A 48939-nucleotide genomic window follows, 5' to 3' on the forward strand; every position below is an offset into this window, starting at 1 on the left:
CCCCCTTTCAAATTTGTATGTCCTACAAATAAGATAGCACATTTTGTTGAAGTTTCTTTATATTTTATTTTATCTAGTACAACAAGTTAAATTAAAACTGTACATTGCTACGAGTTTTATTTTCGTAGCAATGTCTCAGATGAAGGAAAGGGGCTAAATTTATGCCTGAAAATAAGGTTTTCGGACAGGCTGGGGGGCAGATTGCCAGACGGAGTGACAGATAAATAATAATATAGAAAAGCTTTATCAGAAATTACTTCTGATAGGGCTTTTTCTATATCCGAAGTTCAACAGTAACAAAGAACGAAAAAGATGTTCATTTGCTGTCATGCATATTTTCTGTACTTTTGTGGGAAAGTCTGGGTGGCTGGTAATGATATACAGCCTCGTACGATTCCAGTTCATCCTCATTCATCGGTCCTGAGGGGATCAGCCCGGTGCAGTCCTGGGTTGATGCAGCATTTGAGAGAAAATCACAGGAATCAATAATTTCCTGATTAGATGTTGCAGATTTGTGTGAAATATTTTTTTTCATAAGTAACCTCCTCGTGCTAATAGTTATTAGTATAAGCAGAAAAACAAAAAATATTTTATAAAATATGAAAAATATCTGAAAGAAAACACAAATTCGTAATCAGGTATGATAAAATGTAAGTATAAATTCAAGGAGGGACAGAGAATATGAAACAGATTACAATGAAAAAGAAAGTGAAACAGCTGTGCTGCATTTTGCTGGCAGTAATTCTCTGCATGGGGATGACAGTTCCCGCTATGGCTGCATCATCCAGATATTATAATGCAGCGGTATCAAGCTACAAGAAGTATGTGAAAGGCAAACGTGGCAGTTACAAAATCGTAGACATTGATGGAAATGGAATTCCGGAACTGCTTATGCATAACAGTTCTGCAGGAATCAACGAAATCCGTACTTACAATCCGAAAACAAGAAAAAATGTACGTGCAGCATCTGTAGGATATGGCAAGGGCTACAATTTTCCGATCAAATACTCCAGAACCTGTCACACTGTAATGCTCTGCAATGCCAACACAGGTGGAACTGAGTACTGTATTTACAGAGTCAGAGGAACCAAGGCAACAAGAATCGTAAAGGCAGAACGCTTTAACGGCAAATTCCAGAAAGGATATAAGGTTAATGGCAAGAGAGTAAGTGGTTCTACCTACAGCAGAAGTGTCAAAAAATACATGCAAAAAGCCGGAGTAGTATGGTCCAGCGGAATGTGATACGGCGCGAAAATGAAAAAGAAAAAAATAGTGAATTGAATTAGTTTAAGAGAAAGCCCAATTTGCTCAGATGGCAAATTGGGCTTTATAAGATTTATTTAAAAATAACTATCGCTGTTTCACTCTGTCCTGTTTTATTGTTTACAGCATTCAGAAGCAGCATGGAATTCTTCTTTGTTACTTTAAATGTTTTATTGTTTTTTAACATTTGTGACTGAAATTTACCAGCTTTGTCCAGATAATCGGCAGTAACAGTCCAGCCACTTTTTCCCTTAAAGACAGGAATCCCGCACTTCCCTGAACAAAGCCAGCATTCTTGCAAGAAAACTGACCAGTGTTTACGCAAGGATCACTACAAAGATGGAATTTGTGCCGGAAGTACATCAGCACAGTGCGGGTCTGATCCTGTATTATGATAACATGAACTACATCAACCTCCGCAAATATTACAGTGAAACTCTCGGACAGAGCGCATTGTCCATCATTCATCTGGAAAATGGCGTCAAGACAGAATTTTTGAACACCAGGATCCCGGTAGAGGACAAACCGATCTACCTTCGCCTCTACATCGAAGGAAGAAAATCCTGGTTCGAGTGGAGCTACGACGGAGAAAATTATGAGAAGATCGGACGCATCTTCGATACCACCAGATTCTCCGATGAATACTGCAAATACGGTGAGTTCACCGGTACCATGGTAGGCCTCACCTGCGCCGACCGCATCCTCCACAGGAAATGTGCCGACTTCGATTTCTTCGAATACAAAGCCGACGAAAGCCGGATGGTGGAGTAAATTAGTCAGAATATCTAAAAAATTTAATATAAACCATCAATTCTGAACATTGACGGTTACCCCTTGTATGTGACAAAATAGGCATTATCAATAATAGGATTGCCGGGCGTTAAAATGCGCCTGGTTTTTCCGCGTTAAAAAGGAATATCAGGGAGGAAAGAAATGGCACAGAAAAGAAAATGCGGCGTACTGCTTCCAGTGAGCAGTCTGCCTTCAAAGTACGGTATTGGATGCTTTGACAAAAAAGCGTATGAATTTGTAGATGCACTCAAGGAAGCAGGACAGAGTTACTGGCAGATCCTGCCGCTGGGACCGACCAGCTATGGTGATTCACCGTACCAGTCTTTCTCTACATTTGCAGGAAACCCATACTTCATCAGTATTGAGGCACTGATCGAAGAAGGAGTCCTGACAAAGAAAGAGTGTGACAAAGTAGACTTTGGAACAGATACGACCAGCGTAGATTATGCGAAATTATACGAAGGACGTATGCAGCTTCTCCGCAAGGCATATGAGAGAAGTAATATTTATATGGATCCGGAGTTCCGCAGATTTCAGGAAGAAGAAGCATGGTGGCTCAAGGACTATGCACTTTTTATGGCAGTGAAGAAACGCTTCGGCGGTATTCCGTGGAGCGAGTGGGCTGAGGATATCCGCCTTCGCTGGCAGAACGCCCTGGATTACTACAGAGAAGAAATGTATTTCGAAATCGAATTCCAGGAATATATGCAGTTCAAATTCCGCCAGCAGTGGATGGCACTCAAATCTTATGCAAACGAAAAGGGAATCCAGATCATCGGTGACATCCCGATCTACGTTGCAATGGACAGCGCAGATACCTGGGCAAATCCGTGGCTCTTTAAACTGGATGAGAAAAACTGCCCGACACAGGTAGCAGGATGCCCGCCAGATGGATTTTCTGCTACAGGACAGCTCTGGGGAAACCCTCTGTACAACTGGGAAGTGCACCGTAACTCTGGATATGAGTGGTGGATCAAACGAATCTCCAACTGCTTCCGCCTGTATGACGTTGTAAGGATCGACCATTTCCGCGGATTTGATGAATATTATGCAATTCCATACGGAGATAAGACAGCAGAGAACGGCTGGTGGGAAAAAGGTCCTGGAATCGATCTGTTCCGTGCAATCTCAGCAAGATTGGGAGACAGAGAGATCATCGCAGAGGATCTTGGCTACATGACTGATAGCGTTAAACAGCTTGTAGAAGAGAGCGGCTATCCCAACATGAAAGTTATCGAATTCGCTTTTGACGAGCGCGATACCGGAAATGCCAGCGACTACCTGCCGCACAACTATCCGAGAAACTGTGTTGTCTATACAGGAACCCATGACAACGAAACACTTCTTTCCTGGCTGGACGACATCACACCGGGCGAGAGAAGACAGGTCCGTGAGTATCTGAACAACTTCAAAGACTCCGGCAAAGAACTGTGTGACGACCTGATCTGCCTCGTAATGCAGAGCGTTGCCAATCTGTGCATCATTCCAATGCAGGATTACCTTGGTCTTGACAACTCCGCACGAATGAACCAGCCGTCCACCCTCGGCAAGAACTGGAAGTGGAGACTAAAAGAAGGTCAGTTCTCAAAAGAACTTCAGAAAGAAATGCTGGAACTGGCAACACGTTATGGAAGAAGATAAGAAGAATAATATCAAAGGATATATGCTCGCAATCCTCGGAGGGGTCAGCTGGGGAATATCCGGTGTATGCAGCCAGTATCTGTTTACGCAATATGATCTCAGTGCTGACTGGCTTACCGCGATCCGAACTGATCGGTTTTGTATTTGTTGTAGGCACGGTATTTCTTTCCGTGTCAACAAAGGAATAGAAGTCTAAAATATTGCACCGGTTGTTTACTTGAGAAAAAGCATGTGTTATAATTTTTTACACGAAAAGATAAAAAATTATCGGGAGTGTAAAATGAAGAAAGAACTAGAGAAATACTTTGTGATAGCAGATACTGTTCAGGAGGCGAATGGAGATACCTGCGAGGTGATCCTTTATGAACTGACAAAATCTGGAAGTTATGTGGCTTATGTTGCAAATGGAACAGTTACCGGACAGAAAACAGGAGAGAAGTCAGATTACTTCGTGAAGCAGGTGCTTGAGAACAAAGACTTTAAAGACGATCATCTTTCGAATTATTTTTTCAGGACAACAGATGAAAAGGCAGTCAAGTCATCATCAGCACTGCTCCGAGATCAGGATGGAGATGTGATCGGGATGCTTTGTATCAACATGGATATTACCATGCTTCAGAATGTAAATACTATGTTGATGAACTATCTGAAAACAGACCTGGAGGCAGGAAGAAATCCGGGAACAGGAGAACATGACGTCCCGCAGGACGTCATGGCAGTCATTGACAAACTCATTATGTCGGTGATTGGATCCACAGATACCAGAGAGTTAAGCCGCTCAAAATGCGTTGGGCTGGTGCGCCTTATGGATGAGAAAGGCATCTTCCTTGTTAAGGGTGCAATGGACAAAGTAGCAGAACTGATGGGAGTCTCTCGAGTGACCATCTACAGCTACCTTGACGAAGCAAGAGGAAAAAAAGGATAATTTTTATAGCATATATTAAGATAAGGGCTGCAGTTACGCTGGTGGTAACTGCAGCCCTTAAAATTGCATTGCATATCGAGGAGGTGCCAGTGGCACGTTTGCTGATTTTATGCCTCAGGCGTATAATACACAGCTGAGAACGGCGGCAGGGTCAGGATGATCCTGTCGTTTTTGAGTGTGATGGCGGTATTTAAGTTTTTCTGGGTGCCGCCGTAGATCTCAAGATTGCTGTTCAGTAGTTCTTTAAGGCTGGTGACTCCCGGGAGTTTCAGTTCGTACATCTGCTCGTGGTCGGAGAAGTTGAACAGGGAGATGATCTTTTCTTTCTTGCTGTTTCGCTCAAAGACGTAGATGCAGTTTGCCTCCTGGTGGCAGTCGATCCACTGGAAGCCGTCTGCCTCGTAATCCTTCTCCCAGAGAGCAGAGTGCTCAAGGTAAAGCTGGTTCAGGTCTTTCATGAAACGTGCAAATCCCTTATGGATCGGATAGTTGAGGAGCATCCAGTCCTGTTCACGCTTTTCATCCCATTCACGGAGCTGGCCGATCTCATTTCCCATGAAGTTCAGTTTCTTGCCAGGATGTGCATACATATACATGTACAGTGCGCGTGCCTGCGGGAATTTGTTGTCATAGTCGCCGCTCATTTTCTGCATGATCGTTGCCTTGCCGTGGACAACCTCATCGTGTGACAGCGGAAGCAGGAAACGTGAATCGTAGTAATACATCATGGAGAAAGTCAGTTTGTGATAATTGTCTGTACGATATTCCGGACCAGTACGGAAATAGTCCAGGGTATCGTTCATCCAGCCCATGTCCCATTTATAGTCAAATCCAAGACCGCCCTGGGAAACCGGATCGGTAACTTTCGGGAAGGAAGTGGAATCTTCGGCTGCGAGGATCGCAGATGGGTGGAGATTCTTGAGTCCCTGGTTCATGTACTGAAGGAACTCTACCGCATTCAGGTTTACCCCACGAGCCGGGTCGCCCTGCCAGTAGATCGCACGGCTGATCGCATCCATACGGATACCGTCCATGTGGAATTCACTCATCCAGTAATTGGCACAGGACTGCAGGAAACTTCTTGTTTCGCCGCGGGAATGCATAAAGTTGCAGCTTCCCCATTCGCTGACACCGACAGCAGAGTTCGGATACTCATAAAGCGCAGTTCCGTCATAATTTGCCAGACCGTAAGCATCCACAGCGAAATGAACCGGAACAAAGTCCATCAGCACGCCGATGCCGTGTTTGTGGCAGGCATCCACGAAAGCCTTTAACTGGTCAGCAGTTCCGTATCTGGAAGTCGGACTGAAAAATCCTGTTGCCTGATATCCCCAGGATTCGTCACATGGATACTCATTCAGCGGCATGATTTCAAGATAGTTGTATCCGTTCTCAGTAAGATACGGGATCAGGATATCGATCATTTCCTCATAAGTATACCAGTCGTCGGTCTTGTCGGACGGCTTGCGGAAAGAACCGAAATGGATCTCATAGATGTTGAGCGGCTTCTTGCGGCAGTCGCTGCGGTTCTGCATCCATTTGGAGTCTTTGAATTTATATTTGGACATGTCACGGACGATGGACGCGCTGTTCGGACGAAGCTCCATGCCGAATCCATACGGGTCGCAGTGATCGACCGGATTGCCGTTGCGGTCATAGATACGGTATTTGTACATCTGTCCCGGCTTTGCCTCCGGGATATAACATTCCCAGAAGTTGCCGTCATAAACTTTGTTCATCTCTGATTCCTGCCAGTCGTTGAATTCTCCGATCACAGCGATGCGGGAAGCAGATGGTGCGAAAGTGCGGAAAGTAACTCCTGTTTTTTCTGTATGTGCACCGAGGTACTGATAAGCGTCAAAAATTTTTCCTGTGTAAAATCCGTAAAAATCCATGCAGATTCTCCTTTGCATATAATAATTATGATTCGATAGTAATGGACAATAGTTGTTTTTTTAACTATACTATAAGAAGACAAGGAAGGGTTGTCCACCGACAATAAAAAAAGAAAGACGGATAAGCAACTTTTGAAAAAAACCGTCGGAAAAGGAAAAACATATGGATATCAGAATCGAAAAAACAGAGCGCGCGATCAAGAATGCTTTTCTGGAATTACGCTCCCGTAAACCACTTGGAAAGATCACAATAAAGGAACTGTGCAGTCTGGCTGCGATCAACAAATCAACCTTTTACAGCCATTATGAAGATATTTATGCACTGTCAGACAAAATGGAATCAGAAACGATCGTCTCTGTGCTGAAAAATATTTCCAGCCAGCAGGAGGAGCCGTTCAAGAATCCGGATGTATTTACAAGAAACCTTTACATGGCGCTGATCTCAAACAACACCCTGATCAATCTCTTGTTTTCCGGAACAGAAAAAGCCCGCCTCGGTGACTGTCTGGAGACTGAACTGAAACGTCTCATTTGTGAGAAATATCCAGATTATAAGGAGGACCCGCAGAGAGACATCATGCTTTCTTTCTGCATCCAGGGCTGTTTCCATGCATATCTGAACAATCAGGAAAAAGATGTCGCAACACTGGTCTCTGTCAGTGAGAGTATTGTACGTAAACTGGCTCCGATGTATCTGGAAAACAGCACAGAAGAAAACTGAAATACAATCTGAAAGAAGAAAAAACATGAAAAAATTAGTAATAGGAATCCTGGCGCATGTAGATGCCGGGAAGACGACTTTGTCTGAAAGACTCCTGTATCTATGCGGTGTGATCCGTCAGATCGGGCGCGTGGATCATGGAGATACCTTTCTGGATAATTATGAACTGGAAAAAGAGCGCGGAATCACGATCTTTTCCAAGCAGGCGATCCTTAAGACCGAGGATGTGGAAGTAACACTTTTGGACACTCCGGGGCATGTCGATTTTTCGGCTGAGATGGAGAGGACACTGCAGGTGCTGGACTATGCGATTCTTGTGATCAACGGCATGGACGGCGTGCAGAGCCATACGATGACGCTGTGGAGGCTCCTGGAAAGATATCAGATCCCGACATTTCTGTTCGTCAACAAGATGGATCAGAACGGAACGGATCATGATGCCCTTCTTGCTGATCTTAAGGCACATCTGCATGAAAACTGCGTGGATTTTGGAAAAATCCAGGAAAACGATGAAGAAAACACCCTAACTCCGGACCAGATGGAAAACATCGCGGTCTGTGACGAAACTCTTCTCGAAAAATATCTTGAGACAGGCAGCATCGAGGAAGAAGAGATTGCAGAACTGATCACACAGAGAAAGATTTTCCCGTGCTATTTTGGCTCCGCACTCAAAGAGGACGGTGTGGAGGATTTCTGGAATGGCGTGCAGAAATATACCAGAGAACCTAAACGACCGACAGAATTCGGTGCAAAGGTCTTCAAGATCGCAAGGGATGAACAGGGAAACCGTCTGACTTATATGAAGATCACAGGCGGCTCTCTCAAAGCCAAAACCATGCTATCATCCAGAGCGAAAGGACAGGCTTTGCCGGGTGTAAGACAGCAGCAGGAGGACTGGGAAGAAAAAGCAGACCAGCTCCGTCTCTACTCTGGCGCAAAATATACAACGATCACAGAGGCAGAAGCAGGAACGATCTGTGCCGTGACAGGTTTGACCAGAACTTATCCGGGTGAGGGACTTGGCATAGAAAGCGAATCCGAGCTTCCTGTTCTGGAACCGGTCCTGAATTATCAGATCCAGCTTCCGGACGACTGCGACCCGCACCAGATGCTGCAGAAATTACGACAGCTTGAGGAGGAAGAACCGGAACTTCACATTCTGTGGGACAGCCAGCTTGGCGAGATCCATGCACAGCTGATGGGAGAGGTACAGATCGAGATCCTCAAGAAACTGATCTGGGACCGTTTTCATGTGGCGGTAGAATTCGGAGCTGGAAGTATCGTCTACAAAGAAACCGTTGCAGAACCGGTAGAAGGGGTAGGGCATTTTGAGCCGCTTCGCCATTATGCGGAAGTCCACCTCCTGATCGAGCCGGGAGAACCGGGAAGCGGATGTCAGTTTTTTACCGCATGCAGTGAAGATGTGCTTGCAAGGAACTGGCAGCGTCTGATCCTCACACATCTGGAGGAGAAGGAACACATCGGTGTGCTGACAGGTTCTCCGCTTACGGATGTGCAGATCACCCTCCTGACAGGGCGTGCCCATGCGAAACATACAGAGGGCGGGGATTTCCGCCAGGCAACTTACCGTGCTGTCCGCCAGGGACTTCGCAAAGCAAAAAATATCCTTCTGGAACCATACTATGAATTCCGTCTTGAAGTGCCTGCCGAGATGATCGGAAGAGCGCTGGCAGATGTCCAGAAGATGCAGGGGAGCTTCGAATCACCGGATACAGACGGAACAACCGCAGTCCTAAAAGGAACAGCAGCCGTTTCCCAGATGCGCGATTACCAGAAAGAGGTCGTTGCATACACACACGGAACAGGAAAACTTTTCTGCACACTCAAGGGCTATGCACCGTGCAAAAACCAGGAAGAGATCGTACAAAATGTTGCCTACGATCCGGAAAGCGATCTGGAAAATCCGACAGGTTCCGTTTTCTGTGCACATGGCGCAGGTTTTGTCGTACCATGGGATCAGGTCGAGGATTACATGCATCTGAACAGCGGAGTGGAACTTAACGGCCTGAACAGCGAAACCTGGTATGATGATGTGGATTATGCGGAAAATCCGGGTACAGCGGTGGATAATCCAAACATTTCCAGAAACACAAGTGGAAAAAACGGCAAATTTTCCTACAGTGGAAGTTACGATGAGGAAGAAGAACTGCAGGCGATCTTTGAGAGGACCTTTGGCCCCATCAAACGTGACCGCGCTGCTTTCCAGAAAAAGACCGTTCATTCCTCAGCGCCGACTGTCCGTTACCGGCAGGGAAAACCGCGCAAGGAAGAATATCTTCTTGTCGATGGATACAACATTATTTTTTCCTGGGAAGAACTGAATGAGCTGGCGAAAGAAAACATCCACGCAGCCTGCGATAAGCTGATGGATATTTTGAGCAATTATCAGGGCTACCGTAAATGCACGCTGATCCTTGTATTTGATGCTTACAAGGTGGAAGGACATATGGAAGAAGTCCTCACCTATCATAATATTTATGTAGTATACACCAAGGAAGCCGAGACAGCAGATCAGTATATCGAGAAGACGGTCCACCGGATCGGCAGACAGTATCAGGTAACCGTAGCGACTTCTGATGGTCTGGAGCAGGTCATCATCATGGGACAGGGCGCACACAGGATTTCCGCACAGGGACTCAAAAAAGAGATCGAAGATACGGAAAAAAATGCGCGTGCAGAGTGGCATCAGCAGCGCCGGAGCAGCAAGACCTATCTCTTTGACAACATGTCAGAAGAACTGCAGGCGCAGATGGAAAAAATCCGGTTAGGTGAGGCAGGCGAAGAATAAAAAATGATATATTTATATAGAAGAAACAAAACAGGAATCTGCATTGACCGCGTATATGGACACGACGGGATCGTGGAACTGCCGGAAACTCTGGAAGGACTTCCTGTGACAGAACTGGGAGCATATATTTTTTCTGACCATATAGACCGGGGCGACTTGGAAAAGTGCAGGATGAGTGGGAAATTCTGTACAGAGGACGGACTGGAAGTGCAGGATGAAGAAGGAATGCCGGAGATGTCCGGAAATGCGGTGCAGGAACTGATTCTTCCGTCAAAACTCAGAAAAGTAGGAAGATATGCTTTTTACAATTGTTTTCACTTGAAAAAGTTAAGTTTCGGCGGTGATCTGCGGGATGTCGGTGTCGGTGCAATGACCGGCTGCCACAAGATCGAGCGGGTCACTGTAAAAACAGACGAGAACGGTGATTCCTGCCTGAGAGATATCCTGACAGAACTGCCGGAGACTCTGAGAGTCGATATGGACAAAAATGGTGAACAGGGGCGTTTCTGGTTTCCGGAATTTTTTGAGGAAGGCGTAGAAAACACACCGGCGCGAATCATCGAAAATCATGTGCACGGAAGCGGGATCCGTTACCGAAACAGCTTCCTTCACAAGAAACTCAACATACTGGAATACGACAAGCTTTTTCCCTATGCGGAAGCGTGGGAGGAGGAGTCAATCGTTCTGAAACTGGTACTGGACCGTATCCTCTACCCGATGGATCTGACAGAGACAGCGGAAGAAAAATACATCCAGTATCTCAGAGAACACGGAGAGCGTGCGGTCAGTATCCTTGGCGAAGAAAAAGAATACGCAGCAATGCGGACGATCCTCACAAAGATCACTCCGGACAGGGCAGAGACAGAAAAAATGCTCGAGCGTGCACAGAGATCAGGAGATTCCAGATGGGTCAGTATCCTCATGGACACGCTCGCAGGCCATGGAAGGAAGAAGAGAAAGGCATTTGAACTGTGAACAGAGAAGAAAAAAACAAATTTGGAAATTTTGTTCATGAGCAGCGCAAAAAAGAAGAAGAGGTACTGGAGATCTGCCAGGATATTTTTGCAAATTCCAGAAATGAACTGGCGGTTTCCATGCGTTATTTCCAGAGCGCTCTCAGTGCATTAAAGATAGTGCCGTCAGGCGAGACACAGGTGCTGGGCACGGACGGGAAACTTCTCTATGTGTCCCCACAGTGGCTGCTTCCGATGTTTATGCAGAACAAAGTAGTGATCAACAGGCTGTATCTCCACGAACTTCTGCACTGTCTTTTCTGCCATCTGTGGAGCAGAAAGGAACGGGAGTGGAGAATCTGGGATCTGGCAGCAGATATCGCGGTGGAAAATATTCTGGATGAACTTTATCAGAAGGCAGTTTACATCCGCCCGAACAGTTTCCGAAGAGAAAAATATCAGCAGTGGAAAACAGAACACAAAGTTCTGACTGCGGAGATCCTGTATTATGATCTCCTGAAATGCGAGGAAGAAGAAATCGTCCGGCTGGAACAGGAATTCCGCAAGGACGACCACCATTTCTGGTACACGCCGAACAGTCGAAGCGGGATGGCAGACCGCCAGAAGAAATGGGAAGAGATGCGGCGCAAGATGCAGACGGAGATGGAGCTTTTTTCAAAGGAAGCAGCAGGGGATTCGCCGGGACTTGTGGAGCATCTGCAGGCAGAAAACAGAAAACGGTATGATTACCGGGAGTTCCTTCGGAAGTTTTCTGTCCTGAAAGAAGAGATGCAGGTGGATATGGATTCTTTTGACCCGATCTACTATCATTTTGGGATGGAAACTTACGGGAATATGCCGCTGATCGAGCCGCTGGAAACAAAAGAGATGAAAAAAATCGAGGATTTTGTCATCGTGATCGACACTTCCATGTCCTGTAATGGAAGCCTGATCCGCAGGTTTCTGGAGGAAACGTACAGTGTACTTGCAGAGTCGGAGAGTTTTTTCCGAAAGATCCAGGTGCACATCATTCAGTGTGACGAAAAGATCCAGGACGATCAGGTGATCCATAACCAGAAAGAGATGGAAGCGTATCTTGAGGATTTTAATGTAAGAGGGTTCGGCGGAACGGATTTCCGTCCGGCATTTACGTATGTGGAGCATTTGATCAAAATGGGAGCATTTCAGAGACTTCGGGGACTTCTGTATTTCACCGACGGATATGGGACTTTTCCGGCAAAGATGCCGCCTTATGATACCGCGTTTGTTTTTATGAAGGATGATTACAGGGATGTGGATGTGCCGCCGTGGGCGATCAAACTCATTCTGGATACACAGGCACTAGAGAGGAAAGAAGATTATTATGAATATTAAACAGGCAAAACAGGAAGTTGTGGATACGGTCGAAGCGTATCTTATGAAAGACGAGTATGGAGAATATGTGATCCCGAGCGTTCATCAGAGGCCGGTGCTTCTCCTTGGTGCACCGGGAATCGGAAAGACGCAGATCATGGAGCAGGCGGCGCGTGAATGCGGCGTGGCACTGGTGGCGTACACGATCACACACCACACCAGACAGAGTGCGATCGGACTTCCGTTTATTTCGAAGAAGGAATACGGCGGCAGGGAATACTCGGCGACAGAATATACGATGAGCGAGATCGTTGCAAGTATTTATAACCGTATGAGTGAGACGGGTCTCAGCGAGGGAATCCTTTTTATTGATGAGATCAACTGTGTTTCTGAGACACTGGCTCCGGCGATGCTGCAGTTTCTCCAGTGCAAGAGTTTCGGAAACCATGAGATTCCGAAGGGATGGGTGATCGTGGCAGCAGGAAACCCGCCGGAATACAACAAATCTGTCCGTGAATTTGACGTTGTCACCCTGGATCGTGTCAAAAAGATCCTCGTAGAGCCGGATTACCAGACCTGGCGGGAATACGCATACAAAGAAAACATGCACCCGGCGATCCTTTCCTATCTGGAACTTCGCAACAACTGTTTCTACCAGATGGAGACAACGATCGACGGCAAACAGTTTGCAACTCCGCGAGGCTGGGAAGATCTTTCCAGAATGATGGAAGTCTACGAGCGTCTTGGAAAAAGTATCACGGCAGATCTTGTGGGGCAGTACATCCAGCATGAGCGCATTTCGAGAGAATTTGCAGAATATTACGAACTGTATCAAAAATACCAGCAGGATTACCAGATCACAGAAATCCTTCAGGGCAAAAACTCCGAGGCAATGGTAAAGAAAGTTTCCCACGCATCCTTTGATGAAAGAGTGAGTGTCGTGAACCTTTTGTTCTCCGGTACACGACAGGCGGTACGAAAAGTCATGCTTCAGGAAGAAGTACTGGAAAAAGTGTTCGAGGTGCTGAAAACCCTGAAAGAAAACCTGTCATCCGGAAATCTCGCGCAGAGACTGGAAGACTACATCTTTGATCTCAAAAACACCCGCGAGAAGAAGCAGAAAGAAGGACTTCTGGAACGAAGAGAAGACCTCTGCATTCGCCAGGCAGTCACACTTCTGGAAGATTACGCGAAACTTTTGAAACAGCACAGCGAGGTTCAGGGAGAAGAAGCGTTTGATCTTGTCCGGGAGGCATTTGGGGAAGAAAGAGCTTCCTGGGAAGACGAATGGGATCAGGCAGGAAATACACTGGAATATGCGTTTGATTTCATGGAGGCGGCTTTCTATAACAGCCAGGAAATGGTTATGTTTGTCTCAGGGATCAATACCGATTTCTACTGTGTACGTTTCCTGGAAACTTATGAATGTGAGAGATACGTACGTTACAACAGAGATCTGCTGTTCGAAGATGTGAGCCAGCAGATCCGAAGGAGAATTGAAGAACTTTAAGAGGAGCGTTATTAAATGAAGAAACAAAGGAAAATCTACACCTTTTTACTTTCGCTGCTTCTGGCGTTTTCGCTTCTGCTTCCGGGCAGTATCGTTCCGGTGGAAGCAGCAGGCGGCGACATGGCGGTGCACTTTATTGATGTAGGGCAGGGACTGGCGATCCTCGTGCAGTCGGGCGGAGAAAATCTTCTCTATGATGGTGGAAACCGTTCTCATGCAGATGAGGTGGTCCAGTATCTTAAAAATCAGGAAGTAGAGACGATCGATTACATGATCTCCTCTCACTATGATGAGGATCATCTGGGAGGACTTGTCAAATGCCTTGATAATTTTGAGGTGGATCATGTTCTGGGTTCCGACTATGTGCACACATCGGACCTTTTTAATACGTTTATGAATACGGCGACAGCGAATGCGATCACTGTCGAATATCCGGCTGTCGGTGATACTTATGAATTTGGGACCGGCAGTTTCACGGTCATGGCACCTTCCGGAATCTCCAAGAACAGCAATGACAACTCTGTTGTGATCCGTCTTGTCAATGGCGACAACAGCTTTATGTTCATGGGAGATGCGGAGGAGACAAGTGAGCAGGATATGATCAGTACAGGAATGAACCTGGACTGTGATGTGCTCTGTCTCGGTCATCATGGTTCTGCATCTTCTACTTCATGGGATCTTCTGGAAGCATCGACTCCATCCTGGGCAGTGGTAAGCTGCGGCAAAGGTAATTCCTACGGTCATCCGACTGCGGAGACAATGGGAAAACTTTCCGACATGGATATCCCGGTATTTCGTACCGATGACCAGGGAACCGTGATCGCAGTTTCTGATGGAAGTACGATCAGCTGGAACCAGGAACCGTGCAACGATTACAGTTCCGGAGATGAGAGCACTGGCAGCAGTTCAGGTTCTTCTGATGCAAGTACAGGTTCAGGTGTGCGTTATTCTGGCTGGTCAGACAGCTCACAGATTTCGGACAACAGCACCGAGACTGCAGACACGACTGACACCCAGGGAGCCATGGTCTGGATCTCTGCAACAGGAAGCAAATATCACAGCATTCCAAACTGCGGAAATATGAACCCGGACAATGCAAGACAGGAAAGTGAATCACAGGCACTCAGTGAAGGTTATGAAGCCTGCAAAAAATGCTGGTAAAAACGAGAATCAGATTTCCTGATAAAAATCCCGTACATAGTGCATAAACTGGCGCACATGCGGTTTCAGGATCCGGTTTTTGCTGTAAACAATATAAAAACTTCTTTTATGAACAGATTCTTCTAATGGAAACAGAAGGATCTGTTTTGTTTTTTCCAGATCTACGGCAGAACGGGCAGAGAGGATTGAGATGCCAAGTCCGTTGACGATAGATTTCTTGATGCTTTCCAGATCGTTCATTCGGGCGATCACATTGAGGTCAGAAGGCGTGATGCCGATCTTTTCCAGAAAAAGATCCATCTCTTTCTTGGTGCCGGAGCCTTTTTCACGGATGATGATCGGATCTTCCAGAAACTGTTTGAAATCGACAGGATCTTCCTTGAATTTCAGGTAGTGTTCTGTGACAGGCGTGGCGATCACGAGGGTATCCTGACAGAAAGGAATAAAGACACAGCTCTCATCTCCGGTATTCTGCCCGACAAGTGCAAGATCGACAGTTCCGTCCAGAACGCGGTGGATCGCTCCCTCACTGTCCGTCTGGATGGAATGAAAATAAATATCCGGGTGGGAGCCTCCGAAACCTGCGAGCAGTTCCGGCAACAGATAAGAGGAAGGAATCGTGGAGGCTGCAAGGTCGATCATGTGCTTCTGCGCCCCTGTGAAGTTGTCGAGAAGGTTGTTGCGGATCTCAAGCATCCGGACTGCACTGTCGTAGAGCTGGTAGCCTCTGGTGGTGACGGTGGTCTTTTTTGTCGTGCGGATGATGAGTTTGGAGTGAAGCTCTTCTTCGAGGGAGCGGATGTGTGCGCTGATGGTTGGCTGTGTCAGATAAAGTCGTCTGGCAGCTTCGGAGAAACTGCCGTAATCGACGACGGCGACAAAGGCTTCTAACTGTTTGAATTCCATAAATCAAAAATCTCCTGAAAAGTGAATCTTCTAAATAATACGATAATGATACGCTTATTGTGAAATCCCTGTGATCTCTGCAAGTGCATGAAGGGCAGTGTCCACTTCTTCCGGGGTATTTTCCGGACCAAAGGAGAAGCGGAGCGTACCGGCAGGATATGTGCCGAGGGTTTTGTGCGCACTTGGGGCACAGTGGAGACCGACGCGGGACATGATCCCGTAAGTATCGTCCAGTTCAAAGGCGGCACGAGCCATATCCACTTCAAGTGTCTGGATCGAGACGACGGCACAGCGGTTCTGGGTGTCTTTGTGTCCGATCACGCGAAGGCTGGCCTCAGCCGGGTCGAGGGTGAGGATTCCGTCAATGAATTGTTTCGTCAGCGTGAGTTCATGCTGGAAAGCCAGATCCATTGAACTGTTCTCCAGATCATCAAGCGCGGCGTGAAGACCGAGGATCCCGGGGATGTTCGGCGTTCCCGGCTCGAAGCGGTCCGGGAGGAAATCAGGGACTTCTTCAGTATGGGAAATACTTCCGGTGCCGCCACTTAAGAGTGGTTCGATCTGAGAAGCAAGCTCGCTGCGGATCAGGAAACCGCCGATCCCCTGCGGTCCACGGAGTCCTTTGTGCCCGGTGAAAGCGAGCGCATCAAGCTTTAATTCTTCCATATCGATCGGAAGTGTACCGGCAGTCTGTGCACTGTCCAGGACAAAAAGCAGCCCATGTTTCTGGCAGAAGGTGCTGATCTCCTTAAGCGGCATGATGGTTCCGCATACATTGGAAGCGTGGAGACAGACGAGAAGTCTGGTATTTGGTTTCACGAGCGCATCTGCTTCTGAGAGAATCAGATTTCCTTCATGATCGCACGGAATCCTGTCAAAAGTCACTCCCTGTCTCTGAAGCTGCACAAGCGGGCGCATTACTGCATTGTGCTCCATCGAAGTGACCAGCACATGGTCGCCTGGTTTCAGGATCCCCTTGAGGAGAATATTAAGGCTCATAGTGATGTTCTGGGTGAAAATCACATTTTTGCCCCTGCCGGATGTGAAATGGAAAAGCCGGCGAAGCTGTTCTCTTGTTTCAAAGATCTGTTCTTCTACGGAATAGGCAGCCTGATACCCGCCGCGTCCGACATTGACCGCACAGCCGGAGAGATACTGATAAACAGCATCAGCCACAGAAGGAGCCTTTGGAAAAGAAGTGCTTGCCTGATCCAGATATATTTTTTTCATAAAATTACCTCACGTACTTTTATTAGATCATAATTCTGAGTATATCATAATTTATAAATATTATCTATAAGTAGATATAAAATACGACTATATTTAATTGGTGAAAAATGCTCAACAATGGTATGATAATACAAAGAAAATATGCTGATACCAAAATCTTTCAGCATTGAGAGAAAGGGAGGTTATTCACTAATGAAAAAAGAAAAAACAACAATTGTTGTGGCTGGCGTGATCATCGGTGTGATCGCAGCCATGCTGGTATTCTTTGGAAATCCGGCAAACATGGGATTCTGTATTGCCTGCTTCCTCCGTGATACCACAGGTGCGCTCGGACTTCATTCCGCAGCAGCCGTACAGTACATCCGTCCGGAGATCATCGGACTTGTGCTGGGTGCATGTATCGTGTCACTGATCACCAAAGAGTTCCGTCCAAGAGGCGGTTCTGCACCGGTGACAAGATTTGTCCTGGGTGCTTTTGTTATGATCGGATGTCTGATGTTCCTTGGCTGTCCGTTCCGTATGATCCTGCGTCTGGCAGGCGGTGACGGAAATGCCATCTTCGGCCTGGTTGGTTTCGCGGCAGGTATCCTGACAGGAACATTCTTCCTCAAGAAAGGATACACTCTGAAGCGTTCCTACAAGATGCCGAAACTTGAGGGAAGTATTTTCCCTGCAGTTCAGATCGTGATGCTGATCCTTCTTGTGGCAGCACCGGCATTTATCCATTTCACAGAGCCGGACGGCGGCCCTGGAGCAAAGCATGCGGCAATCCTGATCTCATTGGCAGCAGGGGTGATCGTTGGTATCCTTGCACAGAGAACCCGTCTCTGCATGGTCGGCGGAATCCGTGATGCAGTTCTGTTTGGCGAGTTCAAGCTTCTGTTTGGTTTTGTTGCGATCCTTGTCAGTGCATTGATCGTAAATGTGGCACTTGGATATTTCCATCCGGGATTTGCCGGTCAGCCGATCGCACATACAGATGGTTTGTGGAATGCACTTGGCATGTATCTTGCAGGTTTTGGCTGTATCCTTCTCGGCGGATGCCCGATGCGCCAGCTCATTCTCTCCGGTGAGGGAAATACAGACTCTGTTGTGACCGTTCTCGGCCTGATGGCAGGAGCTGCTTTTGCCCACAACTTCGGTCTGGCATCTTCAGCAGATGGCCCGACAGCAAACGGCAAGATCGCAGTTGTGATCGGTATCATTGTTGTAGCAGTGATCGGCGTGGTCAATTCCAGGCGAAAAGAAGCCTGAAAGGAGATAAAATATGAAAAGAGTAGATGCAAGAGGACTGTCCTGCCCGGAACCAGTCATCCAGACAAAAAATGCCATGGCGTCCAGAGAAGCTCAGTATGAAGTTCTGGTAGACAATGTGGTGGCAAAAGAAAATGTCTCCCGTTTTGCGATCCATCAGGGCTATCAGGTCGAGGTGGAAGAACAGGGCGATGATTTCCTGCTCAGGATAAAGAAATGATGAAATATATAGCGACGTTTTATTCTCATTATGGTGCGATCCAGTACCGGAAGAACTGTGAGAAGATGGATCTGGAGGCGGTTGTCATGCCGGTTCCCAGAGACTTGAGTTCTTCCTGCGGAACCTGTGTGCGCTTCGAGGCAGAAGGGGAATTCCCGGAGCGAAACGAAGAAGTGGAACAGATCGTCCGGATCGAAGATTCAGGATATGTGCGTATCTATCATGCAGATGAAGAATAAAAAATATTAAGAGGAGCTTTCGGGCTTCTCTTTTTTTGACGTGAGATTGTACGAAAATGTAAATTCGTGTATACTAGGGATAAAATAAAAACCGCATCAGGTTTAGAGATGCGGCACAGAATCAGGAGTGACAAAAATGAGAGAAAAACTGACAAAAAGAGATGTAGAAAAAATAGAAGAAGAGATCGAGCACCGTAAGCTGGTTATCCGAAAGGAAGCCATCGAGGCGGTCAAGGAAGCGCGTGCGCAGGGCGACTTGAGTGAGAACTTTGAATACTACGCTGCAAAGAAACACAAGAACCAGAACGAGAGCAGAATCCGTTACCTGGAGAGAATGCTCAAGACAGCAGAAGTCGTAGAGGATACTTCTAGGTCAGATGAAGTGGGCATGGACGATATCGTAGAAGTCGAATTCGAGGAAGATGGCGAAGTGGAGAAATACAAACTTGTCACTTCCATTCGCGGAAATTCGATGGAAAACCGTGTCAGCATCGAATCCCCGATCGGCAAAGCCCTCAAGGGACACCGCGTCGGAGACAGAGTCAAAGTGGAGGTGAACGAAAATGTAAGCTACTACCTGCGCATCCGCTCTATCGACAAGACAGGCGATGAAGGAGAGGATATCCGAAGCTTCTGACAGAAAAAATCCGCCAAAAAGAGCCTTTTTTCTGTGAAATTCGATTTTACAAAGATTTAACATAAAACTGGTGAGAACTTTACACGATGTCAATATGATGAAACCATATTAAATCTGAGCAAAGGAGAACATTATGGATTTTTTCAGTATATTAACATTGTTGGGCGGTCTTGCCATGTTTTTGTATGGAATGCAGGTTATGGGTGATGGTCTGGCAAAGGTATCAGGAGGTAAACTGGAGCAGATCCTGGAAAATTTAACTTCCAGCAAATGGAAAGCAGTACTTCTCGGAATGTGCGTGACAGCAGTCATCCAGTCCTCATCTGCAACAACTGTCATGGTAGTCGGATTTGTAAACTCAGGAATCATGAAACTGACACAGGCAGTCGGCATCATCATGGGTGCGAATATCGGAACTACCATTACTTCCTGGCTTCTGAGCCTTACAGGAATTGAGAGCAGCAACTTTTTTATCAGCCTTCTGAAACCGAGTTCTTTTTCACCGGTCCTGGCACTGGTCGGAATCAGCCTTCTGACTTTTACCAAAAGCTCCCGTAAGAAAGATATCGGAACCATCCTTCTGGGATTCGCAGTGCTGATGTTTGGTATGGAATCTATGAGCGGCGCAGTAAAACCTCTGGCAGATGTACCGGAATTTACAGGTCTTCTCCTTAAATTCTCCAATCCGGTAGCAGGAATCCTTGCAGGTACGATCCTGACTGCGATCATTCAGTCTTCCTCCGCATCTGTCGGTATCCTTCAGGCACTCTGTATGACAGGTGCAGTTCCATTCAGCTCTGCATTCCCGATCATCATGGGACAGAACATCGGTACCTGTGTGACCGCACTTCTGTCTGCGATCGGCGCAAACAAGAATGCCAAGAGAGCAGCAATGATCCATCTGTACTTTAACCTGATCGGAACGATTGTGTTCATGTCACTGTTTTATCTTATCAATACTGCTGTGCATTTTCCATTTATGACACAGATGGCGACACCGGCAACGATCGCGATCACGCACAGTGTCTTCAATATCACAGCGACACTTGTATGGCTGCCATTCTCCAATCTTCTTGTGAAACTTGCCTGTCTTACCATCCGTGATGACAAGTCCGATGAAGTCAGCAAGGAAGATCAGGAGTTCATGATCCTCGAATCCAGATTTCTGGAAAAACCGGCTTTTGCCGTAGAACAGGGAAGAAATGCAGCAAAACATATGGAACGCGATTCCCGCAAGGCTCTGGATATCTCTCTTGGACTGCTTCGCGACTATCAGGAAGAACAGGCAGAACGAGTTCAGAAGATCGAGTCAAAAGTAGACCGCTATGAGGATGAACTGGGAACTTATCTGGTGAAACTGAATAACAAAGACCTCTCCGAAAAGGACAGCCACAGCGTTTCCATCATGCTTCACTGCATCGGTGATTTCGAGCGTATCTCAGATCATGCGGTAAATATTATGGAATCCGCAAGAGAGCTTCACGAAAAGAATCTCAGTTTCTCGCCGGAGGCCAGAACGGAACTTCAGGTTCTGGTCAGTGTAGTCGGCAGGATCGTAGATACTGCATATGACGTATTCGACAAGCAGGATATGAACCTCACCCGTGATGTAGAGCCTCTGGAAGAAATGGTGGATGAGCTGAGCAGGGAGATGAAACGTCGCCATGTCAACCGTCTGCGTTCCGGAGAATGTACGATCGAGATGGGATTTATCCTCACAGACCTGCTCACCAGTCTGGAACGTATCGCAGACCATTGTTCCAACATCAGCGTCTGCGTAACACAGGTAAGAGAGAATCTTTATGATACACACAGTCATCTGGAGAGCCTCAAAAACGAACCAGATGAAGGCTATTACAATCGTCTGGAAGAACTGCAGAGAGAGTATGTACTTCCGTAAAAGATACACACAGTAACGGCAGATTCCGGACAGAAAGGGAAATAACAGTTACAACAGAATGATCTATTGTGTAGAAGATGAAAGAAATATCAGAGAGCTTTTGATCTATACCCTGGAAACGACAGGATTTTCAGCAAAGGGTGTGTCGAATGGGAAAGAACTCCGGGCACTTCTTAAAGAAGAACTCCCGGATCTTATCCTTCTGGACATCATGCTTCCGGGGGAAGACGGATACAGCATTCTCGAACGGCTCAAAGCTTCACAGGAGACCAAAAATATCCCGGTGATCATGGTCACGGCAAAAGAAGCCGAATTTGACAAGGTCCGCGGGCTGGAAGCAGGAGCTGATGATTATATCACAAAACCTTTTGGAATGATGGAATTTGTCGCCAGAGTAAAGGCGGTCCTGCGCCGCTGTTCCAGACAGGAGGACGACAAAGAACTGAAATGTCAGGATCTGGCACTGTCTGTCGGAAAGCACAAAGTCTGCTGGAAGGGCGAAAAGATCGAACTGACACGTAAGGAATTTGAACTTCTTCAGTATCTGATGGAAAACAAGGGACTGGTCATGACGAGAAATCAGATCCTTTGCCATGTATGGGGATATGATTTTGACGGTGAGACGAGGACAGTCGATGTACATGTCCGTACCCTGAGACAGAAGCTTGGGGAAGCCGGAAATCTGGTCGAGACGGTTCGAGGCGTAGGCTACCGGATCGGAGCATAAAAATGAGAAAAAAGATATTAAACCATACCTGTCTGCTCGTAGTCCTGTCAGTGCTTATGACATTCCTTGCAGCGAGTCTGGTCATGTACAGCAAGTATAATGAAGATCTGAAGCAGAGCGTCCGGGACAGTACAAAATACATCCAGGACAGCGTAGAAAAGATGGGCGAATCCTATCTGGACAAGGATCTTGGCAAAGCTTCCGCTGCCCGTATCACACTTCTGGACAGTGAAGGAAATGTTTTGTTTGATTCACTGGAAGATCCGACGGAGCTTGCCAATCACAGCAACCGTCCGGAATTTATTCAGGCAGAAAAAGAAGGCTATGCGGAGACTCTGCGTTATTCAGAGACACTTTCAAAGCAGAATTTTTACTGTGCGGTGAAACTTTCCAATGGAGATATCCTCCGTGTGGGAAGAACGACAGACAGTGTCTTTTCGACAATGGTCTCCAGTTCGGCACTTTTTGGTGCGCTTTTGCTTCTGATTCTGGTGCTGGCATTTATCCTTGTCCGGAAACAGACACAGGACCTGATCGAGCCGATCAATACACTGGATCTGGAACATCCGCTTGGAGAAGTCCGCTATGAGGAACTGCGACCTCTTCTGGAGCGTGTAGATGAGCAGAACCACCAGATCGCGAAACAGATGGAAGAGCTCAAGGAGGCAGAGGCTGTCCGCAGGGAATTTTCTGCGAATGTTTCTCACGAGCTTAAGACACCGCTGATGTCGATCTCCGGTTATGCGGAGCTGATGATGAACGGGATGGTTCCGGGAGACAAGATACAGGAGTTTTCCGGAAGGATCTACCACGAGGCAAGCCGTTTAAGTACATTGGTGACAGATATCATCCAGTTGTCGAGGCTGGATGAGAAGGATAGCGATATGCCATTTGAGCCGGTGGATCTGTATGAGCTGTCAGAGGATATCGTCCTTCATCTGGACAGTGCAGCATCAAAGAAGAATATTCAGTTACAGCTTGAGGGAGCGTCAGTTTCCGTCGAGGGTGTGCGTCAGGTCCTCTATGAGATGCTGTACAATATTGCGGACAATGCAGTGCGCTATACGAATAAAGATGGAATCGTAAAGATCTTTGTAGGGCAGAGAGGAAGCCATCCGTACTATCGCGTGGAGGACAACGGAATCGGCATTCCGAAAGAGGAACAGAAGAGGATCTTTGAACGATTCTACAGAGTGGATAAGAGTCATTCCCGGGAAACCGGTGGAACGGGGCTTGGACTTTCGATTGTAAAGCACGGCGCGATCCTTCATAACGCAGAGATCGTTCTGGACAGCGAACCAGGGCAGGGCACAAAAATGGAGCTGGTCTTTTGACAGACTGGCTCCATTTTTGTGCGTTGTAAAAGAAATAAATTTGAAGGCGAAATCAAAGATCCATCTCGGAAAGGGCTGCTTCATCAGCGATGATCGTGCAGTCCGGATGGAACTGAAGGATAGATCCCGGAACTTCTGGTGTGACAGGTCCCTGGATCACCTGTTTCAGGATCGCGGCCTTATCCTTGCCGCTGACAAGAACGATCAGCTTACGGCAGCGCATGATGGTTCCGATCCCCATAGTGTATGCCTGACGAGGAACATCTTCTTCGCTGGCAAAGAAACGCTTATTTGCCTGGATCGTTGTTTCAGTGAGGTCAACACAGTGTGTCTCATCTTCAAAATGGTCGGATGGTTCGTTGAAGCCAATGTGACCGTCGTGGCCGAGACCAAGAAGCTGGATGTCAGCCGGTCCGACGCGGTGGATCAGTTCGTTGTAGGCCTGGCAGCACTTTTCGCTGTCAGTTTCCGTACCGTCCGGAACATAAGTATTGGCATAAGAAATGTTCACGCGGTGAAAAAGATGCGTATTCATGAAATAACGATAGCTCTGTTCATGGGAACCTGGAAGTCCCTTATATTCATCAAGATTTACAGTGGTGATCTGTGAAAAATCCAGGTCGCCGTCCTGGTACATTTCTACAAGGCGGTCATAAGTGCCGATCGGTGAAGAGCCGGTGGCCAGACCAAGAACACTGTCTGGTTTCAGAGTGATCTGGGCTGCGATGAGATTGGCAGCTTTGCGGCTGAGTTCCTGATAATTCTTTACTTTGCAGATCTGCATGGTAAGTCCTCCCCGTCCAATTAAGGACAATTGTATTTTTATATAGTTTTTACCTTCATAAATATTAATTCTGACGCTGTGGGCGTTCAGACAGTGCCTTGATAGAAGTGGCGTATTCTGTCGGTGTCATTCCGGACAGTTTCTTGAACTGTCTGGAAAAATAATGGATCGAAGAATAACTCAGGAAATCGGAAATCTGCGTGAAATTCATTTCGTTTTCCCGGATGAGCTGTTTGGCAAAGTCGATCTTCATCCGTGAGAAAAATTCGATCACACCACACTGATATTCTTCGCGAAAAAGTTTCTGCAGCTGTGAGCGCCCGATCATATTGTTCCTTGAGATATCCTGGATCGTCAGGGTTTCCCGGACATGCTGTTCCAGGTAGTGGATGATCTTGCGGCAGGTATCAGAAGTTGTCTGGCAGGGATCGTAGATCCCGGCAGAAGCGGAATAATGTGCGATCGTATAACGCCGGATCACGTGGATCAGAAGCTCCTCAAGGTAAAGTGTCAGAAGCTGCTGGGAACCGAAGGAAATCTCAGGTTTCTTGATCATCTGCTCCAGATAAGGATCGTCCAGAGGTGTTTCAAAACAGTTCCGCGCCTCTGCGATGATGCGTCCGAGGATGCTCCGCTCTGTTTCTGAAAAAGTGAGTATCTTATTTTCAAAAAATTCCATGCACGGCGAATCACAGGAAAATGAGATCACGATGATGCTTGGAGCGGTTTTTCCTGTAGCTTTCAGTGTGTGAAATTCATTTGGGCGGTGAAAGATGACCTGACCACGGGAGAGGGTGTGGCATCCATTGTCTGTAACAACCTCGGCAGCACCGGTGTCCACGCATTGAAATTCCCAGAAGTCGTGGCGTTCGCCGTCAAAATGAAAATCATTCTGATATTCGTAGTAATGGATCGTGTAAATGCTTTTTATGAAAAGTTCCTGGTCCAATGAGACACTCTGATAAGCCACGGGAAGACCTCCTTCATCCACTTGCATTTATTGATTTGTAATATTGTTCTTGGTTCTTATACTAATGAATTTGTGCGAAATAGTCAAATCATAATTGATATTATGCAAAAATATGATGTGATTGTGCAAATACTATTTCTAAAAAAACGCCCATATTAAATAATGGCTGCAGAAATTGAAAATTATTTGTTGTCATATTGGGATTTGTGGTGTACAGTTATTTTTGATTAAGAATACAGGAGGGCGAAAATGATGAAGAAACCAGTTTTAGTAGTAATGGCAGCAGGAATGGGAAGCCGCTATGGAGGTCTGAAACAGATCGATCCGATTGACAAAGAAGGTCATATTATCATGGACTTTTCCATTTATGATGCAGTAAGAGCTGGCTTTGAGAAAGTCGTATTTATTATAAAGAGAGAAAATGAACAGGCATTCCGTGAGGCAATCGGGGATCGTCTGAGCAAACAGATCGAAGTAGCGTATGTTTTCCAGGAACTGACCAATCTTCCGGAAGGTTATGCAGTCCCGGAAGGAAGAGTGAAACCGTGGGGAACCGGCCATGCAGTCTTAAGCTGTATCGATGAGATCGATGGACCTTTTGCTGTTATCAATGCAGATGATTACTATGGTGTACATGCATTCAAGATGGCATATGATTTCCTGACTTCTGAGCAGGAAGAAGGAGATGTTTACCGTTACATGATGGTAGGATACCGCCTTGAGAATACCCTTACAGAGAATGGTCATGTTGCCAGAGGTGTCTGTGTGACAGATGAGGAAGGTCATCTGATCAAGATCAATGAGCGTACCCATATCGAGAAACATGACGGCGGTACAGCATACACAGAGGATGACGGCAAGACATGGACCATGCTTCCGGAGGGCAGCATCGTTTCCATGAATATGTGGGGATTCTCAAACAGCATTTTGAAGGAACTTAAAGAACGTTTTAAACCATTTCTGGATGATGCGATCAAGAATAATCCGATGAAGGGAGAATATTTCCTTCCATTTGTTGTTGACGAACTTCTTCAGGAGCACAAAGCAACTGTCAAAGTTCTCAAGTCCGAGGATAAATGGTACGGAGTTACTTACAAAGAAGATAAACCAATGGTAATGGCTGCAGTTCAGAACCTGAAAGATCAGGGGCTGTATCCGCAGAATTTATGGGAGGAAGCATAAGTGGAGATCAGCAATACAGTACGTGAAGCGATTGACGGCTTCAAATTGCATGGTGAACTCAAAGAGTGCATCAGATATGGAAGCGGTCATATTAATGATACTTATCGACTGACTTACGAGACATCACAGGGAACGAAACGATATATCCTGCAGAGAATGAGCAGAAATATTTTTAAGAAACCAGTGGAACTGATGGAAAATATCAGCGGTGTCACTTCCTGGCTCCGCAAAAAGATCATCGAGAATGGCGGCGATCCGGAACGAGAGACACTGACACTGGTAAAAAGCCAGACAGGTCTTCCGTATTTTGTGGATTCTGATGGAGAGTACTGGAGAGTCTATCTCTTTATTGAGGGAGCGACCTGCTACGATGCAGTAAAGGACGACAATGATTTCTATCAGAGCGCAGTAGCATTCGGACATTTTCAGCAGCTTCTGGCAGATTATCCGGCAGAGACACTTCATGAGACGATCAAGGATTTCCATAACACACCGGACCGCCTTAAGAAATTCAAGAAAGCTGTTGCAGAGGATGTCTGTGGAAGAGCAGCCTCTGTCCAGAAAGAAATTGATTTTATCCTGGAGAGAGAAGAACTGACACATGCACTGTATGATATGCAGCTTGACGGAAGACTTCCGCTTCGTGTAACACATAATGACACCAAGCTGAACAACATCATGATCGATGACGCGACAGGCAAAGCAATCTGTGTGATCGATCTGGATACAGTCATGCCGGGACTGACAGCGAATGATTTCGGTGATTCTATCCGCTTCGGAGCAAGCACAGCTCTGGAGGACGAGAGAGACCTTTCCAAGGTGTCCTGTGACCTTCATCTCTTTGATGTTTATGCGAAGGGATTTATCGAGGGATGTGGCGGTGCGCTGACAGACCTTGAGATCGAGATGCTTCCGATGGGAGCGATCCTTATGACATTTGAGAATGGAATCCGTTTCCTGACAGACCATCTGGAGGGAGATCATTACTTCCATATCCACAGAGAGGGACATAACCTTGACAGATGCAGGACCCAGCTTACTCTTGTAAAAGACATGCAGGAAAAACTGCCGCAGATGAATGAGATCATCAGAAAATATAAATGATTTTTACAATAAAAAAGCTTCGGAACTTTGAACAGGTTCCGAAGCTTTTTGTTGTATATATCAGCCCTTTACACCACCGGAGGTAAGACCACCGACAAGATGTTTCTCGATCAGTATAAACAGGATGATGACCGGTACTGTTGCAAACAGTGAGGATGCAAACAGATACTGCCATTCTACCATGTTGTAACCGTTGAAGATCGTAATACCGACCGTCAGAGGTTTGAAGACATCTGTTGAGATCAGAGTCAGTGCGACTGTATATTCATTCCATGCGTTGATAAATACGAAGATCAGCGCAGTTACGATACCAGGTGCGGCGACTGGAAGAAGGATGCGGATCAGGGCAGAAACCTTGCCACAGCCGTCAACTGTTGCAGCCTGTTCCATTTCAGGTGAGATAGAAATAAAAGTACCGCGCAGCAGCCAGATCGCGAATGCCTGGTTGAATGCTGCATTGATAAATACAAGACCAACGAGACTGTCTGTCATACCGAAGGTTGACATGATCTTGTAGATACCTACCAGAAGGACTACAGGAGCAAACATCTGGGAGATGATAACGATACCCAGGAAGATCTTTTTGCCCTTAAACTTCATTCGTGCAAGTGCATAAGCTGCAGGAATACCACATACGATCGCGATCAGAGTGGAGCCACCTGCAACGATCAGGGAGTTGATGAAATATCTGGAAAGTGGAGCCAGTGTCCAGATATCCTTGAAGTTCTGCCAGAGCCAGTGGATCGGGAGAAGTGTTCCCTTGGTTGCGTAGATTTCTGCACGGCTCTTGGCGGCAGTCGTAAACATAACAAAGTATGGATACAGCGTAATCAATACGACCAGAATGACAAAAACATAAAGAAGAACCCGAAGGAGTGTGCTTTTTGTGTCGCGTGAATGTTTCATTAGTCTTCCTCCTCCTTTCTAAGTGAAAGTACCATATAAACAGAAGCGCATGCACACAGGATCAGGAATCCGATCACGGATACTGCAGCTGCTTCACCGGATTTGCCTTTGTAGAAAGCAAGTTTATAGAGATAGGTAACAAGGGTATCGGTACGGCTTGCCGGGTCGCCCTTGGTAATTGTCCATATGATAGGGAAGGAGTTGAATACATAAATGATATTCAACACAGTACTTACCGTCAGAGAAGATTTTACCAGCGGAAGTGTGATCTTGAACAGCTTCTGCCAGTAGTTGGCACCGTCAACGGTAGCCGCTTCATAATAAGAGTTGTCGATACTCTGCAGACCGGAAAGGACACAGAAAGTAACAAATGGTACAGTAACAAAAATACCTACAAAAATTTCCCATGCAAAATATGCTTCCGGGGTAGGAGTCCAGTTGACCGGACTGGAGATCAGTCCAAGTTTCAGTAAAAGGGTGTTCAGTGCACCGTAATCCTTGTCAATGATGAATTTCCATACGCCTGCCTGGATGATCAGGGAAGTTGCCCATGGAAATACAACAATAGCACGGACTGCTTTACGGAAACGGAATTTGTTGTTCAGTACAAGTGCAAGAATGAAACCAAATACAGTAGAAAGTACAACTACAGCAATGGTCCATACGAGAGTATTTTTCAGGACTATTTTAAAAGTAGATCCTTTCAGGACTTTGGTAAAATTGTCAAGTCCGCAAAATCCTTTTATCAGACCTGCTTTACTCACTTCACTCATTGAAGTACGAAAAACTTCAAAAATAGGAAAGAGTATAAAGATTGTCATAAGAAGGATACTGGGAAGCAGCCACAGATATGGCTCCACAGCAGCCAGAGGTTTCTTTTTTTTCATATTTACACCACCAAATCATTTGCTCAAAAGAATCGGGAGCCGGTCACTAATGTTCCGGCTCCCGGTTAAGTCGTATCTAAATCTGGGATCAGCCTGCAATATCAGCCTGAAGATCATCAAGCAGTGTCTGAACGTCGTCGCCAAGGAGTGCGTTCTGCTCTACTTCGATAACGCCCTGCTTTACATCTGCCCATTCAGTCTTGGTTGCCGGGTAGAAGTTGCAGCTCTGCAGGATATCGATCCAGGATGAATAAGTTTCGTCCTCTTTTGCAAGAAGATCTGCTGCTGTCTGAGTGGTTGGAAGGAATCCTTCGTATACCATGTAATCAGCGTAACGAGTGTCATCATAGAAGAAGTCAAAGAACTTGGTGATGGCAGCTGTACGAGCTTCCTGATCCTCAGCGGAGTCATCCTTGAATACTTCAAGACGGTCGCAAACGCCCATTGCTACGGATTCGCAGCCCTCATTTGCAGGGATTGTTGTTACATCGTAGTTAATGTCATATCCACCATCGGAGAGATAGGTAGGAATGTTGTTCGGTCCGATCATCATGGCAACTTTGCCTGCACCAAACATATCCTGAAGGTCATAACGTGTTTCGTTAGCCGGATCGGAGTTGGTGTATCCATCGTTTACAAGACCGAGTGCGAAGTTCAGAGCTTCTACGTTCTTGTCGCTGTTGAGTGCCCAGTCACCATTTTCATCAACGAATCCGCCGCCGTTGTTCCATGTATAATAAGAGAATGCAGCCTGACCTTCGTCAGTTGTCATATCAATACCCCATGGATAAACGTCATCGCCGAATTTATCTTTGATCTTCTTTGCTGCGTCCTGAACTTCTGCCCATGTGGTAGGAACGGTAGCACCTGCTTCTTCAAGGATGTCCTTGTTATAGAAGAGTGCACGGCAGGATGCCAGGATCGGTAATGCGTATACAGTATCATCAATTGTGCTTGCTTCCCAGAATGACGGGAAGAATTTGGACTGAAGATCTTCAGAAGCATATTCTGTTGCAGGCATCAGCAGATCGTCAGCCACATAATCTGCAAGAACGTCGATATTCAGAATATCAGGTGCGTTGTTGTTTGCAACCAGTGTATTTACTTTGGTATAAAGATCGTTCCAGGAAACAATTTCGATGTTCAGATCAATATCTGAGTTTTCAGCTTCGAAATCCTTTTCGAACTGGGACCACCACGCCTGGGTCTGGGTACCATACTGGCTGATGATGACATCCAGAGTTGTCTTGTCGTCTGCTGCGAGAACAGGCTGAGCCATTGTTGCTGTCATTGCCAGTACCATAGCTAATGCGATTTTACGTTTCATATGAAAGTCCTCCCTTTTGTTTGGTGAAACTGACAGAACCGTCAGTTTGGTTTCGTGATAATCACGAATGTATTAGGCTGATTATACCGTTTATAAGACTAAGTGTCAATAAAAATAGACAAAAAAAGACTGAAAATACAAAAAAAACAATGTATATTGCATAAAGAAAAGTATTGACAAGTTGCACAAAGATTCAAAATCAGAATCTCCAAAACAGAAGTTTCATAACTGCATCAGGTAATAGGTAAAATATGTGGGAGTTTTAGTAAAATATGCGGGATGTTTGGGGAAAATATTGTGAAAAAAATAAAACAGTGCTACAATGTCACCGTAGTAAAACAAAAGCAAATGTCAGGAGGAGCAGATCATGGCAATTTTAGTAACAGGCGGAGCTGGCTTTATCGGAAGCCATACCGTAGTAGAGCTTCAGAACGCAGGATATGACGTAGTAGTACTGGATAACTTAAGCAACTCCAGCGAGAAGAGCCTTGAACGTGTAGAAAAGATCACAGGAAAACCGGTTAAATTTTATAAAGTAGATATTCTTGACAGAGAAGGACTGAACGAAGTTTTTGAGAAAGAGGATATCGATTCCTGTATCCATTTCGCAGGTCTCAAAGCAGTTGGAGAATCTGTTGTTAAACCATGGGAATATTATGAGAATAACATTGCAGGTACACTTACACTGGTTGATGTGATGAGAAAACATAATGTCAAAAATATTATTTTCTCCTCTTCCGCAACTGTATACGGCGATCCGGCGATCATCCCGATCACAGAGGAATGCCCGAAAGGACAGTGCACCAACCCTTATGGATGGACCAAATCCATGCTGGAGCAGATCCTTACAGATATCCAGAAAGCAGATCCGGAATGGAATGTAGTACTTCTTCGTTACTTCAACCCGATCGGTGCTCACAAGAGCGGTCTTATCGGTGAGAACCCGAATGGTATCCCGAACAACCTGATGCCTTACATCACACAGGTTGCAGTAGGCAAGCTCAAAGAACTCGGCGTATTCGGAAATGACTATGACACACCGGACGGAACTGGTGTCAGAGATTACATCCACGTAGTTGACCTTGCCAAAGGACATGTAAAGGCTGTCCAGAAACTGGAAGACAATTCCGGACTCAGCATCTACAACCTTGGTACAGGTAAAGGATACAGTGTTCTTGACATTGTTAAGAACTTTGAAGCTGCAACAGGCGTTAAGATCCCATACTCTATCAAACCTCGTCGTGCCGGTGATGTTGCAACATGCTATTCCGATGCAACCAAGGCTAAGAAGGAACTTGGATGGGAAGCAGAGTACGATATCAAAGATATGTGTGCAGATTCCTGGAACTTCCAGCAGAAGAACCCGAACGGTTACGAAGACTGATTTTTATAAATACCATATATAATAAGAAACACCCCGGCAGAACGTATTCACAGCGTTCTGCCGGGGTGTTTTGTTTTGAAGAGATTTAGTGATATTTCTTTTCTTTTTCGAATTTCGGTTCACAGGTCAGCTCAATGCCGAGTTTGCGGAATTCCCAGATATCCACGGATGACAGCATGACAGAAGTATGTGCCTGGCATCCCTTGAGTGTGTGGAGCTGTTCCAGAGCCTTACGTGCTTCCGGGTTATCAGCGGCACTGACAGAAAGTGCGATCAGGGTTTCATCTGTATGAAGTCTCGGGTTCTTGCTTCCGAGATATTTGGTCTTGAGTTCCTGGATCGGATGGATCGCCTCCGGTGAGATCACATGATGCTCATGGTTGATGCCTGCGAGTTCCTTGAGTGCATTCAGAAGAAGTGCAGAGGAAGCACCGAGAAGGTCGGAAGTCTTTCCATAAACAATGCGTTCGTCAGGAAGTTCAAGGGCAGCAGCCGGTGCACCGGTCTCCTGTTCTTTGGCAAGGCTGGCAGGAACAACTTTGCGGTCATCGAGGGATGCGTGAGCCTGTTTCAGAAGAAGTTCGATCTTGCGTACTTCTTCTTCAGTACCGTCGCCTGTGAGAAGGGCATCGCAGCTCTTATAGTAACGGCGGATGATCTCCTGGCGGGAAGCTTCACAGCATACTTCGTCATCAACGATGCAGTTTCCGGCCATATTGACACCCATATCTGTAGGGGATTTGTAAGGGCATTCTCCCATGATCTTTTCAAACATTGCCTGGAGAACAGGGAAGATCTCTACGTCACGGTTGTAGTTGACGGTTGTCTCACCGTAAGCTTCCAGATGGAACGGGTCGATCATGTTGACATCATTAAGGTCTGCAGTAGCAGCCTCGTATGCCAGATTGACCGGATGCTTGAGCGGAATGTTCCAGATCGGGAAAGTCTCGAATTTGGCATAGCCGGCAGCAACGCCGCGTTTGTATTCATGGTATACCTGGGAAAGACAGGTTGCCATTTTTCCGCTTCCTGGTCCTGGTGCGGTGATGACTACGAGAGGTCTGGTTGTTTCGATATATTCATTTTTGCCATATCCTTCATCGCTCACGATCAGCGGGATATTGCTCGGGTATCCTGGAATACTATAATGGAAGTAAACTTTGATGCCGAGTTTTGCAAGGCGGTTTTTAAAGAGAATAGCACTTTCCTGTCCGGCGTAGCGTGTGATGCATACACTTCCTACATAGAGACCGCGCTCTGTAAAAGCATCGATCAGACGAAGTACATCCTCATCGTAAGTGATTCCGAGGTCACCGCGCATTTTGTTCTTATCAATATCAGAGGCGCTGATGACAATGACAATCTCAGCCTGGTCGCGGAGCTGCATGAGCATGCGGAGCTTGCTGTCCGGCTCAAATCCTGGAAGAACACGGGATGCATGGTAATCATCAAAAAGCTTTCCGCCGAATTCCAGATAGAGCTTGTTGTCAAATTTGCTGATACGGTCGCGGATGTGTTCGGACTGCATAGTCAGATACTTTTCATTATCAAATCCAATTTTCATTTGTCGATTTCCTTTCCATCACAGTTAGCTATAGTAATTAGTTGGGTCTAGCTATCACGTGGATAGTATACTACAGTTATTGTTCACAGGCAATATCCCATTACTACAAACATTCACAGTTTTTCAGTTGATTTATAATAGAAATCTCTTTATAATATAGAAGATAACAAGAGGAGGAAAAGAATGAACGATCATATGGATAAGCGTCCGGATGATAAGCGTCCGAACCGAAATAACCCAGGAAATCAGGGACCGAACAAGAATCGTCAGACCATTCTTGGATTTTTGATCTGTCTCCTGATCAGTTTAGTTTGTCTGAGTTTTGTGACAGATATGATGAGCGATAAATCCAGTGAGATCACATATGATAAATTTATCGAAATGGTAGATAAAGATCAGATCAAAGAAGTGACACTCCAGTCCGGAGTGCTGACTGTCGTTCCAAAACTTCAGAAATCTTACCAGAAAGAAAGCTATAAGGTCAACCAGATGGAGGATACCAGTGCACTGACGCAACGTCTGGAAGGCAAAGGAATTATTTTCAAATATGAACAGCCTGATGTGATGGGAGAGTTTGTATCTACCATGATCAGTCTGCTGCTTCCGACGGTAGTGCTGTTCTTTATGCTGATGTATCTTATGCGGCGAATGAACAAAGGTAGTGGCGGCGGCATCATGGGAGTCGGCAAGAGCCGTGCCAAAGCCTACATTCAGAAGGAAACAGGTGTTCTTTTTAAGGATGTAGCAGGACAGGAGGAAGCCAAGGAATCTCTTCAGGAGGTTGTTGATTTCCTGCACAATCCGGGAAAATACACGCAGATCGGTGCGAAACTTCCGAAAGGAGCCCTTCTCGTAGGACCTCCGGGAACAGGTAAGACCCTTCTTGCGAAAGCCGTTGCAGGAGAGGCAAAGGTACCGTTCTTTTCACTTTCCGGTTCCGAATTTGTCGAGATGTTTGTCGGTGTCGGAGCTTCCAGAGTCAGAGATCTGTTTGAGGAAGCCAAGAAGAATGCACCGTGTATCGTGTTTATTGATGAGATCGATGCAATCGGTAAGAGCCGTGATTCCAGATATGGCGGCGGCAATGACGAGCGTGAGCAGACACTGAACCAGCTCCTTGCAGAGATGGATGGTTTTGATACTTCCAAGGGCCTTCTGATCCTGGCGGCAACCAACCGTCCGGAAGTACTTGACCCGGCACTTTTAAGGCCAGGACGTTTTGACCGACGTATCATCGTAGATCGTCCGGATCTCAAGGGCCGTGTAGAGATCCTCAAGGTCCATGCCAAGAATGTCATGCTGGATGAAACTGTGGATCTGGATGCGATCGCACTGGCTACTTCCGGGGCAGTCGGATCTGACCTTGCCAACATGATCAACGAAGCTGCGATCCTTGCTGTCAAGAACGGCCGAAGGGCTGTCTCACAGAAGGATCTTCAGGAATCCGTAGAGGTTGTCCTTGTCGGCAAAGAGAAGAAAGACCGTATCTTAAGCGTGCAGGAGAGACGTATCGTTTCCTACCACGAAGTAGGACATGCACTTGTGAATGCTCTCCAGAAGGATGCAGAACCGGTGCAGAAGATCACGATCGTTCCGCGTACCATGGGAGCACTCGGTTACGTTATGCAGGTTCCGGAGGAAGAGAAATATCTCAATACCCAGAAGGAACTCGAGGCTATGCTGGTTGGATACCTTGGAGGACGTGCGGCTGAGGAGATCGTATTTGATACTGTAACGACAGGTGCAGCCAATGATATCGAGCAGGCGACCAAGGTTGCCCGTGCAATGATCACCCAGTATGGTATGTCACAGAAATTTGGTCTGATGGGACTTGCAACACAGGAGAACCAGTATCTTTCCGGTCGTGCAGTCCTTAACTGTGGTGATGACACAGCGACAGAGATCGACCACGAAGTAATGCAGCTCCTTCATTATTCCTATGAGGAAGCCAAGAGACTTCTGAACGAACACAGAGAAGCACTGGACAAGATCGCTGAGTATCTGATCCGCAGAGAGACGATCACTGGCAAGGAATTCATGAAGATCTTCCGTGCAGTCGAGAGAGGACTTGAGATTCCGGAAAACCTTGACGAACTTCCGGATTTTGACAAGAAAGACGAGGAAAAGCAGCCAGAGACAGAAGTGGATACTCCTGCGAAGGTAAATCTTTCCAAGGAAGCTCTGGCAGAGACAGAAGCGGAAGTCCCTGAGAATCAGGAGACACCAGAAACACCGGCAGAGATTCCGTCCCAGGAAACAGAATCAGAGACATCAGAAGGTAGCAGCACAGAGGCTTAATAAAGGAGCCGCGATATGTTTCAGATTGAAGAAGAATTAAAGAAGCTTCCCGCAAGACCGGGTGTGTATATCATGCACGACGAGCGGGATGCGATCATCTATGTGGGCAAGGCGATCAGTCTCCGCAACCGTGTACGGCAGTATTTTCAGAGCAGCCGCAACAAGGGTGCCAAGATCGAGCAGATGGTCACCCACATATCGAGATTCGAATATATTGTTACAGATTCTGAACTGGAAGCACTCGTTCTGGAGAGCAACCTTATCAAAGAGCACCGTCCGAAATATAATACGATGCTCAAGGATGACAAGAGCTATCCGTTTATCAAGGTCACGGTGCAGGAGGCATATCCCAGAGTTCTGTTTGCCAGGCAGATGAAGAAGGACAAAAACAGATATTTTGGTCCCTACACCAGTGGCGGTGCGGTCAAGGATGTGATCGAGCTTGTACGCAAACTGTACCAGGTTCGTTCATGCAGCAGGAACCTTCCACGCGACTGTGGTAAGGACCGGCCGTGTCTGTATTACCATATGAAGCAGTGTACAGCTCCCTGTACCGGACATGTGGATCAGAAACAATACAGGGAAAACATCCAGAAGGTGCTCAGCTTTCTGAATGGTGATTTTCAGGATACGATCGACGAACTCACAGACAAGATGATGACAGCTTCCGAAGAAATGCGATTCGAAGATGCTGCCGGATATCGTGATCTGATCCAGAGCATCCGCAAGATCGGAGAGCGTCAGAAGATCACTGCCTACGGAGAAGAGGACCGCGATATCATTGCTGTGGCGATGGATGAGAGCCTTGATCTCAGAGAGCAGGATGCCGTTGTCCAGGTTTTCTTTATGCGAAGCGGCAGGATGATCGGCAGAGACCATTTTTATCTGAGAGTTGCGCGGGGGGATACCCGTTCGCAGGTTTTGTCCAGTTTCCTCAAGCAGTATTATGCGGGAACACCGTTTATACCAAGAGAGATCATGCTTCAGGCTGAGATTGAGGACAGGGAAGTGATCGAGGAATGGCTGACTTCCCGCCGGAAACAGAGGGTTCATATCGTAATCCCGAAGAAGGGTACCAAGGAAAAAATGGTAGAACTTGCCTGGGAAAATGCCCGCATGGTTCTGGATAAGGACCGCGAGCGGATCCGCAGGGAGGAAGGCAGAACGATCGGAGCTGTCCATGAGGTAGAGGAATGGCTTGGACTTACAGGAATCAGCCGTATGGAGGCGTTCGATATCTCCAATATCAGTGGTTTTGAGTCCGTTGGTTCCATGGTAGTCTATGAGAAGGGCAAGCCGAAGCGGAGCGATTACCGCAAATTCCGGATCAAGTCTGTTCAGGGGTCGAATGATTATGCCAGTATGGAGGAAGTTCTGACGAGGCGCTTTACACACGAGAGTAATGGAGAGTTTGACAGTTTTGCGAGAATGCCGGACCTGCTTCTGATGGATGGAGGCCGAGGACAGGTCAATATTGCACTTGGGGTCCTTGAGAATCTGGGTATTGATGTTCCGGTCTGCGGAATGGTCAAGGATGACCACCATCGCACCAGAGGACTTTATTATAATAATGTAGAGATCCCGATCGACACAAACAGTGAGGGATTCCGGCTGATCACCAGGATCCAGGATGAAGCACACCGCTTTGCGATCGAGTATCATCGTTCTTTGAGGAGTAAAGAACAGGTTCACTCGATCCTGGATGATATTCCGGGAATCGGAGAGCGCAGAAGAAAGGCTCTGATGCGCCGTTTCCGCTCGATCGCGGCGATCAGGGATGCTTCTGAGGAAGAACTGGCGCAGACAGAGTCCATGAATGCAGGAAGTGCAAAACAGGTGTATGATTTTTTCCATCGGCCAGATAATCCGGCAAATGAGAAATAAAAAGGCACTTGAAATATATAAACGTTAAAGGAGAGCACAAAGTATGAAAGGTGTATTGATGACAAAGATGGTGCAGGAGCTGAGCCTTACAAATCTGACTCCTGAGATTGACCTGTCAGACAAGAAGATCATAACAGCAGAGATTAACCGTCCTGCACTGCAGCTTACTGGTTATCTGGAGCATTTTGCCAATGAACGTGTTCAGATCATCGGTTATGTAGAGTACACATATCTGATGCAGCTCAGTGATGAGAAACGCATGATGACATACGAGCGATTCATTTCCAGTAAGATTCCGTGTGTTATTTTCAGTACCATGACCAAGCCGTCTCAGGATATGATCGACATGGCAATTAAATATAATGTTCCTACATTTGTGACAGAAAGAACAACTTCAAGCCTGATGGCGGAGATCATCCGCTGGCTGGGCGTACAGCTTGCACCATGTATTTCCATCCACGGAGTTCTGGTAGATGTCTATGGTGAGGGGATCCTGATCACAGGTGAGAGCGGCATCGGTAAGAGCGAGGCTGCGCTGGAGCTGATCAAGCGTGGACACCGTCTGGTAAGTGACGATGTTGTAGAACTTCGTAAAGTAAGTGACGTTACCCTGGTCGGATCTGCGCCGGACATCACGAGGCATTTTATCGAGCTTCGAGGCATCGGTATCATCGATGTCAAGACGCTGTTCGGTGTTGAGAGTGTCAAGGATACCCAGTCTGTAGACCTTGTCATCAAACTGGAAGAGTGGGACCGCGACAAAGAATACGACCGTCTCGGTCTGCATGAAGAATACACCGAATACCTTGGAAACAAGATCGTGTGCCATTCCCTTCCGATCAGACCAGGACGTAACCTGGCTGTTATCGTAGAATCTGCCGCAGTCAACCACAGACAGAAGAAGATGGGTTACAATGCGGCTGAGGAACTCTACAAGCGTGTACAGGCAAACATTGCACGTAAGAGAGAAGAATAAATTTAAGAAAAGGTGGAGAAAAATGAAATCATATTGTTTTGGAATCGACGTAGGCGGAACTTCTGTAAAATGCGGTCTGTTCAACACAGACGGAACACTGTTAGAGAAATGGGAGATCCCTACCAGAACTGAAAATAAAGGCGAGAACATCCTTCCGGACGTTGCTGAGACGATCAAAGCCAAGATCGCAGAAAAGAATATTGACAAAGATGATATCGAAGGTGTTGGAATCGGAATTCCAGGACCGATCAACTCCAAAGGAGAAGCTGCCTGTGCAGTAAACCTCTACTGGGGATTCACACCGGTAGCTCAGATCTTAAGTGACCTCACAGGACTTAAGGCTCAGGCAGGAAACGATGCAAACGTAGCAGCACTCGGTGAAGCATGGAAAGGTGCAGCGGCAGGTTCTCAGAATGTGATCATGGTCACTCTCGGAACTGGTGTCGGCGGCGGAATCATCATTGACGGCAAGATCGTAGCAGGTTCCCACGGAGCAGGCGGTGAGATCGGACATGCACTCGTAGTCCGTGACGAAGCCGAAAAATGCAACTGTGGAAATCATGGCTGCCTGGAACAGTATGCTTCCGCAACAGGAATCGTGCGTGTGGCTGGAAGAATGCTTGCAGCTTCCGATGACGACAGTACCTTAAGAGAACTTCAGAATATCACAGCAAAGGATGTTCTGGACGCTTTCAAAGCCGGAGATGCAGTAGCAGTCCGTGTTATGGAGTATGTTGGAGACCTTCTCGGCGGAGCAATTGCAGGATTTGCTACAGTTGCTGATCCGGAAGCAATCGTTATCGGCGGCGGTGTATCCAAGGCAGGTCAGCCGCTTATCGACTGCATCGAGAAATACTATCAGAGATATGCATTCCCGTCCTGCAAGGAGACACCGATCGTTCTTGCAACACTTGGAAATGATGCAGGTATCTACGGTGCTGCCAAGATGGTACTCTGATAATCAGAAATTACATATTTTGAGCTGAACCTGAGAGGAAGAAGTCTTTTTACGAAGATTTCTTCCTTTTTTTAGAAAAAAATCCCAAAAAACCAAGGTTTTTGAAAGAAAATGTGAAGTTTTTAATTGGGGGCTTTATTTACGATTTTTTATTTGATATAATGGTACGGACTATAAAGGAGGAAAACCATGAATTACGGAAAAAAATCAGTCTCCAGGAAGCGGAATTCTCTGATTTCCCGTACCGCAATGATGGGTAAGAGAGCACATGTTTCTTTTATCAGAGTCCTGTTTGCGGTCCTGATCACAATATGTGTGGTCGTGGGATGTGTCGGGATTGGAGCTTTCAGGGGAATTATAGACAATGCTCCCGATGTGAATGATATTGATATTTCACCATTGGGATATGCGACTTTTTTGTATGATGGTGACGGAAATCAGCTTCGTAAATTAACGGCTCCCAGTTCCAACCGTCTGCCTGTCTCAATCGACCAGATTCCGGTGGATCTGCAGCATGCGGTAGTTGCGATAGAGGATGAGCGTTTTTATGAGCATAATGGAATTGACGTGCGCGGAATCCTGCGTGCTTTCGTAAAAAATATCACCTCAGGAAATCTTTCTGAGGGAGCAAGTACGATCACTCAGCAGCTTCTCAAGAACAATGTATTTACCAACTGGACCAAGGAGTCTACCTGGCTTGAACGTTTTACACGTAAAATACAGGAACAGTATCTTGCGGTAGAAGTTGAGAAGAAGATCAACAATAAGGATGTGATCCTTGAGAACTATCTGAATACCATTAACCTTGGAGCAGGAACTTATGGTGTACAGGCAGCAGCAAGGAAGTATTTTAATAAGGATGTCTGGGATCTGAACCTTTCAGAGAGTGCAACTCTGGCGGGTATCACACAGAACCCGACACAGTTCAACCCGATCGAACATCCAGAGGAAAATGCCAAGAGACGTAAAGAAGTTTTGGATCACATGATCGCTCAGGGCTATATTACACAGGCACAGTATGACGAAGTGCTCAATGATGACGTGTATTCACGCATCCAGGCTGCCCAGATCGAGAATTCTGAGACAGAGAATACGGTTTACAGTTATTTTGAGGATGAACTGATCGATCAGGTGATCAATGACCTGATGAATATTAAGGGATATACCAGAACACAGGCACAGAACCTTGTCTACAGCGGTGGTCTGAGCATTTATACAACACAGGATTCTGCAATCCAGAAGATTCTTGATGAAGAATATGCAGATCCGTCCAATTATCCGGATTATGTACAGTATGCACTGGACTATGCACTGACTGTCAAGAATCCTCAGGGTGAAGAAGTAAACTACAGCAAGGAAATGCTCGAGCTTTACTTCCAGAATGAAGATCCGGAATTTGACCTGCTCTTTGACTCTCAGGAAGAAGGTCAGAGTTATGTTGACCGTTATAAGGAAAGTATTCTCGCAGACGGAAGCACGGTTGTAGCAGAGCGTGTAAGCTTTGCACCTCAGCCACAGTCGTCCATGAGTGTAATCGACCAGCATACAGGATATGTCAAGGCGATCATCGGCGGTCGTGGAGAGAAGACTGCAAGTCTGACGCTGAACCGTGCAACGGATACAACCAGACAGCCTGGATCTACATTCAAGATCCTGTCTACGTATGCACCTGCTCTCAATGAGAAAGGCATGACACTGGCAACTACTTTTGAAGATGAACCATATAATTATCCGGATGGTTCACCAGTTAACAATGCATCGAGAAGTTATAATGGAACAACCACGATCCGCAAGGCAATCCAGAATTCTATCAACGTTGTTGCTGTCAAATGCCTGGAGGAAGTTACACCGGAACTGGGACTTCAGTATCTGGACAATTTTGGATTTACAACACTGGCACATGGCACAGAAGCAGATCGTGATGCTGATGGAACAGTATGGACAGATGCAAACCTCCCACTGGCACTCGGTGGTCTGACAAATGGTGTCACAAACATAGAACTGTGTGCAGCTTACGCGGCAATCGCAAACAGTGGAAATTATATTGAACCACTTTATTACACCAAGATCCTGGATCATAATGGCAATGTCCTGATCGAGAAAACATCTGCCGGACGTTCTGTTATCAAAGAAAGTACAGCATGGCTTCTTACAAGTGCAATGGAGGATGTTGTGACACAGGGTACAGGTACAGCGTGCCAGCTTGATAATATGACAGTCGCAGGTAAGACTGGTACTACAGATGCATACAATGACCTGTGGTTTGTAGGATATACACCATATTATACCTGTGCAGTATGGTCTGGATTTGACAATAACGAGAAACTTCCAGAGGATGCGAGAAACTTCCACAAGAATCTCTGGAAGAAAGTCATGACCCGTATTCATGAGGGACTTCCGGACAAAGATTTCGATATGCCTGCAAGTGTAGAGAAACTCAGTGTCTGCGCAGAGACAGGGCTTCTTCCGCGAGCCGGATGCCCGATTATAACGGAGTACTTTGATATCGGTGATGTTCCAACGGATGAGTGCGACCAGCATTTCTATGGATATTCTGATTATGATAATTCTGATATGACGGAATACACCACAGAAGAGGGAATATATAATTCTGATGGTACACAGACAGATAATACGGACGATAATACCGGAGATAATACCGGAGATAATACCGGGGATAATACAGGCGATAACACTGGAGACAATACCGGAGACAACACGGGAGATAACACCGATAATACCGGAGACAATACCGGCGGAAACGACGGCGGAGATAACGGTGGTGATAATGGAGATAACACCGGAGGCGATGATGGTGGAGATTCTTCAGGTGGAGATGCCGAAGAATAATAAAGTATGAAACAGCAGCAGGCTGCAATCATCTGGCACAGGATGGTCGCAGCCTGTGTTGTACAGGCAGGGAGGATGAGAATGGAACAATACAAAACAGTACTGGAGGGCGGTACCGGGGAGATCGTCGAGAAGAAATCCCGCTTCATAGCAACGGTGCGCCCGGTTAAGAATGAGGAGGAAGCCCTGGCATTTCTGGAAGAGATGCGTAAGAAATACTGGGATGCCAGACATAACTGTTATGCATATTCAATCGGGAAGAACCGAGAATTTACCCGCTGCAGTGATGATGGAGAGCCATCCGGCACAGCAGGCCGGCCGATGCTGGATGTGATCCTGGGCGAAGATATCTATAATGTTGCAGTAGTTGTGACGCGATATTTCGGAGGAGTGCTCCTCGGAACCGGCGGGCTTGTCAGAGCTTACTCCAAAGCCGTGCAGGAAGGACTTGCAGGAAGCCTTGTGATCGAGAAGAAAAAAGGCATTTCTCTCAAGGTTACAACAGATTACACAGGAATTGGCAAGATCCAGTACATCGCAGGAGAACGTCAGATCCCGATCCTCGACAGCGAATATACGGACAAAGTTGTTCTGAAACTTCTTGTTCCTGACGCAGAAACAGAAGCTGTGCAGAAAGCCATCACAGAAGGCACAAACGGCAGAGCAGGAATGGAAAAAGAAAAAGAATTGTACTTTGCAAAAGTAAATGGAGAAGTTCTTACGTTTGAGGACTGACGATCGAAAGAACGATTATTTTGAAATTGAAATACAAAAAAAGCTGAACGCATGTGCAAAACAACGTTCAGCTTTTTTGCCTATTCAGATCAGCATTTCTCCGGTTCCGGATAATCTACGCCAAAAGTATCAACAGTCATAGACTTGATCTCCTGGTCATCAAGCGGACGGTCTCTGAAGTCTGTCTCAGTCTCAGCGATCTTGTTGACAACATCCATGCCCTCGATCACTTTGCCGAATGCAGCATAGCTTCCGTCAAGATGCGGAGCAGTTTTGTGCATGATGAAGAACTGGCTTCCGCCTGAGTTTGGATGCATAGCTCTTGCCATGGAAAGAACACCTGGGGTATGAGCCAGATCATTTGCAACACCGTTCTGTGCAAATTCGCCCTTGATGCTGTATCCCGGGCCGCCCATTCCGGTTCCTTCCGGGCATCCGCCCTGGATCATGAAACCGTTGATGACACGGTGGAAGATCAGTCCGTCATAGAATCCTTTCTTTACAAGGCTTATGAAGTTGTTGACTGTGTTTGGAGCAACTTCCGGATATAATTCTGCTTTCATTACATCGCCGTTTTCCATAGTAATGGTTACGATCGGGTTTTTATTTGCCATAATGATAATCTCCTTTTGCAAAAAGTATTGTTTTTCTTTGTGGGCTCTATTATAATATGCAAAGAACAATTCTGCAAGGAAAAAGGTGATTTGCGTGATAATAGAGACAGAAAATCCGGAGGAAACTTTTGCCCTCGGACAAAAAATCGGCAGAGCTGCCACTCCCGGACAGGTCTATACACTGACCGGTGATCTGGGCGTTGGCAAGACTGTTTTTACACAGGGGGTTGCATCAGGACTTGGAATCACTGAGCCGGTGAACAGCCCTACATTTACGATCGTACAGGTATACGAGGAAGGCAGACTTCCTTTTTATCATTTTGATGTATACAGGATCGGCGATATAGAGGAAATGGAAGAGATCGGATATGATGATTATTTCTTTGGAGAGGGTATCTGCCTGATCGAGTGGGCAGAGCTGATCGAGGAGATCCTGCCGGAAAACAGGATTTCCATAACCATCGAGAAAGATCTTTCCAGAGGATTTGATTACAGACGTATCACGATCGAGGGACTGGAATTATAATAATTGAGGAGAAAAAAATGAAAATTTTAGGTCTTGACAGCTCAGGAATTGTAGCTTCCGTAGCTGTTGTAGAGGATGATATTCTCGTAGCAGAATACACCGTAAATTACAAAAAAACACATTCACAGACACTGCTTCCGATGCTGGATGAGATCGCAAAGATGACAGAGCTTGATCTGAATACGATCGACGCGATCGCAGTCGCAGCAGGACCGGGATCTTTTACAGGACTCCGTATCGGTTCCGCAACTGCCAAGGGACTTGGACTTGCACTTAAGAAACCGCTTGTGGCAGTGCCGACAGTAGAGGGACTTGCATACAATCTGTATGATACACAGGGACTGATCTGCCCGATCATGGATGCAAGAAGAAAACAGGTCTACACAGGAATCTATCGTTTCGAGGATCACAGACTTGTGACAGTAGAAGACCAGATGGCAGTGCCGATGGAAGAAATGATCACGAAGCTGAATGCATACCAGCAGCCGGTGACCTTCCTGGGCGACGGCGTACCGGTTTTCAAGGACCTGATCGCAGAGAAACTGACTGTGCCGTACACATTTGCACCGGCACACGTAAATAAGCAGAGAGCAGCAGCAGTCGCAGCACTTGGACTTGTTTATTACAAAGAAGGTAAGATACAGACAGCAATGGAGCACATTCCGGACTACCTGCGTGTTTCTCAGGCAGAACGCGAACGTGCGGAACGAGAGAAAAAGGAGCAGCAGTCATGACTTTCCGGGAGATGCTGATCGAAGATCTGGATCAGGTCATGGAGATCGAGACAGATCTTTTTGCCATGCCATGGACAAAGGAGGGAATGTTCACTTTCCTGACAAGAGAGGACACCATGTTCTTCGTAGTAGAAGAAAAGGGCAGGATCCTTGGTTACTGCAGCATGCAGACAGTGCTGGACGAGGGTGATATCCTCAACGTGGCAGTACGCAGTGACCGCCAGAAAGAAGGAATCGGCTATTTTCTGGTAGACAGCATGCTGATGCTTGCACAGGCACAGGGAATCAGCCTGGTTCATCTTGAAGTCAGAGAAAGCAACGGAACTGCCCGCAGACTTTATCAGAGACTGGGATTTGTCGAGGATGGACTTCGCAAAAATTATTATACCGATCCGCTGGAAAATGCGGTTCTTATGACAAAGAAACAATGAGAATTAGAAAAAGAGGAAAAATATGTTAGATGTTTGTTTACTTGGAACCGGAGGGATGATGCCGCTTCCAAGACGCTGGCTGACTGCCCTTATGACAAGATATAACGGAAGCAGCCTGATGATCGACTGCGGCGAGGGAACACAGGTGGCAGTCAAGGAAAAAGGCTGGAGTTTCAAACCGGTCGATGTGATCTGCTTTACCCATTACCACGGAGATCATATCAGCGGACTTCCGGGACTGCTCCTTACCATGGGCAATGCAGACAGGACAGAACCACTTACACTGATCGGTCCGAAAGGACTGGAGCGGGTCGTAAATGCATTACGGGTGATCGCACCGGAACTTCCGTTTGAGATCCGGTTTATCGAGATCACCAAACCAGAAGAAGTCATTGAGATCAATGGATACAGGATCACTGCATTCAGAGTGAACCACAACGTGATCTGTTATGGATACACACTTGAGATTCTGCGCCAGGGCAAATTTTCACCGGAACGCGCGAAGGAACAGGAGATCCCGCTGAAATACTGGAATCCTCTGCAGAAGGGACAGACCATAGAAGCAGACGGTGTTGTATATACGCCGGATATGGTGCTCGGACCAGACCGTAAGGGGATCAAAGTTACCTATACCACAGATACCAGACCGACAGAGTCTATCCTGCGCAACGCAAAAGGCTCAGATCTTTTTATCTGCGAGGGAATGTATGCCGAGGAAGAGAAGCTTGAGAAGGCCAAGGGCTACAAGCATATGATGTTCCGCGAGGCAGCGACACTTGCCAGGGATGCAGAGGTAGGAGAAATGTGGCTGACGCATTTCAGCCCGTCACTGATCCGGCCGGACGAATATATGGATAAAGTAAGAGAGATCTTTCCGAATTCATACCCGGGCAGGGATGGCAAAAGTGTAGAATTAAATTTTGAAGAAGACTAGAGGTGTCTGAATATGGAAGATACATTAATTTTGGCAATCGAAAGTTCCTGCGATGAGACCGCCGCTTCCGTAGTAAAAAACGGCCGGACGATTTTATCCAACGTGATCTCATCACAGATCGAACTTCACAAATTATACGGAGGAGTTGTCCCGGAGATCGCTTCCCGTAAACATATCGAGAAAGTAAACCAGGTCATCGAGAAGGCTCTCAAAGAAGCTGACGTTACTCTGGATGATCTGGACGCGATCGGTGTAACTTACGGACCAGGACTTGTAGGAGCGCTTCTTGTGGGCGTAGCAGAGGCAAAAGCCATTGCCTATGCCAAGAAACTTCCACTGGTAGGAGTGCATCATATCGAAGGACATGTTTCTGCAAACTATATAGAGCATCCTGATCTGGAACCGCCATTTTTGTGCCTGATCGTTTCCGGCGGTCATACACATCTTGTTATCGTCAAGGATTATGGAGAATTCGAGATCCTTGGACGTACAAGGGACGATGCAGCCGGCGAGGCATTTGACAAAGTAGCACGTGCGATCGGACTGGGCTATCCGGGTGGACCAAAGATCGACAAATTATCCAAAGAAGGAAATCCGAATGCCATCGTATTCCCGAAGGCCAAGATCGGAGACTGCCCATATGACTTCAGCTTCAGCGGTGTCAAATCAGCAGTCCTGAACTATCTGAACCAGGCTCAGATGAAAGGAGAAGATGTAAACCGTGCAGATCTTGCAGCTTCTTTCCAGAAAGCTGTCGTAGATGTGCTTGTAGAACATACCATGCAGGCAGCAAAGGATTATCATATGGACAAAGTAGCGATCGCAGGCGGAGTTGCATCCAACGGAACACTTCGGGCAGCGATGGAAGAAGCATGCCAGAAACACGGATACAAATTCTATCGTCCGTCACCGATCTTCTGTACAGATAATGCGGCAATGATCGGAGTGGCAGCTTATTACGAATTTAAAAAGGGAACCCGTCATGGCTGGGATCTGAATGCAGTTCCGAACCTCAGATTAGGTGAGAGATAAAATCCTTTTTACTTTATTAAGAAAGATTTGATGGAGGGCTTATTATGAAGCAGGAGAGAAATACAGCGATCGTTCTGGCAGCAGGACAGGGCAAAAGAATGCACAGTAAGATCCAGAAGCAGTTTCTGGAGATCGATCACCGCCCGGTTCTGTACTATTCACTGGAATGTTTTCAGAAAAGTCCTCTGATCCAGGAAATTATTCTGGTAACAGGAGAAGAAATGATTTCCTATTGTAAAAGAGAAATCGTAGAACGCTATCATTTTACAAAAGTAACCAAAGTGATCGCAGGCGGCAAGGAGCGATATGATTCTGTATATCAGGGGCTTCTTGCCTGCGAAGACTGCGATTATGTATTTATACACGACGGGGCAAGACCGTTCATAACAGAAGAAATCCTGGAGAGAGGTATCTTTGGAGTGCAGGAGACAGGCGCCTGTGCAGTCGGCATGCCATCCAAAGATACCATCAAGATCGCAGATAAGGATGGATTTATCCAGTCTACACCGGACCGCAGCCAGGTGTGGTCTATTCAGACACCACAGATCTTTGCATATCCCCTGATCAGATCCGCCCATGAGAGTCTGCGTGCAAAAGACATGTCAGGAGTCACCGATGATGCCATGGTAGTAGAGCAGGAAAAAGGCACCAAGATCCGCCTGGTAGAAGGCTCCTACCAGAATATCAAGATCACAACACCAGAAGATCTTGATGTTGCAGAAACTTTTTTGAAAAAATATAAAAAAATGTAAATTTAGGTGTTGACATGTGCGAAGTTCGATGATAGAATATGTCTTGCGCTGACAGAGAAGCGCAAAAAACACTGAAAAGTGAATACGGAGAGATATCGAAGTGGTCATAACGAGGCGGTCTTGAAAACCGTTTGTCCGCAAGGGCGCGTGGGTTCGAATCCCACTCTCTCCGCTTGTTAAGAATAAAAAAGATTTTGAAAAAGTCGAAAAAGTTCTTGACAAAAGAAAAACAACGCGATATAATATAAAACGCTTCTGGTAAAGAAATAAACCAAAGCGATTGCGTAGGGCAATTTGGAGAAGTACCCAAGCTGGCCGAAGGGGCTCCCCTGGAAAGGGAGTAGGTCGTTAATAGCGGCGCGAGGGTTCAAATCCCTCCTTCTCCGTTTCAAAACTTCTTGGATAGAAAGTTTTGAAAAAAGTTAAAAAAAGTTCTTGACAAATAGTTGAGAATGAGATAAAATAAACGAGCTGTCGCAAGATGGTAAGTGAAGAACCTTGATAACTAAACAGTGAAACACATACGATTCTCGAAAATTCTTTAAGAATCATCATTCAATAGAATGAACTTTTTATAAACAGTAATGACGAGAGATAACTAAGCTAGTTGGTTGTCTTGAGTAATCAAACACTTTAT

43 protein-coding genes, 2 tRNA genes and 1 pseudogene are annotated in these 48939 nt (G+C 46.4%); 35 read left to right on the forward strand and 11 right to left on the reverse strand.

Features of this window, described 5'->3' with window-relative positions:
• Positions 1-316: 316 nt before the first annotated feature.
• Positions 317-535, reverse strand: a complete 219-nt coding sequence (locus WMO75_RS10035) for a hypothetical protein (protein ID WP_022215096.1) — start codon at positions 533-535, stop codon at positions 317-319.
• Between the two features lie 146 nt (positions 536-681).
• Between WMO75_RS10035 and WMO75_RS10040 the strand changes: the two genes are divergently transcribed.
• The 5 genes and pseudogenes from WMO75_RS10040 to WMO75_RS10060 all read left to right on the forward strand — a co-directional run bounded on the left by WMO75_RS10040 (position 682) and on the right by WMO75_RS10060 (position 4621).
• Complete coding sequence (locus WMO75_RS10040; RefSeq protein WP_118699203.1) at positions 682-1242, forward strand: hypothetical protein; 561 nt, start codon at positions 682-684, stop codon at positions 1240-1242.
• 294 nt (positions 1243-1536) lie between these two features.
• Positions 1537-2034, forward strand: a pseudogene (locus WMO75_RS10045) (beta-xylosidase family glycoside hydrolase); the annotation flags it as partial.
• A gap of 162 nt (positions 2035-2196) precedes the next feature.
• Complete coding sequence (gene malQ, locus WMO75_RS10050) at positions 2197-3696, forward strand: 4-alpha-glucanotransferase (protein ID WP_173905871.1); 1500 nt, start codon at positions 2197-2199, stop codon at positions 3694-3696.
• A complete protein-coding gene (locus tag WMO75_RS10055; protein WP_227222584.1) occupies positions 3683-3892 on the forward strand; it encodes a DMT family transporter in 210 nt (69 codons plus the stop codon). Before malQ ends, WMO75_RS10055 begins: the two co-directional genes overlap by 14 nt.
• An 84-nt stretch (positions 3893-3976) precedes the next feature.
• Positions 3977-4621, forward strand: a complete 645-nt coding sequence (locus WMO75_RS10060) for a helix-turn-helix transcriptional regulator (protein WP_227222583.1) — start codon at positions 3977-3979, stop codon at positions 4619-4621.
• Between the two features lie 107 nt (positions 4622-4728).
• Here WMO75_RS10060 and glgB read toward each other — a convergent pair whose 3' ends face one another.
• On the reverse strand, positions 4729-6516 hold the full coding sequence (glgB, locus tag WMO75_RS10065) for a 1,4-alpha-glucan branching protein GlgB (RefSeq protein WP_227222582.1): 1788 nt from the start codon (positions 6514-6516) through the stop codon (positions 4729-4731).
• Between the two features lie 163 nt (positions 6517-6679).
• On the opposite strand from glgB, the gene WMO75_RS10070 reads away from it, so the two are divergent.
• From WMO75_RS10070 to WMO75_RS10095, 6 genes are read left to right on the forward strand one after another with little or no spacing between them, the layout of a single operon-like run.
• Positions 6680-7237, forward strand: a complete 558-nt coding sequence (locus WMO75_RS10070) for a TetR/AcrR family transcriptional regulator (RefSeq protein ID WP_118699200.1) — start codon at positions 6680-6682, stop codon at positions 7235-7237.
• Positions 7238-7262: 25 nt separating this feature from the next.
• A complete protein-coding gene (locus tag WMO75_RS10075; RefSeq protein ID WP_302247487.1) occupies positions 7263-10046 on the forward strand; it encodes a translation factor GTPase family protein in 2784 nt (927 codons plus the stop codon).
• A gap of 3 nt (positions 10047-10049) precedes the next feature.
• On the forward strand, positions 10050-11021 hold the full coding sequence (locus tag WMO75_RS10080; protein ID WP_302247485.1) for a leucine-rich repeat protein: 972 nt from the start codon (positions 10050-10052) through the stop codon (positions 11019-11021).
• Positions 11018-12373 carry a vWA domain-containing protein gene (locus tag WMO75_RS10085; RefSeq protein ID WP_349077976.1) on the forward strand — a complete coding sequence of 452 codons (1356 nt, stop codon included), beginning with the start codon at positions 11018-11020 and terminating at the stop codon, positions 12371-12373. Before WMO75_RS10080 ends, WMO75_RS10085 begins: the two co-directional genes overlap by 4 nt.
• Positions 12363-13862 carry an AAA family ATPase gene (locus tag WMO75_RS10090; protein ID WP_349077977.1) on the forward strand — a complete coding sequence of 500 codons (1500 nt, stop codon included), beginning with the start codon at positions 12363-12365 and terminating at the stop codon, positions 13860-13862. Before WMO75_RS10085 ends, WMO75_RS10090 begins: the two co-directional genes overlap by 11 nt.
• A 15-nt stretch (positions 13863-13877) precedes the next feature.
• Entirely contained in the window at positions 13878-15023 is a 1146-nt protein-coding gene (locus WMO75_RS10095) for a ComEC/Rec2 family competence protein (protein WP_022215108.1), read from the forward strand.
• Between the two features lie 9 nt (positions 15024-15032).
• On the opposite strand, the gene WMO75_RS10100 is transcribed toward WMO75_RS10095, so the two are convergent.
• Complete coding sequence (locus tag WMO75_RS10100) at positions 15033-15929, reverse strand: selenium metabolism-associated LysR family transcriptional regulator (RefSeq protein ID WP_303217549.1); 897 nt, start codon at positions 15927-15929, stop codon at positions 15033-15035.
• A gap of 54 nt (positions 15930-15983) precedes the next feature.
• Positions 15984-17159 carry an aminotransferase class V-fold PLP-dependent enzyme gene (locus tag WMO75_RS10105; protein ID WP_173905863.1) on the reverse strand — a complete coding sequence of 392 codons (1176 nt, stop codon included), beginning with the start codon at positions 17157-17159 and terminating at the stop codon, positions 15984-15986.
• Between the two features lie 141 nt (positions 17160-17300).
• On the opposite strand from WMO75_RS10105, the gene yedE reads away from it, so the two are divergent.
• The 7 genes from yedE to WMO75_RS10140 all read left to right on the forward strand — a co-directional run bounded on the left by yedE (position 17301) and on the right by WMO75_RS10140 (position 23470).
• Entirely contained in the window at positions 17301-18413 is a 1113-nt protein-coding gene (yedE, locus tag WMO75_RS10110; protein WP_349077978.1) for a YedE family putative selenium transporter, read from the forward strand.
• A gap of 13 nt (positions 18414-18426) precedes the next feature.
• On the forward strand, positions 18427-18633 hold the full coding sequence (locus WMO75_RS10115) for a sulfurtransferase TusA family protein (protein WP_022215112.1): 207 nt from the start codon (positions 18427-18429) through the stop codon (positions 18631-18633).
• On the forward strand, positions 18630-18872 hold the full coding sequence (locus tag WMO75_RS10120; RefSeq protein WP_173905861.1) for a putative Se/S carrier protein: 243 nt from the start codon (positions 18630-18632) through the stop codon (positions 18870-18872). The genes WMO75_RS10115 and WMO75_RS10120 overlap by 4 nt, the downstream gene beginning before the upstream one ends.
• A 136-nt stretch (positions 18873-19008) precedes the next feature.
• Positions 19009-19509, forward strand: coding sequence for a transcription elongation factor GreA (gene greA, locus WMO75_RS10125; RefSeq protein ID WP_291581005.1), 501 nt, complete (start codon positions 19009-19011; stop codon positions 19507-19509).
• 133 nt (positions 19510-19642) lie between these two features.
• Positions 19643-21409, forward strand: a complete 1767-nt coding sequence (locus WMO75_RS10130; RefSeq protein WP_227222575.1) for a Na/Pi cotransporter family protein — start codon at positions 19643-19645, stop codon at positions 21407-21409.
• Positions 21410-21467: 58 nt separating this feature from the next.
• Positions 21468-22136, forward strand: a complete 669-nt coding sequence (locus WMO75_RS10135) for a winged helix-turn-helix domain-containing protein (protein WP_022215116.1) — start codon at positions 21468-21470, stop codon at positions 22134-22136.
• A 2-nt stretch (positions 22137-22138) separates the two neighbouring features.
• A complete protein-coding gene (locus WMO75_RS10140; RefSeq protein WP_173905858.1) occupies positions 22139-23470 on the forward strand; it encodes a sensor histidine kinase in 1332 nt (443 codons plus the stop codon).
• Between the two features lie 52 nt (positions 23471-23522).
• Here the strand turns inward: WMO75_RS10140 and nagB are convergent, their stop codons facing one another.
• Both nagB and WMO75_RS10150 read right to left on the reverse strand, forming a co-directional pair.
• The gene (gene nagB / locus WMO75_RS10145) at positions 23523-24254 is read right to left on the reverse strand and encodes a glucosamine-6-phosphate deaminase (RefSeq protein ID WP_349077979.1); all 732 of its coding nucleotides are present in this window, start codon (positions 24252-24254) and stop codon (positions 23523-23525) included.
• Positions 24255-24318: 64 nt separating this feature from the next.
• Positions 24319-25224 (reverse strand): AraC family transcriptional regulator, encoded by a 906-nt coding sequence (locus tag WMO75_RS10150; RefSeq protein WP_118699188.1) that lies wholly within the window; start codon positions 25222-25224, stop codon positions 24319-24321.
• Between the two features lie 252 nt (positions 25225-25476).
• Here WMO75_RS10150 and WMO75_RS10155 point away from each other — a divergent pair, with 252 nt between their 5' ends.
• Positions 25477-26406 (forward strand): sugar phosphate nucleotidyltransferase, encoded by a 930-nt coding sequence (locus WMO75_RS10155; protein WP_118253325.1) that lies wholly within the window; start codon positions 25477-25479, stop codon positions 26404-26406.
• Positions 26407-27510 (forward strand): phosphotransferase enzyme family protein, encoded by a 1104-nt coding sequence (locus tag WMO75_RS10160; protein ID WP_435378305.1) that lies wholly within the window; start codon positions 26407-26409, stop codon positions 27508-27510.
• A gap of 60 nt (positions 27511-27570) precedes the next feature.
• Here WMO75_RS10160 and WMO75_RS10165 read toward each other — a convergent pair whose 3' ends face one another.
• The 3 genes from WMO75_RS10165 to WMO75_RS10175 all read right to left on the reverse strand — a co-directional run bounded on the left by WMO75_RS10165 (position 27571) and on the right by WMO75_RS10175 (position 30630).
• Positions 27571-28416 (reverse strand): carbohydrate ABC transporter permease, encoded by an 846-nt coding sequence (locus WMO75_RS10165; protein ID WP_118699187.1) that lies wholly within the window; start codon positions 28414-28416, stop codon positions 27571-27573.
• Complete coding sequence (locus WMO75_RS10170) at positions 28416-29303, reverse strand: carbohydrate ABC transporter permease (protein ID WP_118699186.1); 888 nt, start codon at positions 29301-29303, stop codon at positions 28416-28418. The genes WMO75_RS10165 and WMO75_RS10170 overlap by 1 nt, the downstream gene beginning before the upstream one ends.
• Positions 29304-29391: 88 nt before the next feature.
• Complete coding sequence (locus WMO75_RS10175) at positions 29392-30630, reverse strand: ABC transporter substrate-binding protein (protein WP_118699185.1); 1239 nt, start codon at positions 30628-30630, stop codon at positions 29392-29394.
• A gap of 367 nt (positions 30631-30997) precedes the next feature.
• Here WMO75_RS10175 and galE point away from each other — a divergent pair, with 367 nt between their 5' ends.
• Positions 30998-32014, forward strand: a complete 1017-nt coding sequence (galE, locus tag WMO75_RS10180; RefSeq protein ID WP_118699184.1) for a UDP-glucose 4-epimerase GalE — start codon at positions 30998-31000, stop codon at positions 32012-32014.
• A gap of 85 nt (positions 32015-32099) precedes the next feature.
• Here the strand turns inward: galE and WMO75_RS10185 are convergent, their stop codons facing one another.
• Entirely contained in the window at positions 32100-33578 is a 1479-nt protein-coding gene (locus WMO75_RS10185) for a DUF1846 domain-containing protein (RefSeq protein WP_118699183.1), read from the reverse strand.
• A 183-nt stretch (positions 33579-33761) separates the two neighbouring features.
• On the opposite strand from WMO75_RS10185, the gene ftsH reads away from it, so the two are divergent.
• The 6 genes from ftsH (at position 33762) to WMO75_RS10215 (ending at position 43279) form a co-directional block, all read left to right on the forward strand.
• The gene (gene ftsH, locus WMO75_RS10190) at positions 33762-35876 is read left to right on the forward strand and encodes an ATP-dependent zinc metalloprotease FtsH (protein WP_118253297.1); all 2115 of its coding nucleotides are present in this window, start codon (positions 33762-33764) and stop codon (positions 35874-35876) included.
• A 15-nt stretch (positions 35877-35891) separates the two neighbouring features.
• Positions 35892-37760, forward strand: a complete 1869-nt coding sequence (gene uvrC / locus WMO75_RS10195; RefSeq protein ID WP_118699182.1) for an excinuclease ABC subunit UvrC — start codon at positions 35892-35894, stop codon at positions 37758-37760.
• Between the two features lie 43 nt (positions 37761-37803).
• Positions 37804-38736: an HPr(Ser) kinase/phosphatase gene (hprK, locus tag WMO75_RS10200; RefSeq protein ID WP_349077980.1), complete on the forward strand. Its 933-nt coding sequence runs from the start codon at positions 37804-37806 to the stop codon at positions 38734-38736.
• Between the two features lie 22 nt (positions 38737-38758).
• Positions 38759-39694: an ROK family glucokinase gene (locus WMO75_RS10205; RefSeq protein ID WP_022215130.1), complete on the forward strand. Its 936-nt coding sequence runs from the start codon at positions 38759-38761 to the stop codon at positions 39692-39694.
• Positions 39695-39883: 189 nt separating this feature from the next.
• Complete coding sequence (locus WMO75_RS10210) at positions 39884-42544, forward strand: transglycosylase domain-containing protein (RefSeq protein ID WP_118699180.1); 2661 nt, start codon at positions 39884-39886, stop codon at positions 42542-42544.
• Between the two features lie 81 nt (positions 42545-42625).
• Positions 42626-43279: a YigZ family protein gene (locus tag WMO75_RS10215; protein WP_022215132.1), complete on the forward strand. Its 654-nt coding sequence runs from the start codon at positions 42626-42628 to the stop codon at positions 43277-43279.
• A gap of 89 nt (positions 43280-43368) precedes the next feature.
• Here the strand turns inward: WMO75_RS10215 and WMO75_RS10220 are convergent, their stop codons facing one another.
• The gene (locus WMO75_RS10220; RefSeq protein ID WP_118699179.1) at positions 43369-43893 is read right to left on the reverse strand and encodes a peptidylprolyl isomerase; all 525 of its coding nucleotides are present in this window, start codon (positions 43891-43893) and stop codon (positions 43369-43371) included.
• Between the two features lie 94 nt (positions 43894-43987).
• Here WMO75_RS10220 and tsaE point away from each other — a divergent pair, with 94 nt between their 5' ends.
• From tsaE to WMO75_RS10260, 8 genes are all read left to right on the forward strand, one after another.
• Positions 43988-44419 carry a tRNA (adenosine(37)-N6)-threonylcarbamoyltransferase complex ATPase subunit type 1 TsaE gene (gene tsaE / locus WMO75_RS10225; RefSeq protein WP_118253308.1) on the forward strand — a complete coding sequence of 144 codons (432 nt, stop codon included), beginning with the start codon at positions 43988-43990 and terminating at the stop codon, positions 44417-44419.
• 17 nt (positions 44420-44436) lie between these two features.
• Positions 44437-45153, forward strand: coding sequence for a tRNA (adenosine(37)-N6)-threonylcarbamoyltransferase complex dimerization subunit type 1 TsaB (tsaB, locus tag WMO75_RS10230; protein WP_022215135.1), 717 nt, complete (start codon positions 44437-44439; stop codon positions 45151-45153).
• Positions 45150-45584: a ribosomal protein S18-alanine N-acetyltransferase gene (rimI, locus tag WMO75_RS10235; RefSeq protein ID WP_022215136.1), complete on the forward strand. Its 435-nt coding sequence runs from the start codon at positions 45150-45152 to the stop codon at positions 45582-45584. Before tsaB ends, rimI begins: the two co-directional genes overlap by 4 nt.
• Positions 45585-45606: 22 nt before the next feature.
• Positions 45607-46518: a ribonuclease Z gene (locus WMO75_RS10240; RefSeq protein ID WP_022215137.1), complete on the forward strand. Its 912-nt coding sequence runs from the start codon at positions 45607-45609 to the stop codon at positions 46516-46518.
• A gap of 12 nt (positions 46519-46530) precedes the next feature.
• Positions 46531-47550 (forward strand): tRNA (adenosine(37)-N6)-threonylcarbamoyltransferase complex transferase subunit TsaD, encoded by a 1020-nt coding sequence (gene tsaD, locus WMO75_RS10245; RefSeq protein WP_349077981.1) that lies wholly within the window; start codon positions 46531-46533, stop codon positions 47548-47550.
• 44 nt (positions 47551-47594) lie between these two features.
• Entirely contained in the window at positions 47595-48302 is a 708-nt protein-coding gene (gene ispD / locus WMO75_RS10250) for a 2-C-methyl-D-erythritol 4-phosphate cytidylyltransferase (protein ID WP_022215139.1), read from the forward strand.
• Positions 48303-48388: 86 nt separating this feature from the next.
• Positions 48389-48474 (forward strand) — tRNA-Ser (locus WMO75_RS10255).
• Positions 48475-48598: 124 nt separating this feature from the next.
• Positions 48599-48688, forward strand: a tRNA-Ser gene (locus tag WMO75_RS10260).
• Positions 48689-48939: the final 251 nt, after the last annotated feature.

This window comes from Blautia intestinihominis (genome assembly GCF_040096655.1).
Classification (GTDB): Bacteria; Bacillota; Clostridia; order Lachnospirales; family Lachnospiraceae; genus Blautia_A; species Blautia_A intestinihominis.

Coding starts and splice junctions, on each gene's coding strand:
- WMO75_RS10035 (WP_022215096.1), bottom strand. CDS start 535: ATGAAAAAAAATATTTCACACAAATCTGCAACATCTAATCAGGAAATT.
- WMO75_RS10040 (WP_118699203.1), top strand. CDS start 682: ATGAAACAGATTACAATGAAAAAGAAAGTGAAACAGCTGTGCTGCATT.
- malQ (WP_173905871.1), top strand. CDS start 2,197: ATGGCACAGAAAAGAAAATGCGGCGTACTGCTTCCAGTGAGCAGTCTG.
- WMO75_RS10055 (WP_227222584.1), top strand. CDS start 3,683: ATGGAAGAAGATAAGAAGAATAATATCAAAGGATATATGCTCGCAATC.
- WMO75_RS10060 (WP_227222583.1), top strand. CDS start 3,977: ATGAAGAAAGAACTAGAGAAATACTTTGTGATAGCAGATACTGTTCAG.
- glgB (WP_227222582.1), bottom strand. CDS start 6,516: ATGGATTTTTACGGATTTTACACAGGAAAAATTTTTGACGCTTATCAG.
- WMO75_RS10070 (WP_118699200.1), top strand. CDS start 6,680: ATGGATATCAGAATCGAAAAAACAGAGCGCGCGATCAAGAATGCTTTT.
- WMO75_RS10075 (WP_302247487.1), top strand. CDS start 7,263: ATGAAAAAATTAGTAATAGGAATCCTGGCGCATGTAGATGCCGGGAAG.
- WMO75_RS10080 (WP_302247485.1), top strand. CDS start 10,050: ATGATATATTTATATAGAAGAAACAAAACAGGAATCTGCATTGACCGC.
- WMO75_RS10090 (WP_349077977.1), top strand. CDS start 12,363: ATGAATATTAAACAGGCAAAACAGGAAGTTGTGGATACGGTCGAAGCG.
- WMO75_RS10095 (WP_022215108.1), top strand. CDS start 13,878: ATGAAGAAACAAAGGAAAATCTACACCTTTTTACTTTCGCTGCTTCTG.
- WMO75_RS10100 (WP_303217549.1), bottom strand. CDS start 15,929: ATGGAATTCAAACAGTTAGAAGCCTTTGTCGCCGTCGTCGATTACGGC.
- WMO75_RS10105 (WP_173905863.1), bottom strand. CDS start 17,159: ATGAAAAAAATATATCTGGATCAGGCAAGCACTTCTTTTCCAAAGGCT.
- yedE (WP_349077978.1), top strand. CDS start 17,301: ATGCTGATACCAAAATCTTTCAGCATTGAGAGAAAGGGAGGTTATTCA.
- WMO75_RS10115 (WP_022215112.1), top strand. CDS start 18,427: ATGAAAAGAGTAGATGCAAGAGGACTGTCCTGCCCGGAACCAGTCATC.
- WMO75_RS10120 (WP_173905861.1), top strand. CDS start 18,630: ATGATGAAATATATAGCGACGTTTTATTCTCATTATGGTGCGATCCAG.
- greA (WP_291581005.1), top strand. CDS start 19,009: ATGAGAGAAAAACTGACAAAAAGAGATGTAGAAAAAATAGAAGAAGAG.
- WMO75_RS10130 (WP_227222575.1), top strand. CDS start 19,643: ATGGATTTTTTCAGTATATTAACATTGTTGGGCGGTCTTGCCATGTTT.
- WMO75_RS10135 (WP_022215116.1), top strand. CDS start 21,468: ATGATCTATTGTGTAGAAGATGAAAGAAATATCAGAGAGCTTTTGATC.
- WMO75_RS10140 (WP_173905858.1), top strand. CDS start 22,139: ATGAGAAAAAAGATATTAAACCATACCTGTCTGCTCGTAGTCCTGTCA.
- nagB (WP_349077979.1), bottom strand. CDS start 24,254: ATGCAGATCTGCAAAGTAAAGAATTATCAGGAACTCAGCCGCAAAGCT.
- WMO75_RS10155 (WP_118253325.1), top strand. CDS start 25,477: ATGAAGAAACCAGTTTTAGTAGTAATGGCAGCAGGAATGGGAAGCCGC.
- WMO75_RS10165 (WP_118699187.1), bottom strand. CDS start 28,416: ATGAAACATTCACGCGACACAAAAAGCACACTCCTTCGGGTTCTTCTT.
- WMO75_RS10170 (WP_118699186.1), bottom strand. CDS start 29,303: ATGAAAAAAAAGAAACCTCTGGCTGCTGTGGAGCCATATCTGTGGCTG.
- WMO75_RS10175 (WP_118699185.1), bottom strand. CDS start 30,630: ATGAAACGTAAAATCGCATTAGCTATGGTACTGGCAATGACAGCAACA.
- galE (WP_118699184.1), top strand. CDS start 30,998: ATGGCAATTTTAGTAACAGGCGGAGCTGGCTTTATCGGAAGCCATACC.
- WMO75_RS10185 (WP_118699183.1), bottom strand. CDS start 33,578: ATGAAAATTGGATTTGATAATGAAAAGTATCTGACTATGCAGTCCGAA.
- ftsH (WP_118253297.1), top strand. CDS start 33,762: ATGAACGATCATATGGATAAGCGTCCGGATGATAAGCGTCCGAACCGA.
- uvrC (WP_118699182.1), top strand. CDS start 35,892: ATGTTTCAGATTGAAGAAGAATTAAAGAAGCTTCCCGCAAGACCGGGT.
- hprK (WP_349077980.1), top strand. CDS start 37,804: ATGAAAGGTGTATTGATGACAAAGATGGTGCAGGAGCTGAGCCTTACA.
- WMO75_RS10205 (WP_022215130.1), top strand. CDS start 38,759: ATGAAATCATATTGTTTTGGAATCGACGTAGGCGGAACTTCTGTAAAA.
- WMO75_RS10210 (WP_118699180.1), top strand. CDS start 39,884: ATGAATTACGGAAAAAAATCAGTCTCCAGGAAGCGGAATTCTCTGATT.
- WMO75_RS10215 (WP_022215132.1), top strand. CDS start 42,626: ATGGAACAATACAAAACAGTACTGGAGGGCGGTACCGGGGAGATCGTC.
- WMO75_RS10220 (WP_118699179.1), bottom strand. CDS start 43,893: ATGGCAAATAAAAACCCGATCGTAACCATTACTATGGAAAACGGCGAT.
- tsaB (WP_022215135.1), top strand. CDS start 44,437: ATGAAAATTTTAGGTCTTGACAGCTCAGGAATTGTAGCTTCCGTAGCT.
- rimI (WP_022215136.1), top strand. CDS start 45,150: ATGACTTTCCGGGAGATGCTGATCGAAGATCTGGATCAGGTCATGGAG.
- WMO75_RS10240 (WP_022215137.1), top strand. CDS start 45,607: ATGTTAGATGTTTGTTTACTTGGAACCGGAGGGATGATGCCGCTTCCA.
- tsaD (WP_349077981.1), top strand. CDS start 46,531: ATGGAAGATACATTAATTTTGGCAATCGAAAGTTCCTGCGATGAGACC.
- ispD (WP_022215139.1), top strand. CDS start 47,595: ATGAAGCAGGAGAGAAATACAGCGATCGTTCTGGCAGCAGGACAGGGC.